Genomic DNA, 57,671 nt, shown 5'->3' with positions numbered 1-57,671 from the left:
AATTATTAAATTATTTTATAAGGGCAGATAGTCAATGAAAGCCAACCTGAAAAAACACGCCGCCCTGTTAGCCGGTGCGGTATTACTGGCCAATACACAACTGGCTCAGGCTGATGATCAGCAAACCATTATCGAGCTGCAGAAACGTATCGAACAGCTTGAGCAAAGTATGAACGAACGCCTGAATGCAATGGCCGACAGCATGGACAGCGCCCAACAATCGTCCGGCGCGGCTAATAAGGTGCATATCGGCGGTTATGGCGAAATGCATTACAACCATCTGGATGCCGATGGCACCGATACCCGCCAGATTGATTTACACCGTATGGTGCTGTTTTTTGGCTACGACTTCAGCGACCGCGCACGCTTTGTGTCTGAATTTGAAGTCGAGCACACACTGGTCAGCGATGGCGCCCGTGGCGCGGTAGAAATTGAACAGGCCTATGTTGAACTCGACCTGATGAGCAATATGCAGTTCCGCAGCGGTGTGATGCTGATGCCGGTCGGCATGATCAACGAGACCCATGAACCACCAACATTTTACGGTGTTGAGCGTCCGGTAATTGAAACCACCATTATCCCGACCACCTGGTATTCTGCCGGTATCAGCCTGACCCACCAGCTGGATAATGGCATCAGTTACGACCTGATGATTTCCGAAGGTCTGAAAACCGACGACCCGACCTACAACAGCGACGCCGATCCGTTTGATCTGAAATCCGGCAAACAAAAAGCATCTTTTGCCGATGCCTTCGATCTGGCCGTTACCGGGCGTGTCGTTTATCGCGGCAGTGCCGGTCTGGAACTGGCAGCTTACGCGCAGTATCAGCCGGATCTGGATCAGAGCGCAGAAATCTCTTATGCCGACGATGCGACACTGGTTGGCGCCCATGTGATTTATCAGCTGGGTGATATCACCACCAAAGCGCTGTACGCCCGCTGGGATTTAGGCGGTGATGCCGCTGACGCTGCCGGTAAAGCCGTACAGGATGGTGGTTACGTTGAAGTGAATTACCGCCTGAACGAACAATGGGGATTTTTTGCCCGCCAGAGCGCCTGGTCACAGAAAGATGATATGAACGCCAGCCAGAGCGATGCCGGTGTTAATTATTACCCGGTTGAAGGCATTGTGTTCAAAGCCGATATCCAGCAACAGAATAAAGACGCCGGTAACGCCGATGGCTTTAATCTGGGGATGGGTTATATGTTCTGATCGGGACTTCTATTTAAAGAGAGTTCTGAGACTTGTCATAAAAAAATGCCGGTGCGGTTTTCCGCCCCGGCATTTTTTATGCCTGCCTGTTGCTGTGACGTAAAACCGGGCTCAGAGCCAGCGCATACGCCGGAACAGCCAGAGTAATCCAACTGCCAGAAATCCCATAAAACCGAGCAGGATAAAATAGCCATCCTGAAATTTAAGCTCAGGAATATACTCAAAGTTCATACCGTAAAGCCCGGCGAGAAAACTCAGTGGTACAAAGATCGCGGTAATCACCGTCAGTACGCGCATGGTACTGTTCAGCTGATGCGAGGTAATGGAAATATAACCATCCACCAGATCACCGCAAAGATCATAAAACATCTGAGTCAGACTGTGCAGGCGCTCAAAACGATCATGCAGATCGTTAATCACATGGCGCATGCTTTCATCGTCCGGGAAAAAGGCATATTCCCCGGTGCGTAACTCGTCGGTGATGTTTTTATGGTAATTAAAGGTACGACGTAACTTCACCAGCCGTGATTTATAATTCATCAGCTCACGCATATGCTCGTCACTGCCCGCTTCTGACAGTTCATCTTCGAGCTCACCCAGACGTTCTTCAAAGGCCAGAATATTATCCAGATAGATCCCGGCCGAGGTGTGCATAATTTTCAATGCCAGCTGTGCCGGACTGCGCTGCAGATAAATACCGCCATTATCGGCCAGCAGACGATCGATACTCTGGGCAGCCTGAGGATGACGGGTCAGCAAAAAACGTTCACCGACAAAAAACGACAGCGACTGGCCGGTATAATTCAGGCCGGCATCAAAACCTGCAATACCACGGTAGAGAATAAAAATATGATCGGAAAACTCTTCCAGTTTCGGCGGATGACGGTCACGCAGGGCGTCTTTGATGGCCAGTGGATGACAACCAAAGGTCTGTAATATATTGCGTTCCTGTTCGGCATCGGCCTGCTGACTGTCAACCCAGATACGGCTTTCAGGCTGCGCCAGCCAGGCATCAATCAGCTCGGCACCGCCACTGCTGATCTGGCCCTGTGCGTTAATTAATATTGTCCTGATCACAGGTTTCTCCTTGCCGATAGGGCGATACATAAGCGTCAGAGACAAAGGTCGGGGAAAACCGCTGCTCAGTCAATGCTGTTACTGCTAGTGCCTTGTCAGAACAAAGCCATCTGCTGTCCGGCCAGGGCGGTAAAATCATCGTCGATGTAATGAAAAATAGCATCCGCCGTGGGTTTCAGCTGCTTTTCCAGATAATGATGATAATCCGCCGCGGCACCTGCACTGCCATCCAGCCAGACCGGTTCCGGGCCGTTAACCGTCCAGCGATAGGTAATCCAGCCGCCACGCTCAGCAAAACGCGAAGGTAACCCTTTTAATGCCAGCCATTGCTCCAGTTTGGCCGCAGCCTGGGCATGGGGCGGAATATTTTTCTGATAAGCCGGTAACGGCCGGCGCAGACGCCGGCGATAAGTCAGCAGATGATCCAGCTTGCCGCTCAACAATCCCTGAACCTGTTCGCGCAGCCAGTCCTGATACGGTTCCTGCAAAAAAATACGGCGGTATAACTCTGTCTGAAACTGGCGCGCCAGCGGTGTCCAGTCGGAACGGACCGCTTCCAGTCCTTTAAATACCAGTTCGCTTTCACCGCTGTTATTTTTTATCAGGCCGGCATAGCGCTTTTTGCTGCCGGTTTCTTCCCCGCGGATAGAGGGCATAAAAAAGCGCCGGTAATGGGTTTCGTATTCCATTTCCAGAAAGCTGTCGATGCCAAATTCCTGCGGCAAACGTTCAGCCCACCACTGATTCAGTTCGCGTACCAGACGCTGACCAATAACGTCCGCTTCGGCATCGCTGACACTGCGCTTGAGCCAGACAAAGACCGAATCGGTATCGCCATAAATCACATCAAAGCCCTGCTCTTCAATCCAGGCTGAGCTCTGCTGAATAATCTGATGGCCGCGCAGGGTAATGGAACTGGCCAGACGGGTATCGTAAAACCGGCAGCCATCGGAACCCAGTACGCCATAACAGGAAGCCATAATCACTTTAATAGCCTGACTCAGGGCTTTATTACCGGCTTTTTTCGCCTGCTCGCGCTTATCACCCAGTACCCGGATAAGTTCCGGCAGAATATGTTGCTCTTGATGAAACTGCGCACCAAAAAAGCCGGGCACAATATCGCGGGCTTCGGTGCTTTTTTCCGCCAGGCGCAGGCCTTCAGCCAGGCCCATAGGATCAATTTTAAAGGTGCGGATAATCGACGGGTACAGACTCTTAAAGTCCAGTACCAGCACATGCTCAAATAATCCGGGGCGTGAATCCATCACATAACCACCAGGGCTTTTCTGTGCGTGGTAACCTTCGCCAATATTCGGCGCCACAAAACCTGCGCGGTGCAGACGCGGCAGATACATATTTTCAAACGCTGCGACCGAGCCCCCCATACGGTCCATGCTGAGGCCGGTCATATGGGCACGTTCGATGGTAAAGTTCAGCAGATCAGCCTTTTCAAAAATCCGCCAGACCAGTTCGCAGTCTTTCAGGTTATAAGCCGCCAAAGCGGCTTTATCATGAATAAATAAATATTCGATATCACCGCCGCGGTCATCGCTCTGCAGCAGCTTGCTGTCACCGAGAAAATACTGGGCAACATCATTCAGGGCAAAACTCTCAAACTGCCAGGTGGCATTACGCAGCAGGTCGATGCCGTCAAGCACAACCCGGCCGGCAATATGCAGAAAAATCCGGTCGGGATTATTGGCACTGACCCGCCAGCTTAACTCGCTGCCGTCACGGCCAATAGTGAATGGAATGTTGTGCTCGGCGCATTTGCGCCGTAAAAAATCAAAATCGAACTGAATAACGTTCCAGCCCATGATAACGTCCGGATCGTATTCGGCAATTAATTGCAGAAAACGCCGCAGCAGCGCCGCCTCATCGGCCACTAATTCAGGAGAGCCATTGTCGTCAGTAGTGGCGGCAGCATCTGAATCGCCAACCATTACCACCTGTTGCCAGTCATCGGCATAAAAGCCGATGGAAAACAGCCGGTCAGGCTCTCCGCGACGCGGAAAAGAGGTTTCTATATCCAGCGATATACAGCGGAAGGCGGGCAGTGTGGGAAACGCCGCCTGCCCGGCCGGCAATGCCCGTAAACGTCCGCTCTGCTCATGTGAAAACGGCCGTTGCTCATCTGCGACCAGTCTGTCGGGCAGCTGTGCTGCGCCATAAATAAAGCGTTCCATCAGATAACGGTCGGTGGGGCGGATATCCACCTCGCGGCAAATAATGCCCTGCTCAAGTAAAACATCACGCCAGCGGTAGGTATAAGACGACGGCAGATAACAGGCGCTGGCCGGTTGTGCGGCAAAACTGTGCAGCGGCACATCGGCAATGCGCACCGGCCAGTTGAGGGTACGGGCAATATCGGCAGCACGTGCCGCATGTTCACGGTCAATAAAACACACCGCCGGCTGACGGATCTGCTGACGCACAGGTCCGCGCGCGGTATGCCACCAGAACGTCAGTACGGTGTGCAGGCCATCGTCTTGCTGCAGGTCGGTCCAGCTGCTGGTCAGCAGAAAAGCGTTGTTCATAGGGCGATCTATACTTGAAAGAACGGAGTTTACCGTAATTAAGGAATAACCTATGCCTACTCCCATCATAAGTCAGGATCCCATGTACCAGCTGCTGCGCAACGACGATGTGCAGGGCTTTAATAAAGCGCGGGATAGTGGCAAAACCTGTGACCTGCGGGGCTGTGATCTGCGCGGCCTGGATCTGCGCAATATCAACCTGAAAGGCATCGATCTTACCGACGCCTACTTCCGCGGCGCCGACCTGCGCGGCATTGATTTCCGCGGCTGCCGTATGGATGGTGTCAGCCTCGCCAATGCCAAAATCAGTGGCTGTTATTTTCCGCCCAGCATTCCGGCCGAGGAAATTCTGCTGTCAGTCAGCCACGGCACCCGGCTGCGCGATCAGGCACAATAAACGCATTGCCGCCCGGCCTCCTGCCGACAATTCAGCCAGTTATAAACCGGAGGTTGATCTGATCGTACCTTTTGCGCAAATTCCGCAGCCGCAGGTTCAAGCCCGCGGGGTTTTGCTGTACATTCCTGAGATCAATGACAGGATTGCCCGAAGAGGCAAAATGTGGGGGATAGCATGTTTCTGGTCGGCAAACCATCAGACACCATCGAACAGTTAATTAACCGGATTTCACATCTGGTACGACTGCTGCTGGAAGGGTTTGAACTGAGTAATACGCCCATCACACTGGAGGGTGTCGACGATCTTTATGAGCATTTCGACCGCGACCAGTTTTTTCTGATTCAGGACGGCATGCTGCATCTGAGTAAAAACGGCCAGAATCTGGTCAGCTTTGACGAAGGTGACCTGATTGGCATCATCCACTCCTTTGATCTGCCTTTACCAGTACTGCGTACCGACGAATACGTTGAACTGATCCCGATTGACCGCGACCGCTTCCTGCGCCACGTCTATTCCGATAAACGCCGCCAGCATTACTGGAGCCACTTTCTGGTGTGCCAGAATGCCCTGCTGCTGAACTATCTGGCCGATACCTTCAAAACCCAGGTAAGGCCAACCGCCGGCTTCCAGAATATTCAGCCCGGCGATGTCATTATTCAGCAGGGTGATCCCGCTGAGCATGTCTACACCATCATCAGCGGTGAAGCGGATGTGTTTGTTGATGGCGTCAAAGTCGGCGATATCGGCGAAGAAGAAGTCTTCGGTGCCATGGCGGTATTTACCGGCGAGCCTCGCAGCGCCACCGTCATCGCCCGCACACCCTGCACCATTATGGCGGTTCCACAGCATGACTTTATTCTGCTGATCGAAGCTCAGCCTAAAGCCGCGGTGAATCTGATTGAAAACCTGGCGCGCCGCATCACACTGATGAATCAGCAGCTGATCGACAAAGAATAAGCACCACGCTCAGCGGGAAACAAAAAAGCCGTGACAGTTTTCTGCCACGGCTTTTTTGTGCCCTGCATATGCTCAGGAAATATTTTCAAATATAAATGAGAATTATTATTGACAACTCTTTTGAGAATCATTATTGTTTACTCATCGACGTCAGAGATGGCGCCGGTGTTCTACACCTCATTCTGTTGTCGGGGTGAAGATCTCTCTCATCAAGCTAATCACGGTTGCTTTGCCCCTCTCTCTTTAAGAGCCGAGGGGCGTTTTTTTATCTGCTGTCCACGCCTGCTTACTCACACCCAGTGCAGGTAATCCCCCTCAAGCACCGTCTCAACGCGGAAGGTGTCACTGACCTGCTCCGCCGTTAATACTTCCCGTGCCGGCCCGTCCGCCACCAGACGACCACAGCAGAGCAGCAGCACCCGGTCGGCATAGCGCCGCGCCAGATTCAGATCGTGCACCACCATCAGCACGCTCTTACCCGCGGCCGTCAGCTGGCGAATATGGCTCATACATTGCTGCTGATGGCGCAGATCGAGCGCGCTCAGAGGCTCATCCAGCAGCCACAGCTGACTGTCGGCCTGATTCACCTGAATCCAGCTGCGCGCCAGCTGACAACGCTGTTGTTCACCACCGGACAACAGACGTACATCGCGCCCGGCCAGATAAGCGATATCCCAGGCCCGTAAGGCGCCCTGCACCTGAGTACGCAGTGCTACCACCGAGTCGCTGTGCGCCAGGCCACCCAGCTGCACCACCTCGCTCACCGACAGCGGAAAATTCATCGGGCTCAGCTGCGGCACCAAGGTGACCCGTTGCGCCCAGTCACGACGCTGCCAGTTACAGGTATCCTGCTGATTAAACTGCAGCATGCCACGATCAGGCTGCAGCATACCGGCCAGCATGTTCATCAGCGTCGATTTACCCGCCCCGTTGGGGCCCACCAGCATCACCAGCTCACCGCGGGCCAGCTGAAAACCGACATCATCCACAATGGCGGCACCAGCGCGGCTTAAGCCCAGCCCGGAAGCCTGAATCAGAGTCTCAGGGTTCACCATGCCAACCTCTTCTTCTCGCGGATCATCAGCGCAATAAACAACGGCGCCCCCAGCAATGTGGTGACGATACCGATCGGCAGTTCCGCCGGCGCCACAATCACCCGTGACAACATATCCGCCGCCACCAGCAAACAGCCGCCCAGCACCACCGCCAGCGGCAATACCCGCTGGTGCGCAGCACCGGTTAACAGGCGGGCAATATGCGGGCTGATCAGGCCAATAAAGCCGATCACACCACTGGCCGATACCGCCAGTGCCACACAGAGCGCAACCCAGATGACGACCTGCCACTGCAGACGACTGACCGAAACGCCCAGCGAGCGGGCCTCCACTTCGCCCAGCAACAGCGCATCCAGATTGCGTAAACGTTTTGGCCAGAAGATCACCGCGCCCAGCAGCACCGCGCTCATCGCCCCGACCCAACCCCAGTTGGCGCCGGATAAACTGCCCAGCGACCAGAAGGTAATCTGGCGCAGCGCATCGTCACTGGCCATATACGACAACAAACCAATCAAAGCTCCGGCAAGAACATTCACCGCTATCCCGGCCAGAATCAGAAAGCTCATGGCGTGCAGGGAATTGCCCTGCAGGCCGAGACGCAATACCAGCAGCAGTGCCACCACACCACCGGCAAAGGCGGCGATGGGCTGCGCCCAGTAAGGCAGCGCCAGACCCGCGGCCTGCAGCACCACAAACACGGCTGCCGCCACCGCCGCACCACCGGATACACCGATCAGCCCCGGATCGGCCAGCGGATTGCGCACCATGCCCTGGATCAGTACCCCGGCCCAGGCCAGCAAAGCCCCCACCAGAAAGGCCATCAGCACCCGTGGCAGGCGGATCTGCCAGAGAATGGTCTGGCCAACATCGGTATACAGCAGCCAGTCCAGACTTTGGCTGCCACTGGCCAGGCCAAGCAGAATAAAGATCAGTGGTAGCAGCAGGCATAACAGCAGGATATGCTTGCGCCGCTTCAGGGCGGTGTTCATCGCAGGAATTAACTCAGGCTGCAGGAAAGAATATGCGGGCATTGTGCCACACAGACACAATTGCGGAAGGACAGAGTAAAGGTTTTGAACTCGAAGGCCAGTCGGTCTTTGTTGTGCACAAACAGGGACAGTTCTTCGTGTATCACAATCAGTGCCCGCATCTGGGCATTAATCTGGAATGGTTACCGGACCAGTTTCTCGATAGTGATGGCTGCCTGATTCAGTGTGCCATGCACGGTGCGTTGTTTCTGATTGAAGATGGTCAGTGCATCGCCGGCCCCTGTCAGGGCCAGCGTTTAAGAGCCGTTGCGCATGAAATCCGCGATGGACGGATCTGGGCCGATCTGTAACGCCGCAAGCGGCCGTTACTTTTTCAGTTTATCGATACCGTCCTGCAGTACATCCTTACCGCCTTCCAGTAAGTCAGAGCCACCGTCTTTCAGGCGATCCATCAGCGCATCGGATTTAAACGGGTTAGCGAACGGATCACGGTCACGGATCAGGTTGGAACCAATCCAGGCGCCCAGCAAAAGACCAATAATGAGAATAATAAGATTGCGTTTCATCGTACTTACCTTGTTTTTGTAATCAGTTGTGCCATTGCTGCAGCATCAGCCAGCAATATCGACCGGCAAACACTGCCCCAGCTCCAGGCCGCTGGCATCCGCATAAAACTGCGCCTGATAAGCCAGTACCTCAACGCCCTGTGCCACCACCTCGGCCAGCGCCGCGGCATAAGCCGGATCAATGACCCGCGCCGGGCGTACCCGCTTAATGCCCTCGTGCGGTACGCAGAATAACAGCAGGGTACGATACCCCTGCTGACGTAACTCGGCCAGACGGCGCAGATGCTTCAGACCACGGGCGGTCACCGCATCCGGAAAACTGCCCCAGCCATCACTGGCCTGCGGCTGATCTGGCTGAGGGTAATCAAGCAAAGTAACACTCTTAACCTCAACATACACCGCGGGTTCTTGCGGCTGCTGTGGCTGCAGCAGAAAATCCAGCCGCCCGTCTTCAACTTTAGGCTCCGGCAGAATCTGATAATCCCCCGCCAGCTCAGCAATGCGCCCGGCGGCCAGTGCCTCAGCCACCAGCTGGTTCGGGCGGGCGGTGTTGATACAGGCTTTATAACGCCCGGCAACTTCCACCCATTCCCAGCTGTAACGGTATTTGCGTTTGGCCGCGGCGCCGGATGGCAGAGAGTCCCACAACCATACGCGACTGCCGGGTTCGGCACAGTGTTTCATCGAGCCGGTATTGGGGCAGTGGGCGGTAATTTCCTCACCACTGTCGAGCACGATATCGGCCAGAAAACGTTTATAGCGTTTGATCAAACGCCCGCCGACCAGCGGCGCATCGTAATGCATCAGCGTGTTCCGCCCGCTTGAGTGAGCCAGCTCTGCAGGCGGGCAACCGCTTCCTGCAAACGTTCAAGGCGGGTGGTAAAGGCAAAACGCACATGGCTTCCGGCTTCGTGTTCACCAAAGTCGACGCCCGGCGTAATGGCCACGCCGGTTTCACGCAGCACCTGTGAACAGAAGCTCAGACTGTCGCTGGTAAAACGGCTGGCATCGGCATAGATATAAAACGCGCCGTCGGGTGCGACCGGCACGCCAAAACCCAGTTGCGGCAGAGCTTCAAGCAGGTAATCACGGCGTTCGGCCAGTTCCGCCCGGCGCTCCTCAAGAATCGCCATCGTCTCCGGCTCAAAAGCCGCCAGCGCGGCATATTGCGCCGGCGTCGGCGGTGCCAGAAAAAGGTTCTGCGCCAGGGTATCCAGGTCCGTCACCCAGGACTCCGGCACCACCGCCCAGCCCAGGCGCCAGCCGGTCATACCGAAAAATTTGGAGAAGCTGTTCAGCACCACCGCATCATCCGCCACCGACAGGACCGTCTGCGGCGCACTGGTGTAATTCAGCCCCTGATAGATTTCATCCACCCAGAGTTCGCCCTGCTGTTCACGTACAGCCGCCGCCAGATCACTAAGCTCATCCAGCGACAACACGGTGCCGGTCGGGTTGGCCGGTGACGCCACCAGCGCCACTTTGGTATCTGCCGACCAGTGCTGACGAATATCGGCCGCCGTCAGCTGAAACTTCTGCGCCGCACCACAGGGCAGCAGCTGCCCGCGGCCTTCAAACACCCGGGCAAAGTGACGGTTACAGGGATACCCCGGATCGGCCAGCAACATCTTCTGCCCAGGATTCAACCGTGCCGCGGTCAGCAGCAGCAAGGCACCGGAGGCTCCCGGTGCCAGCACAATACGCTTTGGGCTGATGCTGACACCAAAACGGCTGTAGTAATAATCCGCCAGTTTCTGGCGTAATTCGGGCAATCCCAGCGCCGGGGTGTAGCCGGTTTTGCCGGCGTTCATCGCTTTGATGGCGGCATCAATCATCGGCTGTGGGGTCGGGAAGTCAGGCTCGCCAACCTCCAGATGAATAATGTCCTGCCCCTGCGCCTGCAGCGCCTGGGCTTCGGCCAGAATGGCCATTACCTGAAAGGGTTTGATATCCGCACAACGGCGGGCAGACGAAGAGAAATCAGGGGTGGCCGGGGCCTGTTCGGAGGACATAACAACTCAACTATCAATAAATACAGATAAAAACGGCTAAAGAAGACAACAAAATAACCGGCCTATTGTGCCAGATGACTGACTGGCAGCAACCAAAGCCAACAAAACCCTGCGGAAATAGTTGGCGCTTGGCAGGTTATCTGATAGTTTCCCCGCCTTATCATTTGGAGCCCAGGGAAGAAAAGTGTTGTTTTCCCGGGGCGCATGGACCCGATGTCCGGTTAAACCGGTTTACCAGGTGAGGCAGTAACGCAATGCCGCAAGATAAAAAAGAATTTGCCCTGTCCGATTTCACTCCTTACGAAATTGGCAAAGATGAAGAATACATGAGTGATGCTCAGCTGGAGCACTTCGCAACTATCCTGCGCAACTGGAAACAGGAGCTGATGGAAGAAGTGGATCGCACCAAAGAGCACATGCAAACCGAACTGAATAACTACGCCGATCCTAACGATCGTGCCAGCCAGGAAGAAGAGTTCAACCTGGAACTGCGCACCCGTGACCGTGAGCGTAAGCTGATCAAAAAGATTGAGAAAACCATCGACCTGATCGGCAAAGGTGACTACGGCTACTGCAGCGCCTGTGGCGTAGAAATTGGTATTCGCCGTCTTGAAGCCCGCCCTACCGCCGATCTGTGCATCGACTGTAAGACGCTGGCTGAAATCAAAGAAAAACAGCTGGGCGTCTGATCCGGCTGAATGCGCGACCGCCAGCGGCGGTCGCGCTTTCTTTTTCCTCTGATGACTGACCCTTTCATGTCAGACACTGCCGTCATGGCCAATCCCCTTTCTTCTGTTTCTTATACCGGCCGCTTTGCGCCTTCTCCCACCGGACCATTGCACTTCGGCTCACTGCTTGCCGCAGTGGCCAGCTATGTCGATGCCCGTGCTAATAACGGCCGCTGGCTGGTACGCATCGAAGATCTCGACCCTCCACGCGAAGACCCCTCTGCCGCCGGTGCGATTCTGCATATTCTCGATGCCTACGGCCTGCACTGGGATGGCAAGGTACGCTATCAGAGCGAACGCCATGAGGCCTATCAACAGGTACTGCAGCAACTGATCAGCAACGGTCTGGCGTTTCCCTGCCAGTGTTCGCGCAAGCAACTTGGCGGCCTGCCGCATCAGGGGAATTGCCACTGTAAGGCAACAACGGATATCGCCTGGCGTTTTCTGTGCCCGGCAGGTGAGCTGTGCTTTGGCGATGGTTTACAGGGCCGCTGGTGCAGCGATCTGACACAGGATATTGGCGATTTTGTTATCAAACGCCGCGATGGTCCCTGGTCGTATCAGCTCGCGGTGGTCACCGACGATATTGATCAGGGCATTAGCCATATCGTGCGTGGTATCGATCTGATCGACTCCACCGCACGCCAGATCCTGCTCTACCACGCGCTGCAGCACCCCCTGCCCTGCTACAGCCATATACCGGTGGCGCTGGAGGCTAATGGGCAGAAGCTGAGCAAACAGAATCTGGCACAGCCGCTGACCACAGAAAATATCAGCCAGACCCTGTGGATGGCGCTGAGCTGGCTCGGCCAGCAACCCCCGCCGCAACTGCAGTCATGCTCGCCCGGCGAACTGCTGCACTGGGCAACACAACACTGGCAACCACAGGCACTGACCGGCCAGCGCGAGCGCCCGGCCCCCGAGGGCTTTCAACGCGAAGCGTCTGCCGGCTGAGAACTTTGTGGTACGCTTGCCGCTTTCATTTACGACGGCCTGGTTATGTACGATTACCGCCTTGGATTGGCACTGTTGGTGGGGATTTATCTGTTTTCCCCCATCATGATGGACTGGTGGCTCGATGACCGCGGCGCCTGGTATCGCCCCTTTGCAATCTGGTTGTTACTGATCGGCTTTTATATCTGGCTGAATCATAAGCGGGGTGACGATGAGCTTTAGTCTGGGTCAGCTGGGGCTGATCGTTTTAGGCTACCTCGGCGCACTGTTTACCACCGCTTATGCGGTTGAACGCGGCTGGGTCCCGCGCCGCTGGGTACGTCACCCACTGGTGTATATTTTCTCGCTCGGCGTGTATGCCAGCGCCTGGGCGTTTTATGGTTCGGTGGGCATGGCCAACCAATACGGCTATGGTTTCCTGGCTTATTACCTGGGCATCTCCGGCGCCTTTGTCATGTCGCCAATCCTGCTGCGTCCCATTCTGCATATTGCCCGTATTTATCAGCTGGGATCTCTCGCCGACCTGCTCGCCTTCCGCTACCGCTCGCGTCTGGCCGGTATGCTGGTATCAGTGTTTACCCTCGCCGTCGTGATTCCGATGCTGACGCTGCAGATCAGTGCCATCGCCGATACCCTGCATTTGCTCAACAGCGAGTGGCCGGTGACCACGCTGGCATTCGGCTTCTGTGTCACCATGATTATCTTTGCCGTACTGTTCGGCGCGCGTCATGTTTCACCGCGGGAAAAACACGAGGGGCTGGTCTTTGCCCTGGCCTTTGAATCGCTGCTCAAACTAACCGCCATTCTGGTGCTGGCCGGTGTGGCGTTGTTTGGTATTTTCGATCAGGTCGGTGGTCTGGAGCAGTGGCTGATCGATAATCAGGATCGCCTGTCCAACCAGCAGATTACCCTGCAGGAAGGGCCGTGGCGCACGCTGTTGCTGGTGTTTTTTGCCGCGGCTATCGTCATGCCACACATGTTCCATGTGACCTTTACCGAAAACGTCAACAGCGATGCACTGAAACCGGCAAGCTGGGGGTTCCCGCTGTTTCTGCTGGCCATGAGCATGGCCGTACCGCCGATTCTGTGGGCCGGTATTTACCTGAATGTACAAACACCGGCCGAGTACTTTGCCATAGGTATCGGCCTGAAACTGGAATCGCCGTTTCTGGTCATCCTGACCTTTGTCGGCGGTCTGGCCGCCGCTTCAGGCATCATGATTGTGATAACCTTGGCCACCGCCGCCATGTTCCTCAATCATCTGGTGCTGCCTTTCCACAAGCCCAGTCCGCGCCACGATTTTTATCGCTGGCTGCTGTGGATGCGGCGCTCGCTGATCGCCGGCATTCTGCTGCTGGCTTACGGCTTCTACCGTTCCGTCGGCGCCGATCTGGATCTTAACCGCCTCGGTATTCTTGCTTTTGTCGCCGCGCTGCAGTTTTTACCCGGCGTACTGGGATTGCTGTACTGGCCCAAGTCCAACCGCAAAGGTTTTCTCGCCGGTCTGATCGCCGGTATTCTGGTATGGATCTACGGCATGCTGCTGCCGTTTTCTGAGCTGGCGCTGGGCTGGAACGTACCGCTGCCACTGGCGGCCATTGATGAAAGCAACTGGCATCTGGCCGCGCTGTCAGCCTTTGCCATCAACCTGTTGCTGTTTGTTTTGGTGAGTCTCAGCAGCAAACAGAAGGCCTCGGAAATGTCGGCTGCTGAAGCCTGTTCCATTGACACCGTCTCACGCCCCAGCCGCCGCCCTTTGATTGCCGGCAACTCCAACGATGTGATTATGTCGCTGAGCAAACCGCTGGGACGCTACGTCGCCGAGCGCGAGGTCTATCAGGCCCTGACTGACCTCGATCTGCCTTCTTACGAAGACCGTCCCTACGCCCTGCGCCGCCTGCGCGCACGTTTAGAGGCGAATATTTCCGGCCTGATGGGACCAACTGTGGCGCACGATATCGTCAGCCGCTACCTGCCGTTTCAGGAAAATGCCGAACTCAGCGAAGACATTTATCAGATTGAACAGCGTCTTGAAGGCTTCCATGACCGCCTCAGCGGCCTCGCCGGCGAACTGGATAACCTGCGCCGCTACCATCGCCAGACACTGGAGCGTCTGCCGATGGGGGTATGCTCACTGGCTGACGATGGTGAGATTCTGATGTGGAATCAGGCGATGACTGAGCTGACCCAGATTGATGCTGCTCAGGTCACCGGCTCACATCTCAGCCGTCTGCCACCACCGTGGAATACGCTGCTGCAGGATTTCGTTCTTAACGAACCCATGCACGAACACAAAAAGCGTGTCGATATCGGCGCCCGTCCGCGCTGGTACAGTCTGCATAAATCAGTAATCAAGCCCAGCGGCGGCCAGCCCGGCGGTATTGTCGTGCTGATGGAAGATCAGACTGAAACCCAGTTGCTGGAAGACGAGCTGATGCACAGCGAGCGTCTGGCATCCATTGGCCGTCTGGCGGCCGGTGTGGCCCACGAGATCGGCAACCCCATTACCGGTATCGACTGTCTGGCGCAGACGATCCGCTACGAAACCGATAACCCCGAACTGCTGGAAATGGCTAACCAGATTCAGGAGCAGACCAAGCGGGTTACCCGTATCGTGCAATCGCTGATGAACTTTGCCCACGCCGGCCACCACTCCACCGAACATGAACCGGTCAGCCTGGCGCATGTTATTGACGAAGCCATGCAGCTGTTGCGTTTAAGCAAACGCAGCCAGGACATTGCCTTTATTAATGAGTGTGCCGGTGACGTGATGGTGCTTGGCGATGATCAGCGCCTGGTTCAGGTATTTGTGAACCTGTTAAGCAACGCACGCGATGCCAGCGGTCCCGGTCAGAACATCCGCGTTACCGCCGATACCGACGAACATCAGGTGATATTAAGAATTATCGACCAAGGGCACGGCATTCCCGCCGATAAAGTCGACCGTATTTTTGAGCCTTTTTTCACCACCAAAGACGTCGGTAAAGGCACTGGACTGGGGTTGTCACTGGTGTATTCCATCATCGAAGAACACTATGGCCACATCGCCATTGAAAGTCCGGTCGCCGACGGCCGCGGCACTTGTGTTAAAGTCAGCCTGCCACGTTATCATCACATTGAAGAATCGGAACCCGTTGCATGAGTCACATCCTGGTTGTTGAAGACGAAGCCATTATCCGTCAGTCCGTGCGCCGCCTGTTGCAGCGCCACGACTACGAAGTCACCGATGTGGATTCCCTTGATGCCGCCAAAAATGAAGACCTGAGCCGCTACAGCCTGATCATCAGCGATCTGCGCCTGCCCGGCGGCATGGGCACCGAACTGGTCGAGCTGGCCGGAGACACTCCGGTACTGATCATGACCAGCTACGCCAGCCTGCGCTCGGCGGTTGATGCTATGAAGATGGGGGCCGTGGATTACATCGCCAAACCCTTCGACCACGACGAAATGATTCAGGCAGTACAGCGCATTCTGAAAGAATCCAGCCTCAGCCATAAGCCAACCAACACCGATCTGCGCAAAGAAGTCAGCAAAGAATATCCGGTCAGCGGCATTATCGGCAGCTGCGAGCCTATGCTGCTGCTGTTCAAAAAAATCAGCAAAGTAGCCCCCACTGACGCCACTGTCCTTATTCAGGGCGAATCCGGTACAGGTAAAGAGCTGGTCGCACGGGCACTGCACAATCAAAGCCGTCGCCATAACGCGGAGATGATTTCGGTTAACTGTGCCGCCATTCCTGAAACCCTGATTGAATCGGAATTGTTCGGCCATGAAAAAGGCGCCTTTACCGGCGCCAACGCCATGCGTCAGGGTCTGGTCGAAGCTGCCGATGGCGGCACCCTGTTTCTGGATGAAATCGGTGAACTGCCACTCGAAGCTCAGGCGCGCCTGCTGCGCGTATTGCAGGAAGGTGAAATCCGCCGCGTGGGTTCAGTACAAAGCAGAAAAGTCGATGTTCGCCTGGTTGCTGCAACCCACCGCAATCTGAAAGATCTGGCCAGTCGCGGCGAGTTCCGTGAAGACCTTTACTACCGTCTGAATGTTGTTGAGCTTCATCTGCCGCCACTGCGCGAGCGTGGCGACGATGTGGTCGAAATTGCCAATGCCATGCTGACCCGTGCCTGCGAGAAAATGCAGCAACCGCCGATGCATTTTACCGCCGAAGCCACCCAGGCTATCCGCCAGTACAACTGGCCGGGTAACGTGCGCGAGCTGGAAAACGCCGTCGAACGTGCTGTGATCCTTGCCGATGATGACAGCATTCAGGCTGATCTGTTGGGTATTGATCTGTCACCGGATCGTTATGTCAGCCCGGCGATGCGTGAAAATCTGCTGCAGAATGAACAATATGGGCCAGTTGATGGTCAACCCCAGCAGGGCGATCTATCTTTGGACGACTACTTTGTGCACTTTGTGCTGGAAAACGAACACAACATGACCGAGACCGACTTGGCGCGTAAGCTGGGCATCTCACGCAAAAGCCTTTGGGAGCGCCGCCAGCGTCTGGGCATTCCACGCAAGAAGAGCGGGAAATAAACACCGCTTCCGCCAGCATCACCACGATGTCATCTGTATCACAAAGTGTAACCTTCGGGTTACACCCCTCTCAGAAATCAGTCATTTACCGCCACCACTGGTAACACTTTAGTGGAACGCAATTCGGGCCAACGCTCTTAAAAATCCATAAGCTACTGATTTTAAAGGATTTTTAAAGAAACCAATTAGTTGGCACGGCATTCGCTATATAGTGAGCAAAGCAATAAAAAATGCGCCTCATAAAATAAAAATAAAAAAACGAGCGCGACAGGCCAGACAATAAAAATAAAAACGGCCGCTGAGTTAAAAACAATAATAACAAGCCCCGACTCACTGAAAGACGATTGCTTTGCCCGCGACGCAGCCGGCAAAGCAATCATCTCTCTTATCTGCAAGACCCCAGTACTGCTGCCAACTCCCCTCTGAAACAGCCCCCGTAACAAAATTCTGTAACAGACCCGGACAATCCCGCCCGTCCTCAGCTCTCGTCAGTATTTTCAGCGCAACCAGCAATAAACCGTAAAAACCAATACTTTCCCCTGACTTAAAAAGCGTCAGCCACGACCAGAAGCGACGTCATCCCAAATAAGGTTACACACTGTTACCTAGAAACATCTTTTGTTACCTCAGGCCTCGCTCCAAGTAACACTTTAGTCGAAGTCTCGGGTAACAAACGTCACGTAAAATGCATAAGACATTGATATTAAAGGACTTTTAAAAACTGGCATGGCGAATGCTATATAGATATCAGAACACTGAGGCGAACAATAAAAATAACAAACGTCCTGAGTGCAAAACCGGCGACTTATAAAAATAACAAAGCGCCGGGCAAAACGGTCTTCGATAACAACAACAATAAAAGACCGGTGTTATGAACACGCTGTTTTGAATGCACAGCTCTTGGCTGTGAAGAATAAGAAAAATAAAGGGCAGGAACCTGTCCATTCAAAACAGTCGGTTCGCCTGGTTGAAAATAACAATAATAAAAAGAGAAGACTCACAAAGCCGCCAATGCGGCTTTTTGTTTATCTGCCCCCCGCAAACAGACTTCGCGGCCATTGCTGGCAGACGAGGCTATTCAGAGGTTCCTTAAATTCAGGTGAACCGTTACACTCGCCTGCTTCTTTGCAAGACTAAGACTTCTCAATCCGTGAAACGGCCAACCAATTTGATCAAATCTGTTATCCGCCTGTTCGGCAAAAAGAAACCACGTACCGATGTGCAGCTGACCATCGTGCCACGTGACGAGCACAGCATCAGTCGCAGCAACATCAGCGAAAATGCCCTCAAAGTACTGTACCGGCTGAACAAAGCCGGACACCAGGCATTGCTGGTTGGCGGTGGCGTTCGTGACACCCTGCTGGGCCTGCATCCAAAAGATTTCGACGTAGCAACCGATGCCACCCCTGAACAGGTTAATCAGCTGTTCCGTAATTCCCGTCTGATCGGCCGTCGTTTCAAGCTGGTGCACGTGGTCTTTGGCCGCGACGTGATTGAAGTAGCCACTTTCCGCGCCCCGCCCACTGAGGAACACTCCAGTAAAATTGCCGCCAAGGGCGATCAGGGCATGATTCTGCGTGATAACGTTTACGGCAACAAAGACGAAGACGCCGTACGCCGCGATTTCACCATCAACGCTCTCTATTACGATATTGCCGACTACAGCGTGCATGCTTATGCCGGCGGTTGGGATGACCTGCAAAACCGTCGTCTGCGCCTGATCGGCGATCCGGAAACCCGTTACCGCGAAGATCCGGTGCGTATGCTGCGCGCCATCCGTTTTGCCGCCAAACTGGATTTCAGCATTGAGGCGCATACTGCCGAGCCAATCCCGGTGATGGCCCCATTGCTGGAACAGATTCCGGCCGCACGTTTGTTTGAAGAAATTCTCAAACTGTTTCTGCACGGCAAGGCGCTGGATACCCTGCGCCTGCTGCGAGAGTACCAGCTGTTTGGCCCGCTGTTCCCGGCCACCGAGCAATGCCTGCGCGATGATCCGCAGGCTCTGGTCATGGCCGAGAACACCATGCGTAACACCGATGAGCGCATCCGTGCGGGTAAATCGGTAACACCTTACTTCTTCCTTGCTGCCCTGCTCTGGCCACCGCTGGTGCGTATCCAGAAAGAATTTGAGGCCAAAGGCATGCCACCGCACCCGGCGCTGCAGAAAGCGGCCGACCGGGTTCTGGCGCAACAGATTCAGAGCACCGCCATTCCCAAGCGCTTTTCTATCCCGATGCGCGAAATCTGGGAAATGCAGTTACGTCTGGCACGTACCCAGAGCCGCAAGGCCGAAGACCTGCTGACCCACCCGCGCTTCCGTGCCGCTTATGATTTTGTACTGCTGCGCGAGCAGTCCGGCGAAAACCTGAATGGTATCGGTGGTTTCTGGACACGCCTGCAGCAGGAGCATCCGGATCTGGTACAGAGTCGTCCGCCACGCGATTTCGAACGTACAGGCGACGCTGACGGTCAGGGCGAATACAAAAAACGCCGTCGCCGTTCTCCGCGCAACCGTAACCGCCGCCCACCTCAGGCTCACTGAGCGCCCGGCTGGCCATGATTCGCTGCTTTATTGGCCTCGGTGCCAACCTTGACGATCCTGCCGCGCAGATCACTATCGCTCTGCGCGCGCTGGCCGCATTACCGCACAGCCGCCTGCTGCGCTGCTCTTCACTGTACGGCAGCAAACCACTGGGGCCGCAGGATCAGCCGGATTACATGAATGCCGTTGCTGAGCTGGAAACCAGTCTCGAACCGCTGGCCATGCTGGATGCCCTGCAGGCGCAGGAACAGGAACAGGGGCGCATCAAACGCCGCCACTGGGGAGAGCGCTGCATCGATCTCGATCTGCTGTTGTACGGCGACCTGACCATGCGCAGCGAACGTCTGAATATCCCCCATCACGAGATGCATAAGCGCAGTTTTGTACTGTTGCCGCTGACTGAAATTGCCGCCGATCTGCACCTGCCCGATGGCCGCGCCATTGCTGGGCTGACGCCGGAATTCGGTGGTGATCTGCAACGCATCGGGCCACCGCCACAGGTTTGTTGACTGCTCTGACAGTTGACTTATAAGCGCCAATCCGCACCATACGCCCCAGATTTGTTTCTAAACGAAACGCTGTAACCGGAGAATGACCATGAGTCCCATCAGTATCCGCTCACTGCAGGCAATGAAAGCCGGGCAGGAAAAATTTTCGGTCCTGACCGCCTACGACGCGACCTTTGCCCAACTGGCAGCCGATGCCGGTGTCGAAGTACTGCTGGTCGGCGATTCCCTCGGCAATGTGATTCAGGGCCAGGACAGCACACTGCCGGTTACGGTTGAGCATATGGTCTATCACACCGAAGCCGTTGTGCGTGGCAACCGTCGCGCCAAGCGCCCGGCATTCATCATGACCGATCTGCCGTTTATGAGTTACGGCACGCTGGAACAAGGGCTGGAAAGCGCCCGTAAGGTGATGCAGGCCGGTGCCCATATGGTCAAACTGGAAGGCGATGACTGGCTGATTCCGCTGGTTGAATCTCTGGGCCGTCAGGGTGTGCCGGTGTGCGTACACCTTGGCCTGACACCGCAATCGGTGAACAAATTCGGTGGTTACCGCGTACAGGGCCGTGAAGACGATAAAGCCGAAGCCATGCTGGCCCACTGCATCGCGCTGGAAAAAGCCGGTACCGACCTGCTGCTGCTCGAATGTGTCCCCAGCGCCCTTGCCGCCCGCATCAGCGCCGCGGTATCCATTCCGGTGATTGGCATCGGCGCCGGTGCTGGCACCGATGCACAGGTTCTGGTGATGCACGATATGCTGGGTCTGAATTCCGGTTTTACTCCTAAGTTTGTGAAAAACTTCCTCACCGATGGCCGCAACGTGCAGCAGGCCTTTGCCGCTTATGTTGAAGAAGTTAAATCCGGTCAGTTCCCGGCCGCCGAACACGGATTCAACGCATGATTACCGTTCATACCATCCGCGAACTGCGCGAACATGTGCGCAATGCCCGCAACAGCGGCCGTCGTATCGGGTTTGTGCCAACCATGGGCAATCTGCACGAAGGCCATATCAGCCTGATTGAATGCTCTCTGGCGGCAGACTGCTTTACCGTTTCATCAGTATTCGTCAACCCGCTGCAGTTCAATGATAAGAGCGATCTGGCACGCTACCCGCGCACCCTGCCTGCCGATCAGGAAAAGCTCGCCGCCGCCGGCTGTGACCTGCTGTTTGCGCCCGATGTCGATGAAATGTACCCCAACGGCCAGGACGCACAGAGCATTGTGCATGTACCGGTCGTATCTGAGGGGCTGTGCGGCGGCAGTCGCCCCGGCCACTTTGATGGCGTATCGACGGTGGTCAGCAAACTGTTCAATCAGGTGCTGCCGGATATGGCCTTTTTCGGTGAAAAAGATTTTCAGCAGGTGGCGGTAATCCGCAAGATGGTGAACGACCTGTGCATGCCGGTGGAAATCGTCCCGGTACCAACCAAACGCGCAGCTGATGGCCTCGCCTTAAGCTCCCGTAACGGTTATCTGAGCGCTGAAGAACGGGCGCTGGCCCCGGGCCTGTATCAGACCCTGAGCGAGATCGCTGACGACTTCAAAGCCGGAAAAGACCTTTCCGACAGCCTGAAAAATGCAGAAGAACGCCTGAATCAACGTGGTTTCCGTACCGATTATCTGGAAATCCGCCGTACTTCAGACCTGGCTCCGGCAACACTCAATGACCACTCTGTAGTCGTTTTAGGCGCGGCTTTCCTTGGCTCAGCACGCTTAATTGATAATCTTCAGGTGACATTGAATCAGGCGAATGATTGAGGCATACTTCGCCGCCTTGCGCCCATATGGGTGATAAGTGAACAATTCCGGCGCTGCAGGACCTGCTCCCACAGTGAAGAATCGTCCGAATAGTAAAGAAAGGGTTTACCATGCAATCCATCATGCTCAAAGCCAAGCTTCATCAGGCTCGGGTTACGCACTCGGTGCTGAACTATGAAGGCTCTTGTGCCATTGACGGCAAATTGCTGGATCTCGCGGGTATGCGTGAGTTTGAACAGATCCAGATCTATAACATCAATAATGGCAAACGCTTCACCACCTATATTATTCGTGGCGAAGATGGTTCAGGTATCATTTCCGTAAATGGTGCTGCAGCGCATATGGCTGATGTGGGCGACCGCATTATTATCTGTGCTTACGCTAACTATGACGAAAAAGAGCTGGCCACGTTCAAGCCTAAGATGGTGTACCTGAACGCCGATAACAGCGTCAGCCATACCAGCTTCGATATTCCGGTCCAGGTGGCCTGAGCCCGGCTCACTGCCAGACCAATAAACGCCGCTTTATGCGGCGTTTTTTTATGGGCCATTGCCAACCCAGCCCTCAGCGCAAGTTTTTTGCCCGTTGTTGCCGCCTTCCGTATACTCGCCGCATCTGACTTGTCGTTGTCATCCGACCGTATTTAAGGAAAGTTCATGGCCGTAACAGGAAGCCTGACCCAGTCTGAAATCTGGAAATCGTTACAACAGCATCATGCCGGAATCAAAGACCAGCATATGCGTGACTGGTTTGCAGCAGACCCTTACCGCTTTGAGCGCTTCCATATTCAGGCCGCTGGTCTGAGCCTGGATTACTCCAAAAACCGTATCACCGAAGAAACCATGCGCCTGCTGCTGCAGCTCGCCAATGAGCGGGAACTGCCTCTGCATATCGACAGTATGTTCAGCGGCGAAGCCATTAACCGCAGTGAAAAGCGTCCTGCCCTGCACACCGCCCTGCGTAACTTCAGCGATCGCCCGGTGCTGGTTAACGGCCAGGACATCATGCCGGAAATCAAAGACACCGTACGCCGCATGGAAGAGTTCTGCTGGAAAATCCGCCGCAACCAGTGGCGCGGTTACACCAACAAAGCCTTTACCGATGTGGTCTCCATCGGCATCGGTGGTTCTTTTCTGGGCCCAAAGCTGGCATCCGGTGCGTTAAAACCCTACTGGGATAGCCGCCTGACTATTCACTATCTGGCCAATATCGATGGCTCTCATATCACCGAGATCCTGAAGCGCCTCGACCCGGCCACCACGCTGTTTATCATCCAGTCGAAGTCATTCAGTACTCAGGAAACCCTGAAGAATGCCATGGCCTGCCGCCAGTGGTTCCTGGATAACGGTGGTAACGAAAGTGACCTGGCCAAGCACTTTACCGCGGTGTCTTCCAATATTGAGAAAGCGGTTGAGTTTGGCATTGCCGAAGAGAATATTTTCCCGATGTGGGACTGGGTGGGCGGCCGTTATTCGCTCTGGTCAGCCATTGGTTTACCGCTGGCACTGGCGATTGGTATCGACAACTTCCGCGACCTGCTGCGTGGCGCCTTTGAAATGGACGAGCACTTCCGCACTGCGCCGCTGGAGCAGAATATGCCGGTAATCATGGCGTTACTGGGAATCTGGTATGTGAACTTCTTCGGGGTAAATTCCCACGCCATTCTGCCGTACGACCACTATCTGCGTACCCTGCCGGCCCACCTGCAGCAGCTCGATATGGAGAGTAATGGCAAGTCGGTCACCGCCGATGGTTATCAGGTCGATTATCAGACCGGCCCAATCATCTGGGGCGGCGTTGGCACCAATGGCCAGCATGCTTTCCACCAGTTGCTGCATCAGGGCACGCATTTCTCTCCCTGTGACTTCATCATGCCGATGTGCAGCCACAACCCGATCGACAATTTCCACGCCATGCTGGTCTCCAACTGCCTGAGCCAGAGCCAGGCGTTGCTGCAGGGCAAATCGGAAGACGAAGCCATCGAAGAACTGATCGCCGCCGGCATGAGCAAAGCTGAAGCTATCGTACTGGCACCGCAGAAGGTCATTCCCGGTAACCGTCCGAGCAATACCCTGTACTTCCCCAAATCCAAGCCACAGACCATTGGCGCACTGATCGCTCTGTACGAGCACAAGGTCGCGGCCCAGGGCATGCTCTGGGGCGTAAACTCCTTCGATCAGTGGGGCGTGGAACTGGGTAAACAGCTTGGTAATAAAGTACTGGAAGCGCTGGAATCACAGCGTATTCCGCAACATTTTGACGGTTCTACCAACGGCCTGGTGCGCGCTTACCAGCAAATGCAGGATATGCTCTGATCCTGTCTGATGCCGGAGTATGAGCCCTCATTCATACTCCGGCATGACTTCCGACTCTTGAGTGTGGGTGCTTTCAGTTATTCCCATAAGGACGTACTGACTATCAGGTCAGACAACTTGTCGCATTCCGACTCCTAAGCTATTCCTAATCCTGAGTTTTCAATCAGGATGATGCTGAATGACGCTGTTTAACGGACTATCCCTGCGCTACAAAATTTTTGCCATTGCCCTCACCGGTGCCGCCGGTTTTCTCATTTACCTGGGTTATTCACTGCTCGCGCAGCAGCGCATAGAATCCAACCTGAAGCATATGGAGCAGGTTGCTTTCCCGTTAACCGAAAAAATCGACCGCAGCGGCCTGCTGCTGTTTAAAGTCCGCAATGAGCTGGCCAATGCCGTCGCCGATCTGGATGAAGACCGCATAGCCGAAGCCCGCCGTCATCATCAGGATATGCTGACAACACTGGATGCTATCCGCCAGCTGCTGCCTCAGAACCAGCAGATCCAGCAACTCAGCGATGCCTATAAACAGTACTGGCAAAGCGCCAGTCAGATGGCTGAGGGCATGATTAAAGGCTCTATAGAGCTGGCCCAACTGGCACAACGTGCTCAACAGGCAAACCAGACTTACGATGCTTTCAGCACCATGCTGGAGCAGCTGCGCCAGCAGAATTACCAGAACTTTTCTGCAGAAATTCAGGCCACCAGCGATGAAAGCTCGCGCACCCTCAAGGTCGGCCTGATGATTGCGCTGATTATGATCGCCATGCTGCAGTTCACCGCCTGGTACATCTCCAGCCTGATTACCCGGCTGGTTAACCGTATTGTTCACTCACTGGGCTCAATGGCTACCGGCCACGGCGATCTGACCATCCGCCTGCAAACCCGCGCTACCGATGAAATCGGCAAACTGGTCACCAACTTCAATGGTTTTATCAGTCACCTGCAGCTGCTGGTACGGGTAATGGCTAACTTAAGCCTTGGTGTGTCTGCCGGTTCAGAAAAAGTACTGACCATCGCCACCGCGACCCGCCGTGGCATCCAGCATCAGCAGGATGAAATTGAACAGGTAGCCACTGCGGTCAACCAGATGTCCGCCACCGCCTCCGAAGTCGCCGAGAGCGCCGAATCCGCCGCCGATGCCACCCGCAAAGCCAGCGAAGAAACCAGCGCCTCGCAAAAAGTGATGGAAGCCAATATCCGCGCCATTACCGAGCTGGTGCATGATGTACAGCACGCCCGTGACGTTATCCAGACGCTGGCGAAAGAAAGCGAACAGATCGGCAATGCCTCCAAAACCATTCAGGGCATTGCCGAACAAACCAACCTGCTGGCGCTGAACGCCGCCATTGAAGCCGCCCGTGCCGGCGAACAGGGCCGTGGTTTTGCCGTGGTCGCCGATGAAGTCCGCGCACTGGCCGCCCGCACCGAAGAAACCACCAGCGATATCCAGAGTGTTACCGAACGACTCAACCGCAATATGAAAGAAGCCGTTCAGGTGATGGAGCTCAGTCAGGGCAATGCCCAGAAAGCAGTGGAACAGTCACGTCAGGCCGAAAACTCACTCAACAGCATTATGCAGCACGTAGCCACTATCAATAATATGAACGCTCAGGTTGCCACTGCCGCGGAAGAACAAAGCCAGGTGGCGGCCGAAATCAGCGCCAATATCGTGCGTATCAATGAGGTGTCCGAGAATACCGTACGCGAGGCCAGCAACACCGCCAGCGCCTCCGAGCAGCTGGCCGAGCAGGCCGAACAACTGCGCAGCATCGTAAACGAGTTTAAAGTTTAGGATCGGGTGCCATTCAGCTAGAATAGCCGCCTTATTTTAAGTGCGTGGCAGAGTGTTACTGCTGCCCGCACCTTGTTATCAGGACGGCCATCATGTCTGCACATTCTGCATCCGCACACGCTTCTTTCCATGCCATCGAATGGCGCCAGCAAAGCCTGCATCTGCTTGATCAGCGCGTACTCCCGCACGAACACCGTGTACTCGAATACACCACCGCCGCCGAAGTCGCCGATGCCATCCGCGCCATGGTCGTGCGCGGTGCCCCGGCCATTGGTATTGCCGCCGCCTATGGCTATGCCCTCGACGCTCTGGCCGGCCGCGATCTGCAGCAGGCTTACCATGTTCTGGCAGAATCCCGTCCGACTGCCGTTAACCTGTTCTGGGCACTGGAGCGCATGGCCGCGCTCAACACCGCCGATGCGCACACACTGGTGGCCGAGGCCCGCAAGATTCACGAAGAAGATATCGCCGCCAACCTCGCCATGGGCGAGTTCGGTGCCTCGGTGCTGCCGGAAAATGCCGTAATCTACACCCACTGCAACACCGGCGCACTGGCCACCGGTGGTCACGGTACTGCCCTTGGCATTATCCGCAGCGGTTACGCCGAAGGTAAGGTTACTCAGGTATACGCCGGAGAAACCCGCCCGTGGTTACAGGGCGCGCGTCTGACCGCTTGGGAACTGATGCAAGATCAGATTCCTGTCTCTCTGGTATGCGACGGTGCCGCCGCACAGCTGTTCCGTCAGGGCAATGTCGACTGGGTGATTGTCGGCGCCGACCGTATTACCGCCAATGGCGATGTAGCCAATAAAATCGGCACTTACAGTCTGGCGGTACTGGCCAAACACCATGGGGTCAAAGTGATGGTTGCCGCCCCGACCACTACCTTCGACTTAACCCTCGAAAGCGGTGAAGACATTCCGATCGAGCAGCGGCCGCAGGAAGAAGTGACCAGCCTCTTTGGTCAGCCGATTGCACCGGCCGGCTGTCAGGCCATTAACCCGTCATTTGATGTTACCCCGGCTGGCCTGATCGATGTCATCGCCACCGAAAAGGGCCTGATTATGCAACCCGACCGCGACAGCGTTGCGCTGCTGCTGGCACGCTGAGGAATGGCCATGTTTAATCAGCAGGATTTTGCCCGCGCCGCCCAGGCGCTGTGTGATTATGGCCGCATCCTCTACAGCCGTGGCTGGTCACCGGCCACCAGTTCCAACTATTCCGTACGCCTGAATGAGCAGTGCTGTGCACTGACCAGTTCCGGTAAGCACAAGGGCGAGCTGACACCGGCGGATATTCTGGTGGTCGACTGGAATGGCCACGCCCTGACTCCGGGCAAGCCTTCCGCCGAAACCCTGTTGCATACTCAGCTGTACGAACGTGATCCGGCGATTGGTGCCGTGCTGCATACCCACTCGCCGGTGGCGGTAGTACTGTCGCAGATCTGGCCACAGGATCAGCTGCAGCTTAACGGTTGGGAACTGCAGAAAGCCTTCGCCGGGGAAACCACCCACGAAGACACCATAAGCTTTCCGCTGTTTGCCAACGATCAGGATATCGCCCGCCTGGCTGCTCTGGTCGAACAGCATATGAGCACTCAGGGTCAGGGCCTCGCCTATCTGATACGCGGTCACGGCGTGTACACCTGGGGCAAAGATCTGGCGGAATGTTTCCGTCATCTGGAAGCGCTGGAAAACCTGTTAGGCTACCAGCTCGAATTGCTGAAACTCCGTCAACTCTAAGGGACTGCCATGAGCATTATCCGCATCTATACCGACCACGACACAACGAATCTGTTGTTTACCAGTGATAACAGCAGCAAGATTCAGGCGCGACTGGCAGAGATTGGCGTACGCTTCGAACAGTGGCAAACCGGCAGCGATCTGAGCGCCGGCGCCCAACCGGAAGAAGTTATCAGCGCCTACCGCAAAGACATCGACCGCCTGATGCAGGAAGATGGCTATCAGACCGTTGATGTGGTCAGCCTCAGCGCCGACCATCCGCAGAAAGCCGAACTGCGGCAGAAATTTCTCAGCGAACACACCCACAGCGAAGACGAAGTGCGTTTCTTCGTCGCCGGTGAAGGTCTGTTCACCCTGCATGCCGACAACAAAGTGTTTGAAGTCCTGTGCCAGAAAGGCGACCTGATTAGTGTGCCGGCCAACACCCCGCACTGGTTTGATATGGGCCCGAATCCGGGTTTTATTGCCATCCGTCTGTTCAACAACCCTGACGGCTGGGTCGCCAACTTCACCGGCAGCGACATTGCCGAACGCTTTAACCGCCTGGAAAACTGAGCCGCACCCCTGATGACCGTAAAACTGATTCTGACCGATATTGAAGGCACCACGTCTTCCATCTCTTTTGTCAAAGACGTGCTCTTTCCATACGCCGCACAGCACCTGCCGGATTACGTGCGCAGTCATCTGCAGGATGCTCAGGTGCAGCAGCAACTGGCACAGACTGCGCAACTGGCTGCCGCCGAAGGTATCGACGTTGACGCCACCGACCATGAAGCGCTGATTGCGCTGTTGCTGCAGTGGATCGCCGCCGACCGCAAAGTAACACCGCTGAAAGCCCTGCAGGGACTGATCTGGGAAGCCGGCTACAAAAACCGCGACTACGCCGCGCACATGTATGCCGATGCCACCGAATACCTGCAGCGCTGGCATGCCAGCGGCATTCCGCTGTATGTCTATTCTTCGGGCTCAGTACAGGCACAGAAGCTGTTTTTCGGTTATTCACAGGACGGTGATCTGCTGCCGTTGTTCAGCGGTCATTTCGATACCCTGGTCGGCGGCAAACGGGAGGCCGACTCCTACCGTACTATCCTCGCCGAACTGCAGAAGCAGCATGATATTCAGGCGGCGGATGTGCTGTTTCTGTCGGATATCGCTGAAGAACTGGATGCCGCGCGCGCAGCCGGACTGCAAACCTGCTGGCTGGTACGTGATGGTGCTCTACCGCAGAACCCCACTCATACCGCCGTCAGTAGCTTTGCGGATATTGTTTTAAACTGATCGCTTAAGACAAACATGGCATCTGGCCCGATACGCCAGATGTCAGAATTATCCCCCTCCGTTAAAGTGGTACGCTCTTACAATTATAACGAGCTCACCATGAAATCCGTTCTTCCTCTGTTGTTCCTGTTGTTGTTGGGCATGCCCGCTCAGGCCAGCTACAACGATCTGCGTGTTCTGACCCATAACGTGTATCTGCCGGTCTTCCTCTGGGGACTGGGCACCGGCCCGGGTACCGATCAGCGTGCAGCGCTGGTCGCCCAGGCAGACTATATCCGCGGCTACGATGTGGTCGCGCTGAATGAACTGTTCGAACTGAACTACGACGGCAGCGGCCCGGCCAATGTTATTCTGCAGGGGCTGGCAAACGACTATCCGTATCAGACGCCGGTGATCGCCTCCGACCTGAATGCCAGCCAGTGGGATGACAGCATTGGTTATATTGATCCGGTTAAAAAGAATGGCGGTGTTGCCATCCTCAGCCGCTGGCCGATTGAGTATCAGGCGCAGGTGATGTTTAACAACAGCTGCGGTGACGACTCTCTCGACAACAAGGGCTTTGCCTATGCGCGCATTCTGCGTAACGGTGAACGCCTGCACCTGATCGCCACTCACACCCAGTCAGAATCATCCAGCTGCGGCGGTACGCCAAAAGGCTCGGCGGAGCGTCTGGCACAGTTCGGAAAAATCCGCGATTTTATTGCTGCGCAGAATATCCCTGCACATGAACCCGTGATTATCGCCGGCGACCTGAATGTTAAAACCCAGGGTCCGGAATATCAGAACATGCTCAGCGCACTGAACGCCCGTGCTCCGCAATACCTGAATGATATCCCCAGCTGGAACCCTGAGCAGAACGACCTCGCCGCCAAACAATACCCGGGCTACGCCCCTGAACATCTGGATTACCTGTTGCTGTCGGCTGCCCATGCAGACATTCCGGGCTGGGGTAACGCCACCCTGCCGGTTGCGGCAGCCAGTACCTGGCGGGATACCGTCATTATTCCCGACAGCTACCATTATGAATCGGATGAATATTCCGACCACTTCCCGGTGGTGGGTTTAGGCGCCGCTGCCAGTCAGCCGGACATCAGCCCGCGTCAGGAGCGTTATCGTCAGGTGCGCTTCAAAGCGCTGAACAGTGGCGGCTATCTGGGTCTGAGCAATAACAGCGACGGCTGGCTGACCACCAATCACAGCGCCAGCGATGCCAGCAGCAGTTTCAGTATTGAAGGCTGGGGAACTCAGTTTACCGACCTCTATTGCCTGACCAGTAATAACTATAAAGATGTCGGCGGCTGGCCCGGTGCCTATATCAAGCTGCGCAGCAACCAGAACGGCCGCTATATGAATTACTGGCGCGGCGGCGATGGCGACTACGGTTATTACGCCGCCAGCAGCCCGTCGGAGAACCTGTATTTACGTAAAGTCGGACCCGTCAGTGATGGTTGCCTGAAAGACGGCGATGAAGTGGTGTTCGGCGATTTCGGCGGCAGTTTCTGGTACTACGTACGCAACTGGCAGGGTGGTAACTGGCACAACCACCTGTTCCTGTGGGATCGCAGCTACGGTAACGATCACCGCTTCCGCGTTGAAATAGATTAAGCGCCAAAGAGTGCCATGCGGTTATTCCGCATGGCACTGTTTTTTTAAGGCATGTTCTCTTTAAGACAAATTTCCCTTACAGAGCCTGCTCTTTACAGAACGCTCCCTCAGGAAGGGGCTTCTATTCCGGCTGCCAGATAAGGCTCCAGTGCCAGAATACTGTCTGCCAGCCCCTGCGGGATATCACAGGGCTGTCCGGCCTTGTAATCAAAGAACACCAGCAGACTTTCACCTTTCGCCACCAGGCGTGAGGTTTCATGACTCCAGACCGCGTACTCCTGGGTAATACGCCCGCTTTCCAGACGCAGACTGCGGATACCGACACTCAGTGTATCCGGGTACTTTACCGGCGCCAGAAACTTAGCATTAGTGGAAGCCAGAATCGGCCCGCGGGCATAGTTGTTCATATAATCGAGAATCTTCAGATTATCGAAATACTGCACTCTGGCGCTTTCAAAATAGCGGAAGAACTGGGTGTTATTCACATGCTGAAAAGCATCCATTTCCCCCCAGGCTACCGGTACTTCAATGACGACCGGATATTCATACAAATCCTGCATAGCATTTTCCTGTAGTTAACGTGGTGACGACCGGCCTCTCTGTGCCGGTTTTCTGACAATCATCAATGTCTAAAAAGTCAGAAAAGACACTTTAGCAATAGACATGCCTTTATTGCCGTTAAATCATCGAAAATACTAAAACCAGGAAATTGATGAATATTATTCAGCTCATTCAAGGGCTGGTGGCACCAATCATAACCAGCAGGTACAAAAAAACCCCGGAGCCTGAGCTGCGGGGTTTCTTTGCTGCACCAGATGCGGATTACAGCTCGAAGCTGTGACGCAGAACGATGGTTTCTACACGGTCAGGACCGGTGGAAATAATATCGATCGGTGCATTAATAGCCTGCTCGACAAAACGCACGTAGGCACGGGCATTTTCCGGCAGATCATCAATGCTCTTGGCACCAAAAGTCGACTCGCTCCAGCCTGGCAGTTCCTGATAGACCGGCTTGATCTTATCGAACTGATCAGCACTGGCCGGTACATTCACGGCATTGCCATCGGCATCTTCGTAACCAACACAGACTTTGATGGTCTCCAGACCGTCCAGTACGTCGAGCTTGGTCAGACAGATGGTGTTGATGGAGTTTACGCGGATCGCGTGTTTCACCAGCATCGCATCGAACCAGCCACAACGGCGGTCACGGCCGGTGGTGGTGCCTTTTTCTTTACCGACAGTCGCCAGATGTACACCCACGTCGTCGAACAGTTCGGTCGGGAACGGGCCAGAACCTACACGGGTGGTGTAAGCCTTGGTGATACCCAGAATCTGATCCAGATAGAGCGGGCCTACGCCGGAACCGGTCGCCACGCCACCGGCGGTGGTGTTGGACGAGGTTACGAACGGATAGGTACCGTGGTCGATATCCAGCAGTGTGCCCTGCGCACCTTCAAACATGATGTCGCCACCACTTTCGCGGATTTCGTGCACCAGGTTCACAGCGTCAACAACAACGTCTTTGATCTGTGCTGCCCAGTCCATACAGGACGCCAGGGTTTCTTCGTAGCTGACTTCGTCAACGCCGTAGTAATTTTTCAGCGAGAAGTTATGGTATTCCATCACTTCTTTCAGTTTGTCGGCGAACTCCGGCTGATACAGATCGCCAACGCGCAGGCCGCGACGGGATACTTTATCTTCGTAAGCCGGGCCGATACCACGACCGGTGGTACCGATCTTGGCATTGCCACGCTTAATCTCACGAGCCTGATCCAGAGCGCAGTGATACGGCAGAATCAGCGGACAGGCGTGGGAGATACGCAGACGTTCCATTACCGGTACGCCACGCTCTTCCAGTGCCCGGATCTCTTTCAGCAGAGCATCCGGCGCCAGCACCACACCGTTACCGATGATACAGGTCACGCCATCACGCAGGATGCCGGACGGAATCAGGTGCAGTGCGGTTTTCTCACCGTTAATTACCAGTGTATGACCAGCATTGTGACCACCCTGAAAGCGCACTACAGCGGCGGCTTTTTCAGTCAGCAGGTCAACAATCTTACCCTTACCTTCGTCACCCCATTGGGTGCCCAGAACAACAACGCTTTTGCCCATCGCGGTATCAATCACTCTAAAAAATTAAGCTTCGACCAGCTGCCACTGGCCATCCAGTTTTTTCAGATACAGATCCGCCCGGATCGCATCATCGTTCAACGGCACCAGAACCCGTTTGCCCTGCTCGCGCAGTTGCGCAATCAGTTGCCATAAGGCCGGGTCATTATCATTGGGTGCAACTACTGTCTGTTTTGCTTCTGCCTGATAGGTTCCGAAACGGGCCAGTACCTTCAGATCAGCACTGAAGCCGGTTGCCGGACGGGCACGGCCGAACACCGCGCCGGTTTCGTCATAACGGCCACCCTGAGCGATGGCATCGCCATAGCCAGGAATATAAGCAGCAAACACCAGACCGGTGTGATAGTTATAGCCGCGCAGTTCGGTCAGGTCGAAATACAGCGACGTCTGCGGGAAACGCTGCGCCAGCTGCTCTGCAACCTGCTGAATATGCGCCAGCTCGGCGGAAGTTTCCGGTACCAGCTCTGCCATACGGCTGATGGCGGCATCCAGTTTCTGACGGTCGCCCTGCAGGCGGATCAGCAGTGCAAAGGCTTCAGCCAGTGCAGCATCCTGAATTTCGCGCGCAGCCCAGGCTTCAAGGTCGGTGGCGCATTTCAGTTTCAGCAGATCAAACAGCTCACGCTGCTGTTCAGCACTGATACCGGCTTTGGCTGCCAACGCACGGAATACGCCAACATGGCCCAGATCCAGATGCACCTGCTGTACACCGGCGGACTCAAGCAGGGTCAGCATCAGGCTGATGATTTCAACGTCGGCACCAACACCGGCTTCGCCGTACAGTTCAGCACCAATCTGCGTCGGGGTGCGGCTGGCCAGCAGTGAGCTGGCCTTGGCATGGAATACGGTACGGCAGTAGCTCAGACGGCTGATGCCTTCCGGAGCCAGACTGTGGGCATCGATACGGGCAACCTGAGGCGTGGTATCGGCACTCAGTCCCATCAGACGGCCAGACAGCTGGTCGGTGACTTTAAAGGTACGCAAATCGAGATCTTTGCCAACACCGGTCAGCAATGAGTCCAGATATTCAAGCGCCGGTGGAATCACCAGGTCATAGCCACAGTTATCCAGCAGGTCGAGCAAACGGCGACGCAACTGTTCAATCCGCCGCGCCTGTGGCGGCAGCACTTCTTCAATACCATCCGGCAATAGCCAACGGTCAGCGCTAGTCATCGTCCAGCCTTTTAATTGATTACGTAAAGTAAACCCAGCCCGATCAGCATACTGATCAGACCGGTCATGCGCATCGTGCGATCATCGACTGTGGCCAGCTGAGCGACCAGCTTGCGCCACCGGGCGGGGTAGAGAAACGGCATTACCCCTTCAAGAATAAACACCAGGCAGAGGGCGATAGCGAATTCGCGCCATAAATCGGGCTGCACCGGAGGTCCTCAAAAGAAAATCGCACAAAAAAACCGGGCACCAGGCCCGGTTGCAGGATTCTACCAAAGCCGCTGCGCCTTGAACATGGTTAAGGCGCGGGCATTGGTTATTGCTTACTTGCCTTTTGCGTCCTTCATATAACGGAAGAAGTCGCTGTCCGGCTCCAGCAGCAGCACATCGCTCTGGCTGAAGGTCTGTGTGTAAGCTTTCAGACTACGGGTAAAGGCATAGAACTCAGGGTCTTTGTTGTAAGCAGACGCATAAATACGCGCAGCCTCAGCATCGCCCTCACCCTTGGTGCGTTCAGCATCACGGTAAGCTTCAGCTTCCAGAACGGTTTTCTGACGATCGGCATCGGCCTGAATACCTTCTGACAGCTCTTTACCCTGTGAGCGGTGTTCGCGGGCTTCACGCTCACGTTCCGCCGACATACGGTTATACACCGAGGCACTGAGGTCATCCGGCAGATCGACGGCTTTAACGCGCATGTCGAGAATCTCAATACCCAGGTCATCCTGAGTCTGAGTATTCAGCGCGGCAGTCAGCTTGGTCATCAGCTGATCACGCTCACCGGATACCACTTCATGCAGGGTACGGTTGGCGATTTCATCACGCAGACCTTTGTTGACCAGGTTAGCCAGCAGGTTAGATGCTTCCTGACGGTTACCGGAAGTGGCTTTGTAGTAGGAATTCACATCCTTGATACGCCACTTGGTGAACGAATCGACGATCACATATTTTTTACCGGAGGTCAGGAAGTGCGATGGATTGGTATCCAGCGTCAGTACCCGTGCATCAAAACGCTTAACGTTCTGCATAAAAGGCACTTTCCAGTGCAGACCCGGTTTGATGTCATTGTCGACCACTTCACCGAACTGCAGCTTGATCGCGCGTTCGGTTTCGTTGATGACATACAGACCCTGACTGGCGACCAGCAGCAGCACACCCAGAACGATCAGACTCAATAAAGCTTTCGGAGACATTAACGACCCTCCCTGCGAGTAGTGTTGCCAGTGCTGTTCTGACGGGTGCGGACTTCATTCAGTACCTGATCAGTCAGACGGGAAATATCACCGCTGCTCAGAGACGCGCCGTCGCCTTTGGCTGTCGGCAGGTTCTGCATCAGTTTATCCAGCGGCAGATACATCATGTTATTGCCGCCCTTAACATCCACCAGCACTTTGCTGGTATTGCTGTACACATCAGACAACGCTTCGATATACAGACGCTCGCGGGTAACCGCCGGCGCTTTTTTGTATTCGGAATAAAGATTGTTGAAACGGGCTGCCTCACCCTCTGCGCGGGCGATGATGCGGTCTTTATAAGCACTGGCTTCTTCCAGCTGACGCTGGGCGCGACCACGGGCTTCCGGCACAACCGCATTGGCGTAGGCTTCAGCTTCGTTGATAAAACGTTCTTTATCCTGTTTGGCTTTCTGTACGTCGTCGAATGCCGCTTTCACCTGAGCCGGTGGGCGGGCATCTTTAATGTTGACGTTGGTCAGCACCATACCGGTCTGGTAACGGTCGAGGTAATCCTGCAGACGGATCTGTACTTTTTCAGCCAATACCGCACGGCCGGTGGTCAGGATTGGGTCCATCGCCGCAGAACCGACTTCATGACGCAGCGCACTTTCCGCCGCAGACAACAGGGTACGCTCCGGCAGCTCAACACGCAGGGCGAAAGCAATAGGATCGGCCACACGGTATTGCGCGTTCAGTTCCACTTCGACGATGTTTTCGTCTTCGGTAAGCATGCGCTCTTTAATTTCGGCTTCACGCACCTTGGTGGTGTTTACAGGAATCACCTGATCAACCAGAGGCACTTTAAAGTGCAGACCCGGATTCTCAGTTTTCAGGTATTTACCCAAACGCAGTACAACACCACGCTCCTGTTCATCCAGGGTGTAGAAGGAGTTAAAAGCCAGCATAACAACCAGAATCGCCGCAGCAATACCAAAGAAACCGCCGGCACCACTACCGCTGTCACCGCCGTTATTGTTATTGCCATTTCCCTTGCCGAACAGACCATTAATCTTGTCCATCAGCTGTTTCAGGGCATCATCCAGATCCGGTGGCTGATTGCCGCGATTTTTATTACCGCGGTTGTTGTTACCCCAGGGATCATTGGGATTGCCCTTTCCGCCGGGCTCATTCCAGGCCATAAGTCACTCCAGTTAGGCAGACAATTCGATGCGCACGTCCGTATGACAACGCATCCTGAAAAATATCAGAACCGGTTGCATTGAGTAACATCGTCACTCAGTGCCAGGCTTCCTGTACCGGTTCAAGAAAACGGCTTTCGGCCATATCAGCGCGCGCCAGAGCACGTTTGAAATCCTGACGCTGCATTCTCAGGGTCAGTACCATATCACCGTTTTCAGCATAGTGTTCTTTCTGTATCGCACCCAATTCGTAAAGAATTGCACGTAACTTGGCTTCCGCCGGGTGCAGACAGATATCTTCATTGAAGACTTCCGTACTCAGCAGTTCGCCAATAGCCTGGTTCAACAGATCCAGTCCAAGGCGCTGCTGTGCCGATACCCACACCGCCACCGGTTTGCCCTGATCGTCGCGGTCAATACGTGCTTCGCCGTGTTCCAGCAGGTCAATTTTGTTGTAGACCCGCAGTTGCGGCACCACATCGGCTTCAATTTCTTTTAATACCAGCTCAACCTGCTGAATATTGCCTTCGCGTTCCTGTGCCGCACAGTCGATCACATGCACCAGCAGATCCGCTTCGGCCGCTTCCTGCAAGGTGGCCTGAAAGGCCTCAACCAGTTTGTGTGGCAGGTGGCGAATAAATCCCACCGTATCGGCCAGTACCACTTCACCGACGTTATCCACCGCAAAGCGGCGCAACGTTGGGTCAAGAGTGGCAAACAGCTGATTGGCCGCATACACATCGGCGGTGGTCAGGGTATTAAACAGGGTTGATTTACCAGCGTTGGTGTAACCGACAATGGCCACACTGGGAATCGATGAGCGCTTACGCGCACGACGGTTCTGATCGCGCTGGGCATGAACCTTTTCCAGCCGGGCGTTGATATTTTTTACCCGCTCACGCAGCAGCCGGCGGTCGGTCTCAAGCTGGGTTTCACCCGGCCCACGCAGACCAATACCACCCTTCTGGCGTTCAAGGTGAGTCCAGCCACGGATCAGACGGGTCGACTGAAACTGCAGCTGCGCCAGTTCAACCTGCAGCTTACCTTCGTGGGTACGCGCACGCTGGGCGAAAATATCGAGAATCAGACCGGTACGGTCGAGAACACGGCACTGCAATGCCCGCTCCAGGTTACGCTCCTGGCTGGGTGACAATGCGTGATTGAAAATAACCAGTTCTGCGCCATGCAGGCGCAGAGCCTGACCGATTTCCTCCACTTTACCTTTACCGATAAAGGTTTTGGGATCGGGGGTTGAGCGTTTGGTGGTTACCAGATCCACCGGATCGGCACCTGCCGAAATAACCAGTTCCCTGAACTCGTTAAGGTCCTCACGGTTGAGGCCCTCAGGAAAATCAATATGAACCAGTACTGCGGTTTCGCCGCCATTATCCGGGCGTTCAAAGAACAAATCAGCGGCTCCTGCGTTTACTCGTCGCTGCTGCCATCAACTTCGCCGGTATCTGCAGGCTGCAGACGCACATTGCGGGATGGTACAACAGTAGAAATTGCGTGTTTATAAACCATCTGACTGACCGTGTTTTTCAGCAGAATAACAAATTGGTCGAATGATTCGATCTGACCTTGCAGCTTGATGCCGTTTACCAGAAAGATAGACACTGGAATACGTTCTTTGCGCAGCTGATTGAGGTAAGGGTCTTGTAGAGAATGCCCTTTTGACATAATGGTCTCCTTAAATGAAGGTGTGCCGTCCAATGTGGGGACAGCCAAGAAAAATAATAAGCCCCAGTTCGTCCGGAGCGACGCGAATGCGATAAAGCTGCGAAATCAGGACGATGCGCTAAATATGGCGTTGGCATGCAGGATTTTCAAGGCGCTTTGCAGAAGATTACTATCCTCTGTCTCCAGCCAGTACAGATCGGGCCAGCTGCGCAACCAGGTTACCTGCCGCTTCGCCAACTGGCGCGTGGCTATAATGCCACGCTCAATCATTTCCTCATAATCATATTTGCCGTCCAGATAGTCCCATACCTGGCGGTATCCGACGGCCCGCACGGAAGGCATATTGACGTTCAGATCACCGCGCGCATGCAGCTTTTTTACTTCATCGATAAAGCCCTGCTCCACCATCTGGCGGAAACGCAGCGCAATGCGTTCATGCAGGGTACTGCGTTCACGCGGACATACGGCCAGATTGACCACATGATAAGGCAGTGGTTCGCTCTGCTGCTCAGCCCAGAACTCGGTCAGGGATTTGCCCGATACTTCATACACTTCCAGTGCGCGCTGAATACGCTGTGAATCCATCGGTTTTAAACGCTCAGCCGATTGCGGATCGATGGCGGCGAGTTTTTCGTGCATATGCGGCCAGCCATATTGCAGCCCTTCGGCCAGCAGACGCTCACGCACGGCTTCATCGGCCTGTGGCAATTGCGCAGCGCCATCACGCAGAAATTTAAAGTACATCATGGTGCCGCCGGTCAGCAGTGGTACCTTGCCACGGGCGGTGATGTCGGCCATTTCGCGCAACGCATCCTCACGGAAATTTGCCGCGGAATAACTCTCTGCCGGATCAATCAGATCAATTAACCGGTGCGGTGCACGCTTCTGCATTTCTGCGTCGGGTTTGGCGGTACCAATATCCATACCTTTGTACACCAGCGCCGAATCAACACTGATAATTTCGCACGGATATTTTTCCACCAGTTCCAGTGCCAGTGCGGTTTTGCCGGAAGCGGTCGGCCCCATCAGAAAAATGGCCGGCGGTAATTCATGCACAGTGCTCATCAGCGGCCCCGTAAAAACAGTTTATCCAGTTCACCCATGGTGAGCTGAGTCCAGGTCGGACGGCCATGATTGCACTGGCCACTGCGCTCAGTGGCTTCCATATCACGCAATAATGCGTTCATTTCCGGAATACTGAGTTTGCGGTTTGCACGTACCGAGCCATGACAGGCCATGGTGCCGAGTAATTCGTTACGGTGCGCAAGAATACGGTCGGAGGTGCCGTGTTCAAGCAGGTCGCCCAGCATGTCAGTAATCAGCCGTGGAACTTCCGCCTGCTGCAGCAGCACCGGAATCTGGCGTACAACCACGCTTTCCGGCGCGACCCGCGCAAGCTCAACGCCGAGCAAGCGGAATTCATCGGCAAACTGCTCGGCGGCATCAGCTTCGCGCTCACTCACCGCCAGCGTCACCGGCACCAGCAGCGGCTGACTCTGCACGCCCTGCTGATCAACGGCTATCTTTAACCGCTCGTAGGTAATACGTTCATGGGCCGCATGCATATCAACCACCACCATACCCTGTGCGTTCTGCGCCAGAATATAAATGCCGTGCAGCTGAGCAATGGCATAACCCAGAGGCGGCATATCGGCGCTGGGCGTTTGTGGTAACGGCTGTGGCTGACCCTGCCGTACTTCCTGTCCCCAGGGCGCATCATCGAGCGGCTGACTGAGCGAGCGCAGGCCGTCCAGTTGCGCACTGACTGCCCCCTGTTGCGGCACGGGATTAAATGCAGGCTGATAGCTGCCGGTATTTTCCTGTACCGCCTGCGCCTGCCAGTCGAGGCGTGCCTGCTCCTGAAATTCACCGGCCTGCACACCACTGAGCGGCGCCGTCTGTGGCACCAGCGTCGCCGGTGTGCTGCCCACCAGACGATCATCCGGACGCACATCACCCAGCGCTTTATGCAGGGTACGGAACAGGAAATCGTGTACCAGCCGGCCATCGCGGAAACGCACTTCATGCTTGGTCGGATGCACGTTCACATCCACCAGCTTCGGGTCCAGCCAGAGGTAAAGTACAAAGGCCGGATGACGACCGTGATACAGCACATCGCGATAAGCTTGTTTAATCGCATGCACTACTAATTTATCGCGTACCACACGGCCATTAACAAAGAAATACTGCATATCCGCCTGTGAGCGGGAAAAGGTCGGCAAGCCAACCCAGCCCTGCAGTTGCAGACCCACAGCTTCGGCATCAATATGCACCGCACTGTCGATAAAATCTTTATTGAGCAGGCTGGCAACGCGCTTTTCGCGATCAATAGTGCGCTCGACACTGCGCAGCTGATGAATCACCCGGCCATTATGGCGCAGCGAAAATGCCACATCGTAACGGCTTAACGCCAGACGCTTAACGGTTTCTTCCAGATGGGAAAATTCGGTTTTTTCAGTGCGTAAAAACTTCCGCCGCGCCGGGGTATTAAAAAATAAATCACGTACCTCAAGCGTGGTGCCCACCGGATGCGCCGCCGGAGTCACGCTGGCGGCCATATCACGGCCTTCGGCATGCACACTCCAGGCTTCTTCTGCGCCCTGCGCTCTTGAAGTCAGGGTTAACCGGGTGACCGAACTGATACTGGCCAGCGCTTCGCCGCGAAAACCAAGACTGGCAACCGCTTCCAGATCATCCAGCGTGATGATTTTACTGGTGGCATGACGGCTCAGCGCCAGCGGCAGATCATCGTGCTCAATGCCGTGGCCATCATCGCGGATACGCAGCAGTTTGACCCCGCCCTGCTCAGCATCAATTTCGATGCGGGTTGCACCGGCATCCAGGGCGTTTTCCACCAGTTCTTTAACGATATTGGCAGGACGTTCGACTACCTCACCGGCGGCGATCTGGTTCGCCAGGCGCGGTGACAGCAGATGAATTCGACTCATAAAAATACAGCCCGGAAATCAGGTATTAGGAATTTTGATACGCTGGCCGATGCGCAGCTGATCATTTTTCAGTTCGTTGACGCGACGCAGCTCATTAATCGCCACACCATTTTTAACGGCAATATCCGACAGGGTATCGCCACTGCGGATTACATAGGTATTAAATACCGGCGCACTGCTTTTCTGCACAGCAAGCAAGGTTCCCCGTGGCGGATGCTCACGGAAATATTCGGTAATACCGGCAAAAATCGCCCGTGCCATTTTTTTCTGATAATTACTGGTGGCCAGCTTACGCGCTTCATCCGGGTTGGAAATAAAACCGGTTTCTACCAGCAGCGCTGGCATATCCGGAGCTTTTAACACCACGAAAGCCGCTTCTTCCACATGGTTTTTGTGCAGCCGTGAAACGTTACCAATATTGTCGAGAATGTGGGTGCCGAGTTTCACGCTTGAATTGCGTTTGGCGGTCATGGATAAATCCAGCAGCGTCATCGCCAGATGATCTTCTTTATCTTCCAGACTGACACCACCGATAAGATCCGATTCGTTTTCTTTATCGGCCAGCCAGCGCGCCGCCTCTGAGGTTGCGCCACGTTCCGACAGCACAAATACCGAGCTGCCATGGGCGCTCGGATGTTTGAACGCATCAGCATGAATCGACACAAAAAAGTCGGCATTGGCTTTACGTGCTTTTTCGGTACGTTCACGCAGGCCGATATAGTAATCGCCGGTACGTACCATAAAAGGGTGGAAACCGTGCTCTGCGATTAACAGTCGCTGTAATTCTTTGGCAATGGCCAGTACCACATTTTTTTCCCGCGTACGGCCATGACCAATCGCACCCGGATCTTCACCACCGTGACCGGCATCGATGGCAATAATAATGTCGCGTTTGTTGTCGGTATAAATATCGGCTTTTTTAACCGGCGCCACGACCTGAGCACCCACCTCACGCTCCAGATCAACCACCAGACGGTGATTGGCATACACATTATTCGGCGCCAGCGGAAAGCTTTTCGGGTTCAGAGGTTCTGTTACATCGAGCACGATACGCACGTCATTACCATTGCGCTTGCCACTGCGGATACCGCGGATGGACGTGGACTGCAGATCAACTTTCGCCAGATCGTTCAGCACTTTGGAGTCGGCCAGATCGATCACGACCCGGTCAGGATTGCTGAGGGTAAATATTTTATGTTCCGCCGGGCTGGATAAATCAAACACCAGACGGGTTTTATCCGGCGACTGCCAGACCCGCACATCTTTAACGTCGGCATGCAGTGCCGGGCTGAGCAACAGCGGCAATATCAGCCCCAACAGGAAAACAGGCAGAAAAACAGGTTTCATGTCTGCTCAAACTCCTGCGCCAGCTTATCCAGAGACTGCACCCAGCGCTGACCACGCTCACTGCCGGCCTGCCAGCTCAGTTCGCGGCTGTCGCCCAGATCATCAATATGCAGTACCAGATCGGCCGCAGGCAGAACACCGCGGCCTTTTTCGGCCCACTCAATTAAACACAACGCCTGGTTATCGAGATAATCGCGGATTCCCATAAATTCCAGCTCTTCAGCATCGCCCAGACGATACAGATCGAAGTGGCAGACATGGCAGGCCGCCAGCGGATAATCCTCAACCAGAGTATACGTCGGGCTTTTCACCGAGCCCTGATGTCCCAGCGCCTGAATCAGGCCACGGCTGAAGGTGGTTTTACCCGCCCCCAGCGTACCTTCCAGAAACAGCAGGCCGCCTTCGCTTAATACCGGCGCACAGGCCGCCGCAAAGGCCGTCATGGCGGATTCTCCGCACAGGCGAATGGTCATCAGTTAATCAGCTCCCGCAACATCATCATTAAATCGCTGGCCAGTAAACCACGCTGACCGTAACGTGCCGCCACCATATCAGCCGCAGCACTGTGCAAACAAACGCCATAACGTGCCGCCGCCCAGGGAGTCATGCCCTGCGCCAGCAACGCAGCAATCACGCCACTGAGCACGTCGCCCATACCGCCGCTGCTCATCCCCGGATTGCCGTCGGTACACAGCGCCAGACGACCATCAGGCGCGGCAATCAGCGAGCCCTGTCCTTTGAGCACCACCACCGCCTGATATTCCTGCGCCAGCTTGCGGGCCGCAGCAAAACGGTCGGCCTGCACTTCGGCAATGCTGCAGCCAAGCAGCCGTGCCGCTTCACCCGGATGCGGTGTGAGCACAGCATCACGCCCGGCAAAATCACAGCGCCAGCCCGGTGATGCAAGAATATTCAGGGCATCGGCATCCAGCAGCAGCGGTCGTTCATCACCTAAAACCTGCTGCAACAACAACTCTGACCAGCTGCTCTGTCCCAGCCCCGGCCCGACCGCCAGTACCGCGGCACGGCTGAGCAATGGCTGCAGTTCCAGACCGGATTCGACAGCACGTACCATCACTTCGGGACGACGCATCAGCAGTGGCGCCACATGTTCGGTACGGGTCGCACAACTGACCAGGCCGGCACCGCAGCGGACTGCCGCTTCCGATGCCATAGCCACCGCACCGCCCATGCCCTGATCACCACCGATCACCAGCACATGGCCGAACTCGCCTTTATGGGCATTGCCGAGCCGCGCCGGTAAACGCTGACCCAGACGGTCCAGGCGATCCCAGCTGATGCGTTCGGCATCGGCCGGCAACTGGCGGTACAGCAGCGGATCGACGGCCAGTGAAGCAAAGGCGATCGCGCCACAGACATCCGGTCCGGCCGCGGTCAGCATGCCGCGCTTCATACCGATAAAAGTCACCGTCAGGCTGGCTTCCACCGCATTACCCATAATGCGGCCAGTATCGGCATTCAGGCCGGAAGGCAGATCCAGCGCCAGTACATCAGCCCAGTGTTGGTTGATGGCGGCAATGGCCTGAGCGTAATCACCACGAACTTCGGCATTCAAACCGGTACCCAGCAGCCCATCAACAATGACCCGCCCTTCGTAATCCAGTTCCCCACTGAAGACCTGCGGTTGCACGCCAGCGTCCAGTGCCATTGTCCGCGCCTGTTGCGCGCTGTCCGACTGCTGTTGCAAATCGCCCAGGGTATAAAAGCAAACATCCATGCCGTGGTAACAGGCCAGTGCCGCCAGTATCCAGGCATCACCACCGTTATTGCCCGGTCCGGCAAAGACGCAGATCTGCTGCTCGTCCGGCCAGCGTTCCAGCAGGCAGGCAAACGCCGCTTCACCGGCACGCGACATCAGTTCAAAACCACTGATGTTTTCCTGTTCTGTTGCCAACCGGTCAAGCTCGCGCACCTGATCGGCGCGGTAGAGTTCACCCGGCAGATGATCCCTGGCGGTGTAAGGTCGATTCATCCCTTGGCTGCCTAATATGTTAAATTGCGCAAAATTATATAGAAGCTGAGCCTGAAGACGAACCCATGACAGAAAGATCGTCGGACAATGCACCGGATTGCACAAATTTATCGCCGTCATGGGCCACATTACGCGCCCAGCTGCACAGCTGGGCAGAAGAACTGGGCTTTCAGCAGCTGGGGATTACCGGGGTCGATCTGGGCGAGCATGAACAGCGCCTGCAGCAATGGCTCGCCGCCGGTTATCACGGTGAAATGGGCTATATGGCCGACCATGGCAATATGCGCTCACGTCCGGCGGAGTTACTGCCCGGTACCCTCAGGGTAATCAGCGTACGTATGGATTATCTGGCGCCGGATATCCGCATCACCGATCAGCTGAGCGATAAGAATCAGGCCTATATTTCGCGTTACGCCCTCGGCCGCGATTATCACAAGCTGGTGCGCAAGCGCCTGACCGAACTGGGTAAGCGCCTGCAACAGGCCGCCGGCGAGATGGGCTTCCGCGCCTTTGTCGACAGCGCGCCGGTACTGGAGCGGGCGCTGGCCAACCGCGCCGGACTCGGCTGGATCGGCAAGAACACCATGCTGATCAACCGCAAAGCCGGCTCGTATTTTTTCCTGGGCGAAATCCTCACCGACCTGCCGCTCCCTCTGGACGAGCCCTACACACAGGATCATTGCGGACGCTGCACAGCCTGTCTGGATATCTGCCCGACCCAGGCTTTTGTCGGCCCCCACGTGCTGGATGCCCGGCGCTGTATTTCTTATCTGACCATCGAGCTGAACGGGCCGATTCCTGAAGACCTGCGACCGGGCATAGGCAACCGTATCTTCGGCTGTGATGACTGCCAGATCGGCTGCCCCTGGAACCGTTTCAGCAACGCCAGCAAAGAAGGCGATTTCAGCCCGCGCCACCAGCTCGACAAGGCCAGTCTGTTGCAGCTGTTCGCCTGGGATGAAGCCACTTTTTTAAACCGCACCGAAGGCATGCCCATCCGCCGCACCGGTTACGAAAACTGGCTGCGCAATATCGCCGTTGCCCTGGGTAACGCGCCGCGCAGTCTGGAAGTGGCCGACGCCCTGCAACGCCGGCGGCCGCAGGTCAGCGCTCTGGTGCAGGAACATATCGACTGGGCGTTACAGCAACAGCAAACCCCATGATGAGCCACACAATAAACCCGTGGGCAAACAACACCTGTCTGATACCGTCAGACTGTCTAAACTTCAGAATTACCGGGCGATTTTGCAGACGCCTCAGCTGTTGGAGACCTTTATGACCGTTGCCTCACATCCGGCCCGCGAACATCAGCGCCTGCAGGCATTAAAGGAACTGGATATTCTCTACCTGCCGCTGGAAGACCGCTTTGATCGTATAACCCGTACACTGTGCCGGTTATTTGATGTCCCGGTTGCGTATCTGTCGCTGATTGATGACGAAACCCAGTGGTTCAAGTCGATTCATGGCCTCGACCTGATCAGCACGCCGCGCTCTGATGCACTCTGCCAGCACACTCTGCTGGAAGACGAATATCTGATCTGTGAAGACATGACTCAGGACCCGCGCTTCGCCGACAACCCCTACGTTACAGGCGCGCCTTATGCGCGTTTTTATGCCGGTTACCTGCTCAAAAGCCGCGAACAAAATGTCGGCACGCTGTGCATTGTTGATACCAAACCACGAACTTTCAGCGAGGACGATCTGTCTGCCCTCGCCGATATCGCCAGCTGGGCGCAAACCGAACTTAACCTGACCCAGATAAGCGATGCTCAGGTACAGCTGATCAGCGAGCTGGACGAAGCCTATCAGCAGGCGCGGATCGACAGCCTGACCCGGCTGTGGAATCAGGGCACCATCAAACAGATTCTGCACCGTGCCTTTCAGCGCCACCTGCTGAATCTTACGCCACTGTCGGTGCTGATGATCGATGCCGATCACTTCAAAAAAGTGAACGACACCTACGGCCATACTACTGGCGATAAAGTTCTGCAGAACATCGCTTCAGCCTTGCGTCAGGCATTGCGGCCGCAGGATGCGATTGGCCGTTACGGCGGTGAAGAATTTCTGATTATTCTGGATGACTGCGAACCACGACAAGCCGCAGAGTTGGCCAAACGCATCCTCAGCCGGGTGCGTAATCTCCGCTTTCCCGATGTTGCTCCGGATCTGAAAATCACCCTCAGTATTGGTATTGCCGGCTCATCGGCACGCGGACTGGAGAGCGAAACCGATCTGATGGATCTGGCCGATCGGGCGTTATACCGGGCCAAAAATAATGGCCGGGATCAGATCTGCCTGCTACATAGCACAGAGGCGCAAGACTGAACGCTCCTGCCGGTTATAAAAAAGCCCCGCAATCGCGGGGCTTTTTTATTGCACAGGATCTGGCCTGCCAAGCTCTTACAACGCCAAAAAGTGCTCACGGTAGTGCTGCATTTCAGCAATCGACTCTTTGATATCATCCAGCGCCTGATGGCTGCCTTTCTTCTGGAAAGATGACACCGCCGACGGTTTCCAGCGCTTGGCCAGCTCTTTCAGCGTGGACACATCAATATTGCGATAGTGCATATAGGCTTCCAGCTCCGGCATATATTTCACCAGAAAGCGGCGATCCTGATGAATGCTGTTGCCGCACAACGGTGAAGTGCCCGGTTTCACATGCTGACGCAGGAATTCCAGCGTTAACCGTTCGGCTTCACGGGCATTGGTACTGCTGTTGCGCACCCGCTCGGTCAGGCCAGAGTTGCCGTGGGTTTTGGTATTCCACTCATCCATGGCATCGAGCAATACATCGGGCTGATGAACCGCCAGCACCGGGCCTTCGGCAATAATGTTGAGGTTGCTGTCGGTGACTATGGTCGCGATTTCGATAATCACATCCTGCTCTGGCTCCAGACCGGTCATTTCCAGGTCCATCCAGACTAAATTTTCGTTTTGGCTCATAACGGCTGCTCATAAATAAACACTGGGGCCTGTTAACGCTAATTAAACAGGCCTGTTATTGGCTAAAAATATTTCAGACAAGGCGCTGAGAGTGTAGCCTAACGGGTTAAGCAAACGAACAGCAACGCAGGATGAGGAATTTTTAGCCATAACCCTCCGGGCTGAGGCCAGTTTTCCCCATTAACTGCGTCGCTCGTCATTCATTTAGCCCACTAATATCACTCCTCTCTCCTTGTTCTGAGAAAAACTGGCTTTCAGCAGGCCCGATTCACTTAGTGTTAACAGGCCCCACCTGTTTAGCAACTTGCACCAGCCCCGGCCAACACGGACAATGGCCGCCTTGCCCTCACTACAGCGAAGATTGATGAGCAAACGTAAACTGACCAAACGCCAGGCCTGGCGCGTGGAGAAAATCCAGGAAGAAAAAGCCAAGCGCGCCCAGCAGAAAGAAAGCGGAATTGCCGAGCAGCTGAACGCCGGCGAACTGGGCGATGAATGCGAAGGTCAGGTGATTGCGCACTTCGGCACTCAGGTGGAAATCGAAAGCCGCGCAGAAGGTGCTCAGCGTTATCGCTGCTACCTGCGCGCGAATCTGGGCTCTCTGGTCACCGGTGACCGCGTAGTATTCCGCCCGGGCGCTGAGCATAACGGCGTACACTCCGGGGTTGTCGAAATGGTACTGAAGCGCAGCTCCGAATTATCCCGCCCCAACCCTTATAACGAAATTAAGCCGGTAGCGGCCAATATCGACTTTATTGTGCTGGTTGTGGCACCGGAACCTGAAGCACACAGTAACCTGATTGACCGCTATCTGGTGGCCGCCGAAAACTGCGATATCGAGCCCATTATTCTGCTCAATAAAACCGACCTGCTGAATGACAGTAACCGTGGTCATTTTGACCAGCTGCTCGGTGCTTATGAAGATCTGGGCTACCGCACTCTGCGGGTATGCAGCAAAGACGACAGCAGTCTGGGCGAACTGAAAGAATTCCTGAATGGCCGCATCAGTGTTTTTGTCGGCCAGTCGGGGGTTGGTAAGTCTTCATTAATTGCCACCCTGCTGCCGGGTGAAGAATTAAAAGTCGGTGCCTTGTCAGAAAATACCCGCAAGGGGAAACACACCACCACCACCGCGCGCCTGTATCACTTTCCGGCTGGCGGTGATCTGATTGATTCCCCGGGAATCCGTGAGTTTGGTCTGTGGCATATGAGTGAAGATGAAGTCTTGTATGGCTTCCGCGAATTACGCCCACTGGCCGGTTATTGCCGCTTCCGCGACTGCGCCCATAATCAGGAGCCGGGCTGTGCGATCCGTACGGCGGTTGAAGAAGGTAAGGTAAAACCCGAACGTTTCCAGAGTTATCAGCGTATTCTGCAAACACTGACCGAACTCTGAGCAGACACTGCATATAAAAAAAACGGCAGCCCGAGGCTGCCGTTTTTTTATCGTTGTTACAGGTTTGCGATTACCAGAACGCCTCATTTTTATTCGGTGGATTATCGTAGGTATTATCTTTTGATTCGCGTTTTTTACGCAGCTCTTCCAGTAATGACCCGGCTTTATTAATAACCGGCTGACGGGCGTCACCCGGAGCCTGATTATTGCTGTCGATAAATTCCACCTGTGGCTCACCACCGGAACGGTCACGCACAGTCTCTTCCGATTTTCTGTTCAGCAGTGTAATGGAAATACGACGATTCACTTCATTACCCGGATCATCCGGTTTCAGTGGTGCGGTATCCCCCATACCAATCACCTGCGCGATCTGTGATTTAGGTACGCCAGCTTCCATTAATGCCCGGCGTGCCGAATCTGCCCGCAGGGAGGATAAACCCCAGTTAGCATCATCTTCATCGCGGGTACCGCCGGCACGGGATGAATCGGTGTGACCGGCAATGGATAAACGGTGCTCCATGGTGGCCAGTAACGGCGCCAGTTCCCACAGAATATCTTCAGAATAATATTTAAGCCGTGCACTGCCGGGATCAAACATCGGGCGTTTGGTCTGGTCGACAATCTGCAGACGCAGACCTTCGGTGGTGATATCCAGCAGCAACTGATTTTTGAACGGACTGAGAGTAGGACTGGCGTTAATCTGCGCTTCAATCTGCGCTTTCATATCTTCCATCCGTTTTTTCTCAATCGCTTCGGCCAGACTTTCAATTTCTTCGGCCTGCAGAATATCTTCCGGATCGATGGTTTCCGATTCAGAAACGTTATCCGATACAGAAGGTGAACCACCCAGATCGATGACGTATTTAGACGGTACTTTTTTGCCATCTTCAAAGGCCTTCGGATCCTGAAAATACCCAGAGATAGCCGCGCGTTCCTGCTCATTGGACGAGTTAATTACCCACAGCACCAGAAACAGCGCCATCATCGCCAGAGCAAAGTCAGCCATAGCGACTTTCCAGGCGCCGCCATGGTCGTCATGCCGGCCCTTTTTCTTACGCCGGACAATAATATTCTGGTGAGGACCTAGATTTTCCATCAGCGACCACGAACCTTGCTTTCAACTTCGGTAAAGCTCGGACGGCCATGGGTAAACAATGACTTACGTCCAAACTCAACCGCAAGCTGTGGTGGCAAGCCGTTAAGAGAAGCAATGATGCAGGACTTACTGGCTTCGTAGAGTTTAATTTCTTCTTCTGCCAGATGACGCATCACCGCGCTCACCGGGCCAACAATACCGTATGCCAGAAATACCCCACTGAAGGTACCGACCAGTGCGGCGGCTACGTGCGCACCAATCTCACTGACCTCGCCACCGATGGCACCCATGGTGATTACAATACCCAGTACTGCCGCCACGATACCAAAGCCCGGTAACGCATCAGCAACTTTACCCACTGCATTACCCGGTAATTCCAGTTCGTGCAGACGGGCATCAATTTCCTGATCCATGAGAGCTTCCAGTTCAAATGAAGTCAGGTTACCGGCCGCAATAATACGGAAATAATCGGCAATAAAATGAGCCAATTCTTCGTTCGCCTGGATCGCCGGATAACGGGAGAACACTGCGCTGGACGCCGGGCTTTCAACATCAGCTTCAATCGCCATAATGCCTTCACGCCGGGCTTTATTCAGGATGTCATAAATCAGGCCGAGTACATCCATATACATCGCCTTATTGACCTTACTACCCATAATGACCTGTGGTGTCAGTTTGAAACACTGCAGTACCACATGCCACGGATTCGATAGCAAAAAGGCTCCGAACGCGGAACCACAAATAATCAGAATTTCGAAGGGCTGCCATAGCGCCAGCAAATTGCCATGAGACATGACATAGCCGTACAACACACTTCCGATTACGATCACCAGCCCAATTAAAAACAGCATTCACTAGAGTCCTTGGTGCAACAACTCCCGGAGGGAAGGATTAAGACTACAGGAGTCTCTGAATAACCCGGAAAGACTCGTACACGACGGCAGAGATACAGGATGCCGAGCAAAGCCGAATGCCAGAGCCGAGAGCTGTGCAGGTTTATTCAGACACTTCTATAGTTAAGTAAAGGCTACAAACGGCTGTTACACAAACAGGGTCATGACACACTTATCGATAGCAAAACCACCGGCAACGCTCTGGCAGACACTCGCAGACTGTCATGACTTTCCCGTTCTGGAGGAATCGCGTGAGCGTATCCGCCAGCAAATGCATAACCGCAGCGTCAGCTTTGAAGACCTCGCCAGCTCAATTGAGCGTGATCCGGCGCTTTGCCTGCATTTATTACGCCTTAGCGTAGAGCGCCATCCCGGCTGCAACGAACAGATTTCAGGGGCTGCCAGCTGCCTGTCTCTGCTGGGTATGCAGGAACTGGTTAAGCTGATGAAGCAGCTGCCTGTCGTCTCAGCAGAGACTGAAGATCCCGCCGCTCAGCTTTACCGCAATGCACTGTTAACGGCCCAGCTGGCGGGCAATCTGGCCGCAGTATGGGCCGCCAGTAAAGGTAATACCTCCGTCAGCTATGCCCGCTGGAGCACCATGCTGACCTCTGCTCCGCTATGGCTGGCACTGCTGAACTACAAACCGGCGCAGAACTGGCTGCACCTGCTAAGTCGTGGCTGTGAGCTGGCCGAAAGTACCCGGGCTATTTTCGGCAGCCAGCTTTCTGCCATACAGAAACTGAATAAACAGCTGTCACTACCCGTTATGGCCACGGCAGTATTCAATAAAGAAAACTGGCCAGATGCCGAACAATGGCGGGTTTTGCGTCATCATGACCCTCGCGATCTGGACAATCAGCGCCCGCTGCTGCATCACTGCCAACAGCCAGCGATGATCAGCCTGATGGCAAACAGCCTCGCCTGGCATTGGCATATTGCCCCTGACGGTCGTCACAGCAAACGCTGGCAAACTCTGGTCAGCCATTGGCTTGGCAAACCGCAGCACATGCTGCAACCGGAACTGCGCCAGCTGCAGGTGCAAACCAGCAAGCAACAGCACAGCGGTATTTCTACCGGCCTGCAGCTGCTGCTCAGCCCGCAACCAGCCGTCCACGAATACCCCTGGATTGATACAGAAAATGCCGCACCTAAGCAGCCAGTGCACGAGGAGCAGGCACAGCCTTATCATGAGCGCAGGGCAACACCAACGGTTAATGCAGAGCCGGAAGAGCGCCACAGCGACGATAAATATATGAAGAAGCTGCTGCGCCAGCTGCAGCAGGAACCGGACAGCTTCGGCGACTGGCACTATCTGATGCGTGGCATGCTGAAAGGAGTTTGCGAAGGTATCGGTATGTCGGCGGCCTGCATTGCTTTGCTGAATAAAGACAAAACCGTACTGAAGGTGTTTTATGCTGAAGGCATGAGCGAACAGGCGCCGATGCGGCGTTTTGTGGTCGACCTGCGTAAGCCTTCGTTGTTCAACAAATTGCTGGAAAAACAATCCAGCCTGTTGCTTAACAGCGACAACCGCCAACGTTTTCTGCAGCATCTGCCAGCTGCCACCAGCGAGCTGATTCCACAGCAGACCATGATGATGTCGATTGACGCCGGCGCAGCTCCGATAGGTCTGGTAATGGGTTTTGCCGCCGAGCATCAGCCGGAATTATCCCAGGCGGAATACATCAGCTTTAAAAACCTCTGTCAGGTTACCAGCCAGAGTCTGGCAACCCTGAAAGCCAACACCGAAAAACGGCGCCGCGCAGCCGCAAACCACGGTCAGCCATAAGCGCTGACGCAAGCGGCGCCTGACATCCGTCCCCGGCTTGGATAAACTCTCGCCTTTATTATTCACACTGGCGGAGTTTTCCATGGCAGATTTTCCTCTGTTGCTGGAACCGGAAGCGCTGGCGGCGCAATTACCCCTGACGCCGGCCCAGGGCAAAGTACTGATTATTGAGCAGGCGAAATACGAAGATTACCTGCAGCAGCACATCCCCGGTGCCGTGCATCTGGATTTCAAACGTCTGCAATGCAGCGGCCAGCCGGTTCCCGGCAAGTTACCACCGGTTGAGCAGCTGTCCGAAGTGTTCAGTGAACTGGGGCTGACCCCGGATACCCATGTTATCTGCTCCGACGATGAAGGCGGCGGCTGGGCCGGACGTCTGATCTGGGTACTGGATATGATTGGCCACCAGCACTATTCCTATCTCAACGGCGGCATTGTTGCCTGGCGTGAAGCCGGTCTGCCGACCGAAAGTGGTGAGCATAAAGTACAGGCGTCCGGCTATCAGGTGGGCGCACTGCACCATGAATTTGCACTGGACAAAGATCAGATTATTGCCCGTATCGGCCAGCCGGATTTTGCTATCTGGGATGCCCGCTCTGCAGCGGAATACAGCGGCGAAAAAGTAATATCACAACGCGGCGGACATATCCCCGGCGCGGTGAACTACGAGTGGACGCTGGGAATGGATAAATCCCGCAGTCTGCGCATTAACGAACTGAACGGCTTCCGTCAGTTACTGGCAGAGATGGGCATCGATAGCAGCAAAGAAATCGCCACCCACTGTCAGACCCATCACCGTTCCGGCTTTACCTATCTGGTCGGAAAAATTCTTGGCCTGAACATCAAAGGCTATGCCGGCTCCTGGTCCGAATGGGGCAACGACCCGGCCACTCCTGTCAGCACTGGCAGCCAACCCTGAGGAATCCCATGTCATTTAAAGATCAAGCCTTTATCGGCGCCCAGTATCTGTTACCACAACACCTGTTATCCCGTGCGGTTGGCTGGCTGGCCAGCTGTGAAACCAGCTGGATCAAAAATCCGTTGATCCGTGCCTTTATCGATCAGTACGACGTCAACATGAATGAAGCGCAGCGTAAAACCGCCGAGGAATTCCGTTGCTTTAACGACTTCTTTACCCGCGAGCTGGAAGACGGCGCACGCACCATCGCCAGCGGTGATGATGTGATCGTTTCTCCGGCCGATGGTGCGGTGTCCCAGCTGGGGCCCATTGAAAACGGCCGTATTTTCCAGGCCAAAGGTCAGGACTACTCGCTGATTGAACTGCTCGGTGGTGACACCCAGCGCGCCGAGCCTTTTATGGGCGGCGAGTTCGCCACGATTTACCTGTCGCCAAAGGATTATCACCGCGTGCATATGCCGGTAACCGGTACGCTGCGTGAAGTGGTCTATGTGCCAGGCGATCTGTTCTCGGTGAATAAAACCACCGCCGAAAATGTACCGCGCCTGTTTGCCCGCAATGAGCGTCTGGTCGCCATCTTCGATACCGAGAACGGTCCGATGGCAATGGTGCTGGTTGGCGCCATGATTGTAGCCGCCATTGAAACCGTCTGGGCCGGACTGATTACTCCGCCAAAACGTCAGCTGAAAGTCACCGACTTCACTAACCCGCAGCCTGTTACCCTGCAGAAAGGTGAAGAAATGGGTCGCTTCCTGCTCGGCTCGACCGTTGTTCTCTGCTTCGGCAAGGACAAAATCGACTGGCTGGATCAGCTCAAAGCCGACTCGCCGCTGCGCATGGGCGAAGCCATCGCCAAAGCCGACTGATATATCTGTCAGCTCCGGGTTGCATAAAACCCGGAGCTCCCTGACAATTCCTTACATTGCCGGATACCGGCATATCCTTCCAGCCGTGGTTAACACCGCCGAAATGGATCTTCTGACTTTAACTATCTCCGTGTAAGGAAATACGATGTTTAACCGTCTGCTTGCCAGTATCGTACTGCTGGCTGTATCCCTGTTTGTCTGCGCTGAAGAAGAAAGCGGCATGACTGCCCAGCAATTCTGGGACTCCCTTAACCGCCAGCAAGGCGACATTCCTCTCTATGGCGCCGGCGCTACCCTGCATGTACCGGAAGGTTTCTACTTTCTTGATGGCAATGACAGTGAGCGTGTACTGGTAGATGTCTGGGGCAATATTCCGGGCCAGAATGTTCTCGGCATGCTGTTCCCTGCGGATCAGACGCCGTTTGATGACAATTCCTGGGCAGTAACCATTGAATATGAAGAAGAAGGCTACGTTTCTGACGAAGACGCTGCCGACATCGACTACAGCGAACTGCTGCAACAGATGAAAGATGATATCCGCGCAGAAAACAAAGAACGCGCCGCTATGGGTTATGAATCCATTGAGCTGATCGGCTGGGCTGCCGCGCCTTATTACGATGCCAGCGCAAAGAAACTGCACTGGGCCAAAGAGCTGCGCTTTGGTGATGAAGAGCTGCACACGCTGAACTACAACATCCGCGTGCTGGGCCGTAAGGGCGTTCTGGTTCTGAACTTTATTGCCGGCGTTGACCAGCTGACAACCATCGAAAGCAATCTGAACAATGTGCTGAATATTGCCGAATTCGATCAGGGCTCAACCTATGCCGACTTTAATCCGGATATGGATAAGGTAGCGGCCTACGGTCTTGGCGCCCTGATTACCGGCAAGGTGCTGGCAAAAACAGGCTTCCTCGCACTGGCGCTGGTGTTCCTGAAGAAGTTTGGTGTCTTTATTGTGCTCGGTCTGGCCGCTCTGGGGCGCAAGCTGTTCAGCCGCAATAAAGAAGCCTGATGCTTTCCGGGCAGCGCTTCTGTGCGCTGCCCTCAACCTCCTGGCCTGGTTGGACAAATTGCGAAGTTCAGCACGGCTTCTCCAATATCACCGCGATATTATGACCAACGGCAACAATGCCTACACATTTATCAGCAATTCTCTGGGCAAGCACCTTTTATCCGGGGTAAGCTTCTGCATTCCTGATCAGTTTATGAATTACTGCAGCGGTGGGTAGACGATGTATATCGATACGGCTTCAACTTCAGATATATCTGCACTTTGTGACCTGGCGTCGCTGCTGGAAACACAGGAAGGTGACTTTTTTGGCCGCCGCCATCAGCAGGTACGCCGTCTGGGTAATCTGCTGCTGGCAAAAGAACATGCCCTGGTACTCTGCATCCGCGATCAGGAAGAAGTCATTGCCATGCTGACCCTGAGCAGCCTCAATCCCGGCAGCGACCAACCGGCCATTATGCGGCTGAATGATATGGCGGTACTGCCGGCGTATCAGGGTCAGGGAGCGGGCAGTATGCTGTTACAGGCCGCGATCAATCAGGCACGCCAGGCTGGCTGGAGCAAAATTGTTGTCCATCAGACCGATATAAACCCCACCATACAGCAGCTGTCACGCTTTGGCTTTACTCCGGCCGCTCAACAGATACAACTGAGCCTGAGAGCCGATAAAGCTTCTCTCTCTGTTGCCTGATTCAGGCACGGCTCCAGTCAAAACTCAGCACATCGGCAATATTACTGCTGTCCTGAACCAGCATTAATAAACGGTCGAGCCCCATTGCCACGCCGGCACAGTCTGGCAAGCCATGCTCCAGTGCCGCCAGTAAATATTCATCAATCGGATGGCCGCCGGCCTCCTGCACAAAACGCCGGCGCTGCTCTTCTGCATCGGTCAGTTCGTGGTAACCATTAGCCAGCTCAGCACCGTTGAAATACAACTCGAAACGCTGTGCCACCGCGACACCCTCAGCGTTGTTACTGACCCGCGCCAATGCCGCCTGTGAGGCCGGAAAATCACCGATAAACACCAGAGTATCTGCCGGCAGGGACGGTTCGACCTGATGACTCATAATCACATCCAGCCAGCCATCGCGGCTGAGCTGCAGATCCTGCCCCGCTAACTGCTGGCCCAGAACAGCGATCTGCTCATCGCTGGCAGAATGAACCTCCAGTCCGGCATAACGGCTCATGGCATCGCCATAGCTCAGGTTAAGCCGTGGCAGTTGCGGGTAACGGGCTGACAATAACTGCGTCACAAGCTCAGCAACTTCATCCATCAGCCGGCGATGATCAAAGCCTACCCGGTACCATTCCAGCATGCTGAATTCCGGATTATGACGCCGCCCGGCTTCACCACGGCGAAACACCCGCGCAATCTGAAAAATATCGCCACTGCCGGCACACAGCAGGCGCTTCATCGCATATTCAGGGGAAGTCTGTAGCCAGCGCTGTTCGCTGGTGCACATGGGCTCGATATTCGGATCAGAGACCGGTGCTGAGGCCAGCACCGGGGTTTCGACTTCGAGTACATCGCGGGCAGCAAAAAACTGCCGGATTTGCTGATTCATCCGGGCGCGGGCACGCAGCGCATGCATTTCGGCAGAAGGTTGCCAGTTCATGAGTTACCTGTTGATATCGGTATAAAAAACATAAAAAAGACATAAAAAAGGGAGCCGTAAAGCTCCCTCCTGTAACGGCGCCGAGGACTCAGGCGCGGCTGACGTAGTCGCCGCTGCGGGTGTCGATACGCAGCTTGTCACCGATATTAATAAACAGCGGCACTTTAACCACTGCACCGGTGGTCAGCGTGGCGGGCTTGTTACCGCCCTGGGCAGTATCGCCTTTCAGGCCCGGATCGGTTTCCACCACTTCCAGCTCAACAAAGTTTGGCGGAGCGACAGTCAGTACAGCACCGTTAAACAGAGTAATGGTGTAGATTTCCTGTTCTTTCAGCCACTTCACCGTATCGCCCAGCGCTTCCTGAGAGGCGGCATGCTGTTCAAAAGAACCGTCGGTGGCCATGAAATGCCAGAATTCACCGTCGTTGTAGAGATATTCCATCTCCAGTTCCATCACATCGGCGCCTTCCAGCGAATCACCCGACTTGAAGGTTTTTTCCACCACACGGCCATTACGCAGGTTGCGCAATTTAACGCGGTTAAACGCCTGGCCTTTACCCGGCTTAACGTATTCGTTATCCAGAATGGAACAGGGCTCGCCATCCAGCATGACTTTAAGACCTGATTTAAATTCGTTGGTAGAATAATTCGCCATGTAATAACCCGTTTTAAATTAATCGCTTCTTAGGAATTCATATCAAGTTGCCTATCATAACGCGATCTGCCGCCGCTGTTGAGGGCGAAGACTGGCAGCAGATTCTGGCCCAGGCATTCCGCCGCCCACAAGAACTGCTGGAATACCTCAATTTACCACTGTCAGAGATGCCAGAACGCCTGCAGGCCTGTCAGGAATTCAGCATGCTGGTACCCCGGACTTATGCCGCACTGATGCAGAGCGGCAATGCAACCGATCCATTACTGCTGCAAG

At 54.9% G+C, this 57,671-nt stretch carries 55 protein-coding genes and 1 pseudogene (1 of these 56 cut by a window edge); 31 read left to right on the top strand and 25 right to left on the bottom strand.

The genetic code is table 11. The annotated features are described in order from the left end of the window. A protein-coding gene (locus B3P58_RS06320) for an imelysin family protein (protein ID WP_286716528.1) crosses the window boundary here: on the top strand, positions 1–2 show a 2-nt sliver of it. It extends 1,072 nt beyond the left edge of the window; just 2 of its 1,074 coding nucleotides fall inside the window; its start codon lies beyond the left edge, outside the window; its stop codon straddles the left edge of the window (only 2 of its three bases are visible, at positions 1–2). A gap of 32 nt (positions 3–34) precedes the next feature. Continuing rightward, positions 35–1,213, top strand: a complete 1,179-nt coding sequence (locus B3P58_RS06315; RefSeq protein WP_286716527.1) for a porin — start codon at positions 35–37, stop codon at positions 1,211–1,213. 111 nt (positions 1,214–1,324) lie between these two features. Here B3P58_RS06315 and B3P58_RS06310 read toward each other — a convergent pair whose 3' ends face one another. Both B3P58_RS06310 and B3P58_RS06305 read right to left on the bottom strand, forming a co-directional pair. Beyond that, the gene (locus B3P58_RS06310) at positions 1,325–2,290 is read right to left on the bottom strand and encodes a magnesium transporter CorA family protein (RefSeq protein ID WP_286716526.1); all 966 of its coding nucleotides are present in this window, start codon (positions 2,288–2,290) and stop codon (positions 1,325–1,327) included. Between the two features lie 95 nt (positions 2,291–2,385). Next, a complete protein-coding gene (locus B3P58_RS06305) occupies positions 2,386–4,827 on the bottom strand; it encodes a DNA polymerase II (RefSeq protein ID WP_286716525.1) in 2,442 nt (813 codons plus the stop codon). Between the two features lie 52 nt (positions 4,828–4,879). Between B3P58_RS06305 and B3P58_RS06300 the strand changes: the two genes are divergently transcribed. Both B3P58_RS06300 and B3P58_RS06295 read left to right on the top strand, forming a co-directional pair. Further along, complete coding sequence (locus B3P58_RS06300; RefSeq protein WP_225692138.1) at positions 4,880–5,224, top strand: pentapeptide repeat-containing protein; 345 nt, start codon at positions 4,880–4,882, stop codon at positions 5,222–5,224. Positions 5,225–5,386: 162 nt separating this feature from the next. Further along, complete coding sequence (locus B3P58_RS06295) at positions 5,387–6,181, top strand: Crp/Fnr family transcriptional regulator (protein WP_145469833.1); 795 nt, start codon at positions 5,387–5,389, stop codon at positions 6,179–6,181. Positions 6,182–6,471: 290 nt separating this feature from the next. Here B3P58_RS06295 and B3P58_RS06290 read toward each other — a convergent pair whose 3' ends face one another. After that, a complete protein-coding gene (locus B3P58_RS06290) occupies positions 6,472–7,236 on the bottom strand; it encodes an ATP-binding cassette domain-containing protein (RefSeq protein WP_286716524.1) in 765 nt (254 codons plus the stop codon). Further along, positions 7,230–8,225, bottom strand: coding sequence for a FecCD family ABC transporter permease (locus B3P58_RS06285; RefSeq protein ID WP_186435974.1), 996 nt, complete (start codon positions 8,223–8,225; stop codon positions 7,230–7,232). Before B3P58_RS06285 ends, B3P58_RS06290 begins: the two co-directional genes overlap by 7 nt. A gap of 32 nt (positions 8,226–8,257) precedes the next feature. Between B3P58_RS06285 and B3P58_RS06280 the strand changes: the two genes are divergently transcribed. Next, complete coding sequence (locus B3P58_RS06280) at positions 8,258–8,575, top strand: Rieske (2Fe-2S) protein (protein WP_145469836.1); 318 nt, start codon at positions 8,258–8,260, stop codon at positions 8,573–8,575. A gap of 15 nt (positions 8,576–8,590) precedes the next feature. Here B3P58_RS06280 and B3P58_RS06275 read toward each other — a convergent pair whose 3' ends face one another. The 3 genes from B3P58_RS06275 to B3P58_RS06265 are packed head-to-tail and all read right to left on the bottom strand — an operon-like array spanning position 8,591 to position 10,803. Beyond that, entirely contained in the window at positions 8,591–8,791 is a 201-nt protein-coding gene (locus B3P58_RS06275; RefSeq protein WP_230332642.1) for a hypothetical protein, read from the bottom strand. A 45-nt stretch (positions 8,792–8,836) separates the two neighbouring features. Further along, on the bottom strand, positions 8,837–9,595 hold the full coding sequence (sfsA, locus tag B3P58_RS06270) for a DNA/RNA nuclease SfsA (protein ID WP_286716523.1): 759 nt from the start codon (positions 9,593–9,595) through the stop codon (positions 8,837–8,839). Continuing rightward, on the bottom strand, positions 9,595–10,803 hold the full coding sequence (locus B3P58_RS06265) for a pyridoxal phosphate-dependent aminotransferase (protein ID WP_286716522.1): 1,209 nt from the start codon (positions 10,801–10,803) through the stop codon (positions 9,595–9,597). Before B3P58_RS06265 ends, sfsA begins: the two co-directional genes overlap by 1 nt. A gap of 254 nt (positions 10,804–11,057) precedes the next feature. Between B3P58_RS06265 and dksA the strand changes: the two genes are divergently transcribed. The 17 genes from dksA to sph all read left to right on the top strand — a co-directional run bounded on the left by dksA (position 11,058) and on the right by sph (position 30,565). Beyond that, a complete protein-coding gene (gene dksA, locus B3P58_RS06260; protein ID WP_145469840.1) occupies positions 11,058–11,492 on the top strand; it encodes an RNA polymerase-binding protein DksA in 435 nt (144 codons plus the stop codon). 66 nt (positions 11,493–11,558) lie between these two features. Continuing rightward, positions 11,559–12,485 (top strand): tRNA glutamyl-Q(34) synthetase GluQRS, encoded by a 927-nt coding sequence (gluQRS, locus tag B3P58_RS06255; RefSeq protein ID WP_286716521.1) that lies wholly within the window; start codon positions 11,559–11,561, stop codon positions 12,483–12,485. Positions 12,486–12,530: 45 nt separating this feature from the next. After that, complete coding sequence (locus tag B3P58_RS06250) at positions 12,531–12,707, top strand: hypothetical protein (protein WP_186435975.1); 177 nt, start codon at positions 12,531–12,533, stop codon at positions 12,705–12,707. Then, entirely contained in the window at positions 12,697–15,627 is a 2,931-nt protein-coding gene (locus B3P58_RS06245; RefSeq protein ID WP_145469842.1) for a sensor histidine kinase, read from the top strand. Before B3P58_RS06250 ends, B3P58_RS06245 begins: the two co-directional genes overlap by 11 nt. After that, entirely contained in the window at positions 15,624–17,021 is a 1,398-nt protein-coding gene (locus tag B3P58_RS06240) for a sigma-54-dependent transcriptional regulator (protein ID WP_145469843.1), read from the top strand. Before B3P58_RS06245 ends, B3P58_RS06240 begins: the two co-directional genes overlap by 4 nt. A gap of 1,168 nt (positions 17,022–18,189) precedes the next feature. Further along, the gene (gene pcnB, locus B3P58_RS06235) at positions 18,190–19,566 is read left to right on the top strand and encodes a polynucleotide adenylyltransferase PcnB (RefSeq protein WP_349676572.1); all 1,377 of its coding nucleotides are present in this window, start codon (positions 18,190–18,192) and stop codon (positions 19,564–19,566) included. 14 nt (positions 19,567–19,580) lie between these two features. Beyond that, complete coding sequence (gene folK / locus B3P58_RS06230; RefSeq protein ID WP_286716520.1) at positions 19,581–20,075, top strand: 2-amino-4-hydroxy-6-hydroxymethyldihydropteridine diphosphokinase; 495 nt, start codon at positions 19,581–19,583, stop codon at positions 20,073–20,075. An 88-nt stretch (positions 20,076–20,163) separates the two neighbouring features. Continuing rightward, positions 20,164–20,973, top strand: coding sequence for a 3-methyl-2-oxobutanoate hydroxymethyltransferase (panB, locus tag B3P58_RS06225; protein ID WP_286716519.1), 810 nt, complete (start codon positions 20,164–20,166; stop codon positions 20,971–20,973). Beyond that, positions 20,970–21,830 carry a pantoate--beta-alanine ligase gene (gene panC, locus B3P58_RS06220; protein WP_225692128.1) on the top strand — a complete coding sequence of 287 codons (861 nt, stop codon included), beginning with the start codon at positions 20,970–20,972 and terminating at the stop codon, positions 21,828–21,830. The genes panB and panC overlap by 4 nt, the downstream gene beginning before the upstream one ends. Before the next feature lie 110 nt (positions 21,831–21,940). Beyond that, positions 21,941–22,321, top strand: coding sequence for an aspartate 1-decarboxylase (gene panD, locus B3P58_RS06215; RefSeq protein WP_145469848.1), 381 nt, complete (start codon positions 21,941–21,943; stop codon positions 22,319–22,321). A gap of 165 nt (positions 22,322–22,486) precedes the next feature. After that, positions 22,487–24,145: a glucose-6-phosphate isomerase gene (gene pgi / locus B3P58_RS06210; protein WP_230332635.1), complete on the top strand. Its 1,659-nt coding sequence runs from the start codon at positions 22,487–22,489 to the stop codon at positions 24,143–24,145. A 178-nt stretch (positions 24,146–24,323) separates the two neighbouring features. Continuing rightward, complete coding sequence (locus B3P58_RS06205; protein ID WP_286716518.1) at positions 24,324–25,940, top strand: methyl-accepting chemotaxis protein; 1,617 nt, start codon at positions 24,324–24,326, stop codon at positions 25,938–25,940. 92 nt (positions 25,941–26,032) lie between these two features. Then, positions 26,033–27,049, top strand: coding sequence for an S-methyl-5-thioribose-1-phosphate isomerase (mtnA, locus tag B3P58_RS06200; RefSeq protein WP_145469851.1), 1,017 nt, complete (start codon positions 26,033–26,035; stop codon positions 27,047–27,049). Positions 27,050–27,058: 9 nt separating this feature from the next. Next, the gene (locus tag B3P58_RS06195) at positions 27,059–27,682 is read left to right on the top strand and encodes a methylthioribulose 1-phosphate dehydratase (RefSeq protein ID WP_286716517.1); all 624 of its coding nucleotides are present in this window, start codon (positions 27,059–27,061) and stop codon (positions 27,680–27,682) included. Between the two features lie 9 nt (positions 27,683–27,691). Continuing rightward, complete coding sequence (locus tag B3P58_RS06190) at positions 27,692–28,237, top strand: 1,2-dihydroxy-3-keto-5-methylthiopentene dioxygenase (protein WP_286716516.1); 546 nt, start codon at positions 27,692–27,694, stop codon at positions 28,235–28,237. 12 nt (positions 28,238–28,249) lie between these two features. Then, positions 28,250–28,960, top strand: coding sequence for an acireductone synthase (gene mtnC / locus B3P58_RS06185; protein WP_286716515.1), 711 nt, complete (start codon positions 28,250–28,252; stop codon positions 28,958–28,960). A gap of 99 nt (positions 28,961–29,059) precedes the next feature. After that, on the top strand, positions 29,060–30,565 hold the full coding sequence (sph, locus tag B3P58_RS06180) for a sphingomyelin phosphodiesterase (RefSeq protein ID WP_286716514.1): 1,506 nt from the start codon (positions 29,060–29,062) through the stop codon (positions 30,563–30,565). A gap of 107 nt (positions 30,566–30,672) precedes the next feature. Here sph and B3P58_RS06175 read toward each other — a convergent pair whose 3' ends face one another. The 13 genes from B3P58_RS06175 to B3P58_RS06115 form a co-directional block, all read right to left on the bottom strand. Then, positions 30,673–31,125, bottom strand: coding sequence for an acyl-CoA thioesterase (locus B3P58_RS06175; RefSeq protein ID WP_286716513.1), 453 nt, complete (start codon positions 31,123–31,125; stop codon positions 30,673–30,675). 262 nt (positions 31,126–31,387) lie between these two features. Continuing rightward, positions 31,388–32,680, bottom strand: a complete 1,293-nt coding sequence (locus tag B3P58_RS06170) for an adenylosuccinate synthase (RefSeq protein WP_260998465.1) — start codon at positions 32,678–32,680, stop codon at positions 31,388–31,390. 24 nt (positions 32,681–32,704) lie between these two features. After that, entirely contained in the window at positions 32,705–33,871 is a 1,167-nt protein-coding gene (locus B3P58_RS06165; RefSeq protein WP_230332629.1) for an ATP phosphoribosyltransferase regulatory subunit, read from the bottom strand. 11 nt (positions 33,872–33,882) lie between these two features. Then, entirely contained in the window at positions 33,883–34,080 is a 198-nt protein-coding gene (locus B3P58_RS06160; RefSeq protein WP_145469859.1) for a DUF2065 domain-containing protein, read from the bottom strand. A gap of 114 nt (positions 34,081–34,194) precedes the next feature. Continuing rightward, on the bottom strand, positions 34,195–35,064 hold the full coding sequence (gene hflC, locus B3P58_RS06155) for a protease modulator HflC (RefSeq protein WP_225692118.1): 870 nt from the start codon (positions 35,062–35,064) through the stop codon (positions 34,195–34,197). Continuing rightward, a complete protein-coding gene (gene hflK / locus B3P58_RS06150) occupies positions 35,064–36,245 on the bottom strand; it encodes an FtsH protease activity modulator HflK (protein ID WP_225692117.1) in 1,182 nt (393 codons plus the stop codon). Before hflK ends, hflC begins: the two co-directional genes overlap by 1 nt. A gap of 97 nt (positions 36,246–36,342) precedes the next feature. Then, positions 36,343–37,653: a ribosome rescue GTPase HflX gene (gene hflX, locus B3P58_RS06145; protein WP_225692116.1), complete on the bottom strand. Its 1,311-nt coding sequence runs from the start codon at positions 37,651–37,653 to the stop codon at positions 36,343–36,345. Positions 37,654–37,670: 17 nt separating this feature from the next. After that, the gene (gene hfq / locus B3P58_RS06140) at positions 37,671–37,925 is read right to left on the bottom strand and encodes an RNA chaperone Hfq (protein WP_145469863.1); all 255 of its coding nucleotides are present in this window, start codon (positions 37,923–37,925) and stop codon (positions 37,671–37,673) included. Positions 37,926–38,030: 105 nt separating this feature from the next. After that, positions 38,031–38,990: a tRNA (adenosine(37)-N6)-dimethylallyltransferase MiaA gene (miaA, locus tag B3P58_RS06135; RefSeq protein WP_286716512.1), complete on the bottom strand. Its 960-nt coding sequence runs from the start codon at positions 38,988–38,990 to the stop codon at positions 38,031–38,033. Continuing rightward, the gene (gene mutL / locus B3P58_RS06130) at positions 38,990–40,873 is read right to left on the bottom strand and encodes a DNA mismatch repair endonuclease MutL (protein ID WP_286716511.1); all 1,884 of its coding nucleotides are present in this window, start codon (positions 40,871–40,873) and stop codon (positions 38,990–38,992) included. Before mutL ends, miaA begins: the two co-directional genes overlap by 1 nt. A gap of 18 nt (positions 40,874–40,891) precedes the next feature. Further along, positions 40,892–42,220 carry an N-acetylmuramoyl-L-alanine amidase gene (locus B3P58_RS06125; protein ID WP_145469866.1) on the bottom strand — a complete coding sequence of 443 codons (1,329 nt, stop codon included), beginning with the start codon at positions 42,218–42,220 and terminating at the stop codon, positions 40,892–40,894. Continuing rightward, positions 42,217–42,693, bottom strand: a complete 477-nt coding sequence (tsaE, locus tag B3P58_RS06120) for a tRNA (adenosine(37)-N6)-threonylcarbamoyltransferase complex ATPase subunit type 1 TsaE (RefSeq protein WP_286716510.1) — start codon at positions 42,691–42,693, stop codon at positions 42,217–42,219. Before tsaE ends, B3P58_RS06125 begins: the two co-directional genes overlap by 4 nt. Continuing rightward, positions 42,693–44,213 carry an NAD(P)H-hydrate dehydratase gene (locus tag B3P58_RS06115; protein ID WP_286716509.1) on the bottom strand — a complete coding sequence of 507 codons (1,521 nt, stop codon included), beginning with the start codon at positions 44,211–44,213 and terminating at the stop codon, positions 42,693–42,695. The genes tsaE and B3P58_RS06115 overlap by 1 nt, the downstream gene beginning before the upstream one ends. 65 nt (positions 44,214–44,278) lie before the next feature. On the opposite strand from B3P58_RS06115, the gene queG reads away from it, so the two are divergent. After that, the gene (queG, locus tag B3P58_RS06110) at positions 44,279–45,376 is read left to right on the top strand and encodes a tRNA epoxyqueuosine(34) reductase QueG (protein WP_286716508.1); all 1,098 of its coding nucleotides are present in this window, start codon (positions 44,279–44,281) and stop codon (positions 45,374–45,376) included. 112 nt (positions 45,377–45,488) lie between these two features. Continuing rightward, on the top strand, positions 45,489–46,538 hold the full coding sequence (locus tag B3P58_RS06105; RefSeq protein WP_145469870.1) for a sensor domain-containing diguanylate cyclase: 1,050 nt from the start codon (positions 45,489–45,491) through the stop codon (positions 46,536–46,538). 75 nt (positions 46,539–46,613) lie between these two features. On the opposite strand, the gene orn is transcribed toward B3P58_RS06105, so the two are convergent. Further along, positions 46,614–47,156, bottom strand: coding sequence for an oligoribonuclease (orn, locus tag B3P58_RS06100; RefSeq protein WP_145469871.1), 543 nt, complete (start codon positions 47,154–47,156; stop codon positions 46,614–46,616). Between the two features lie 364 nt (positions 47,157–47,520). Here orn and rsgA point away from each other — a divergent pair, with 364 nt between their 5' ends. Beyond that, complete coding sequence (gene rsgA, locus B3P58_RS06095; protein WP_286716507.1) at positions 47,521–48,552, top strand: small ribosomal subunit biogenesis GTPase RsgA; 1,032 nt, start codon at positions 47,521–47,523, stop codon at positions 48,550–48,552. Positions 48,553–48,622: 70 nt separating this feature from the next. Here the strand turns inward: rsgA and motB are convergent, their stop codons facing one another. Together motB and motA are read right to left on the bottom strand one after the other, a co-directional pair. After that, a complete protein-coding gene (gene motB / locus B3P58_RS06090; protein ID WP_145469873.1) occupies positions 48,623–49,648 on the bottom strand; it encodes a flagellar motor protein MotB in 1,026 nt (341 codons plus the stop codon). Further along, positions 49,648–50,499, bottom strand: coding sequence for a flagellar motor stator protein MotA (gene motA, locus B3P58_RS06085; RefSeq protein ID WP_145469874.1), 852 nt, complete (start codon positions 50,497–50,499; stop codon positions 49,648–49,650). Before motA ends, motB begins: the two co-directional genes overlap by 1 nt. Positions 50,500–50,704: 205 nt before the next feature. Between motA and B3P58_RS06080 the strand changes: the two genes are divergently transcribed. From B3P58_RS06080 to B3P58_RS06060, 5 genes are all read left to right on the top strand, one after another. Then, positions 50,705–52,333, top strand: a complete 1,629-nt coding sequence (locus B3P58_RS06080) for an HDOD domain-containing protein (protein WP_286716506.1) — start codon at positions 50,705–50,707, stop codon at positions 52,331–52,333. Positions 52,334–52,415: 82 nt separating this feature from the next. Then, positions 52,416–53,252, top strand: coding sequence for a sulfurtransferase (locus B3P58_RS06075; RefSeq protein ID WP_286716505.1), 837 nt, complete (start codon positions 52,416–52,418; stop codon positions 53,250–53,252). An 8-nt stretch (positions 53,253–53,260) separates the two neighbouring features. Then, positions 53,261–54,118, top strand: a complete 858-nt coding sequence (gene asd, locus B3P58_RS06070; protein WP_286716504.1) for an archaetidylserine decarboxylase — start codon at positions 53,261–53,263, stop codon at positions 54,116–54,118. A gap of 145 nt (positions 54,119–54,263) precedes the next feature. Then, entirely contained in the window at positions 54,264–55,130 is an 867-nt protein-coding gene (locus tag B3P58_RS06065; protein WP_286716503.1) for a DUF2167 domain-containing protein, read from the top strand. A 220-nt stretch (positions 55,131–55,350) separates the two neighbouring features. Then, positions 55,351–55,818, top strand: coding sequence for a GNAT family N-acetyltransferase (locus tag B3P58_RS06060; RefSeq protein WP_286716502.1), 468 nt, complete (start codon positions 55,351–55,353; stop codon positions 55,816–55,818). A gap of 1 nt (position 55,819) precedes the next feature. Here the strand turns inward: B3P58_RS06060 and epmA are convergent, their stop codons facing one another. Beyond that, complete coding sequence (gene epmA, locus B3P58_RS06055; protein ID WP_286716501.1) at positions 55,820–56,743, bottom strand: EF-P lysine aminoacylase EpmA; 924 nt, start codon at positions 56,741–56,743, stop codon at positions 55,820–55,822. An 88-nt stretch (positions 56,744–56,831) separates the two neighbouring features. After that, a complete protein-coding gene (gene efp / locus B3P58_RS06050) occupies positions 56,832–57,398 on the bottom strand; it encodes an elongation factor P (RefSeq protein WP_145469881.1) in 567 nt (188 codons plus the stop codon). A 47-nt stretch (positions 57,399–57,445) separates the two neighbouring features. Here efp and B3P58_RS06045 point away from each other — a divergent pair. Further along, positions 57,446–57,671: pseudogene (locus B3P58_RS06045) on the top strand (EF-P beta-lysylation protein EpmB); the annotation flags it as partial.

This window comes from Thalassolituus sp. UBA2009, from assembly GCF_002335285.1.
Lineage (GTDB): Bacteria > Pseudomonadota > Gammaproteobacteria > Pseudomonadales > Oceanobacteraceae > Venatoribacter > Venatoribacter alkanivorans.
The sequence above is the reverse complement of the archived record's forward strand: the minus strand, read 5'-3'. Positions and strand labels throughout refer to the sequence as shown.

Coding starts and splice junctions, on each gene's coding strand:
- B3P58_RS06315 (WP_286716527.1), top strand. CDS start 35: ATGAAAGCCAACCTGAAAAAACACGCCGCCCTGTTAGCCGGTGCGGTA.
- B3P58_RS06305 (WP_286716525.1), bottom strand. CDS start 4,827: ATGAACAACGCTTTTCTGCTGACCAGCAGCTGGACCGACCTGCAGCAA.
- B3P58_RS06300 (WP_225692138.1), top strand. CDS start 4,880: ATGCCTACTCCCATCATAAGTCAGGATCCCATGTACCAGCTGCTGCGC.
- B3P58_RS06290 (WP_286716524.1), bottom strand. CDS start 7,236: ATGGTGAACCCTGAGACTCTGATTCAGGCTTCCGGGCTGGGCTTAAGC.
- B3P58_RS06285 (WP_186435974.1), bottom strand. CDS start 8,225: ATGAACACCGCCCTGAAGCGGCGCAAGCATATCCTGCTGTTATGCCTG.
- B3P58_RS06280 (WP_145469836.1), top strand. CDS start 8,258: ATGCGGGCATTGTGCCACACAGACACAATTGCGGAAGGACAGAGTAAA.
- B3P58_RS06275 (WP_230332642.1), bottom strand. CDS start 8,791: ATGAAACGCAATCTTATTATTCTCATTATTGGTCTTTTGCTGGGCGCC.
- sfsA (WP_286716523.1), bottom strand. CDS start 9,595: ATGCATTACGATGCGCCGCTGGTCGGCGGGCGTTTGATCAAACGCTAT.
- B3P58_RS06265 (WP_286716522.1), bottom strand. CDS start 10,803: ATGTCCTCCGAACAGGCCCCGGCCACCCCTGATTTCTCTTCGTCTGCC.
- dksA (WP_145469840.1), top strand. CDS start 11,058: ATGCCGCAAGATAAAAAAGAATTTGCCCTGTCCGATTTCACTCCTTAC.
- gluQRS (WP_286716521.1), top strand. CDS start 11,559: ATGTCAGACACTGCCGTCATGGCCAATCCCCTTTCTTCTGTTTCTTAT.
- B3P58_RS06250 (WP_186435975.1), top strand. CDS start 12,531: ATGTACGATTACCGCCTTGGATTGGCACTGTTGGTGGGGATTTATCTG.
- B3P58_RS06245 (WP_145469842.1), top strand. CDS start 12,697: ATGAGCTTTAGTCTGGGTCAGCTGGGGCTGATCGTTTTAGGCTACCTC.
- B3P58_RS06240 (WP_145469843.1), top strand. CDS start 15,624: ATGAGTCACATCCTGGTTGTTGAAGACGAAGCCATTATCCGTCAGTCC.
- folK (WP_286716520.1), top strand. CDS start 19,581: ATGATTCGCTGCTTTATTGGCCTCGGTGCCAACCTTGACGATCCTGCC.
- panB (WP_286716519.1), top strand. CDS start 20,164: ATGAGTCCCATCAGTATCCGCTCACTGCAGGCAATGAAAGCCGGGCAG.
- panC (WP_225692128.1), top strand. CDS start 20,970: ATGATTACCGTTCATACCATCCGCGAACTGCGCGAACATGTGCGCAAT.
- panD (WP_145469848.1), top strand. CDS start 21,941: ATGCAATCCATCATGCTCAAAGCCAAGCTTCATCAGGCTCGGGTTACG.
- pgi (WP_230332635.1), top strand. CDS start 22,487: ATGGCCGTAACAGGAAGCCTGACCCAGTCTGAAATCTGGAAATCGTTA.
- B3P58_RS06205 (WP_286716518.1), top strand. CDS start 24,324: ATGACGCTGTTTAACGGACTATCCCTGCGCTACAAAATTTTTGCCATT.
- mtnA (WP_145469851.1), top strand. CDS start 26,033: ATGTCTGCACATTCTGCATCCGCACACGCTTCTTTCCATGCCATCGAA.
- B3P58_RS06195 (WP_286716517.1), top strand. CDS start 27,059: ATGTTTAATCAGCAGGATTTTGCCCGCGCCGCCCAGGCGCTGTGTGAT.
- B3P58_RS06190 (WP_286716516.1), top strand. CDS start 27,692: ATGAGCATTATCCGCATCTATACCGACCACGACACAACGAATCTGTTG.
- mtnC (WP_286716515.1), top strand. CDS start 28,250: ATGACCGTAAAACTGATTCTGACCGATATTGAAGGCACCACGTCTTCC.
- sph (WP_286716514.1), top strand. CDS start 29,060: ATGAAATCCGTTCTTCCTCTGTTGTTCCTGTTGTTGTTGGGCATGCCC.
- B3P58_RS06175 (WP_286716513.1), bottom strand. CDS start 31,125: ATGCAGGATTTGTATGAATATCCGGTCGTCATTGAAGTACCGGTAGCC.
- B3P58_RS06170 (WP_260998465.1), bottom strand. CDS start 32,680: ATGGGCAAAAGCGTTGTTGTTCTGGGCACCCAATGGGGTGACGAAGGT.
- B3P58_RS06165 (WP_230332629.1), bottom strand. CDS start 33,871: ATGACTAGCGCTGACCGTTGGCTATTGCCGGATGGTATTGAAGAAGTG.
- hflC (WP_225692118.1), bottom strand. CDS start 35,064: ATGTCTCCGAAAGCTTTATTGAGTCTGATCGTTCTGGGTGTGCTGCTG.
- hflK (WP_225692117.1), bottom strand. CDS start 36,245: ATGGCCTGGAATGAGCCCGGCGGAAAGGGCAATCCCAATGATCCCTGG.
- hfq (WP_145469863.1), bottom strand. CDS start 37,925: ATGTCAAAAGGGCATTCTCTACAAGACCCTTACCTCAATCAGCTGCGC.
- miaA (WP_286716512.1), bottom strand. CDS start 38,990: ATGAGCACTGTGCATGAATTACCGCCGGCCATTTTTCTGATGGGGCCG.
- mutL (WP_286716511.1), bottom strand. CDS start 40,873: ATGAGTCGAATTCATCTGCTGTCACCGCGCCTGGCGAACCAGATCGCC.
- B3P58_RS06125 (WP_145469866.1), bottom strand. CDS start 42,220: ATGAAACCTGTTTTTCTGCCTGTTTTCCTGTTGGGGCTGATATTGCCG.
- tsaE (WP_286716510.1), bottom strand. CDS start 42,693: ATGACCATTCGCCTGTGCGGAGAATCCGCCATGACGGCCTTTGCGGCG.
- B3P58_RS06115 (WP_286716509.1), bottom strand. CDS start 44,213: ATGAATCGACCTTACACCGCCAGGGATCATCTGCCGGGTGAACTCTAC.
- queG (WP_286716508.1), top strand. CDS start 44,279: ATGACAGAAAGATCGTCGGACAATGCACCGGATTGCACAAATTTATCG.
- B3P58_RS06105 (WP_145469870.1), top strand. CDS start 45,489: ATGACCGTTGCCTCACATCCGGCCCGCGAACATCAGCGCCTGCAGGCA.
- orn (WP_145469871.1), bottom strand. CDS start 47,156: ATGAGCCAAAACGAAAATTTAGTCTGGATGGACCTGGAAATGACCGGT.
- rsgA (WP_286716507.1), top strand. CDS start 47,521: ATGAGCAAACGTAAACTGACCAAACGCCAGGCCTGGCGCGTGGAGAAA.
- motB (WP_145469873.1), bottom strand. CDS start 49,648: ATGGAAAATCTAGGTCCTCACCAGAATATTATTGTCCGGCGTAAGAAA.
- motA (WP_145469874.1), bottom strand. CDS start 50,499: ATGCTGTTTTTAATTGGGCTGGTGATCGTAATCGGAAGTGTGTTGTAC.
- B3P58_RS06080 (WP_286716506.1), top strand. CDS start 50,705: ATGACACACTTATCGATAGCAAAACCACCGGCAACGCTCTGGCAGACA.
- B3P58_RS06075 (WP_286716505.1), top strand. CDS start 52,416: ATGGCAGATTTTCCTCTGTTGCTGGAACCGGAAGCGCTGGCGGCGCAA.
- asd (WP_286716504.1), top strand. CDS start 53,261: ATGTCATTTAAAGATCAAGCCTTTATCGGCGCCCAGTATCTGTTACCA.
- B3P58_RS06065 (WP_286716503.1), top strand. CDS start 54,264: ATGTTTAACCGTCTGCTTGCCAGTATCGTACTGCTGGCTGTATCCCTG.
- B3P58_RS06060 (WP_286716502.1), top strand. CDS start 55,351: ATGTATATCGATACGGCTTCAACTTCAGATATATCTGCACTTTGTGAC.
- epmA (WP_286716501.1), bottom strand. CDS start 56,743: ATGAACTGGCAACCTTCTGCCGAAATGCATGCGCTGCGTGCCCGCGCC.
- efp (WP_145469881.1), bottom strand. CDS start 57,398: ATGGCGAATTATTCTACCAACGAATTTAAATCAGGTCTTAAAGTCATG.